The 55,533-nt window shown below is 63.3% G+C and carries 57 protein-coding genes and 1 pseudogene (1 of these 58 only partly in view); 32 read left to right on the top strand and 26 right to left on the bottom strand.

Features of this window, described 5'->3' with window-relative positions:
- The 4 genes from NKJ17_RS19560 to NKJ17_RS19545 form a co-directional block, all read left to right on the top strand.
- Positions 1-707: the 3' portion of a F0F1 ATP synthase subunit A gene (locus tag NKJ17_RS19560; protein ID WP_352505251.1), read on the top strand. The gene continues 52 nt to the left of window position 1, outside the view; only the last 707 of its 759 coding nucleotides appear in the window; the start codon falls outside the window, past its left edge; its stop codon occupies positions 705-707.
- A gap of 66 nt (positions 708-773) precedes the next feature.
- On the top strand, positions 774-998 hold the full coding sequence (locus NKJ17_RS19555; protein ID WP_254820421.1) for a F0F1 ATP synthase subunit C: 225 nt from the start codon (positions 774-776) through the stop codon (positions 996-998).
- A gap of 81 nt (positions 999-1,079) precedes the next feature.
- Complete coding sequence (locus tag NKJ17_RS19550) at positions 1,080-1,661, top strand: F0F1 ATP synthase subunit B (RefSeq protein ID WP_352689757.1); 582 nt, start codon at positions 1,080-1,082, stop codon at positions 1,659-1,661.
- A 10-nt stretch (positions 1,662-1,671) separates the two neighbouring features.
- The gene (locus NKJ17_RS19545) at positions 1,672-2,163 is read left to right on the top strand and encodes a F0F1 ATP synthase subunit B (RefSeq protein ID WP_023674071.1); all 492 of its coding nucleotides are present in this window, start codon (positions 1,672-1,674) and stop codon (positions 2,161-2,163) included.
- 253 nt (positions 2,164-2,416) lie between these two features.
- On the opposite strand, the gene rnhB is transcribed toward NKJ17_RS19545, so the two are convergent.
- Together rnhB and NKJ17_RS19535 are read right to left on the bottom strand one after the other, a co-directional pair.
- A complete protein-coding gene (gene rnhB / locus NKJ17_RS19540) occupies positions 2,417-3,112 on the bottom strand; it encodes a ribonuclease HII (protein ID WP_254818401.1) in 696 nt (231 codons plus the stop codon).
- 168 nt (positions 3,113-3,280) lie between these two features.
- The gene (locus NKJ17_RS19535; RefSeq protein ID WP_254818651.1) at positions 3,281-4,435 is read right to left on the bottom strand and encodes a PA0069 family radical SAM protein; all 1,155 of its coding nucleotides are present in this window, start codon (positions 4,433-4,435) and stop codon (positions 3,281-3,283) included.
- 151 nt (positions 4,436-4,586) lie between these two features.
- Between NKJ17_RS19535 and NKJ17_RS19530 the strand changes: the two genes are divergently transcribed.
- Positions 4,587-5,090, top strand: a complete 504-nt coding sequence (locus NKJ17_RS19530; protein WP_023716858.1) for a glycosyltransferase — start codon at positions 4,587-4,589, stop codon at positions 5,088-5,090.
- 189 nt (positions 5,091-5,279) lie between these two features.
- Positions 5,280-6,254, top strand: coding sequence for a phytanoyl-CoA dioxygenase family protein (locus NKJ17_RS19525; RefSeq protein ID WP_352689756.1), 975 nt, complete (start codon positions 5,280-5,282; stop codon positions 6,252-6,254).
- A 33-nt stretch (positions 6,255-6,287) separates the two neighbouring features.
- Here NKJ17_RS19525 and moaB read toward each other — a convergent pair whose 3' ends face one another.
- The 6 genes from moaB to NKJ17_RS19495 form a co-directional block, all read right to left on the bottom strand.
- Complete coding sequence (moaB, locus tag NKJ17_RS19520; protein WP_352682803.1) at positions 6,288-6,830, bottom strand: molybdenum cofactor biosynthesis protein B; 543 nt, start codon at positions 6,828-6,830, stop codon at positions 6,288-6,290.
- Positions 6,817-7,719 carry a 4-(cytidine 5'-diphospho)-2-C-methyl-D-erythritol kinase gene (locus NKJ17_RS19515; protein WP_352689781.1) on the bottom strand — a complete coding sequence of 301 codons (903 nt, stop codon included), beginning with the start codon at positions 7,717-7,719 and terminating at the stop codon, positions 6,817-6,819. Before NKJ17_RS19515 ends, moaB begins: the two co-directional genes overlap by 14 nt.
- A gap of 26 nt (positions 7,720-7,745) precedes the next feature.
- Positions 7,746-7,931, bottom strand: a complete 186-nt coding sequence (locus NKJ17_RS19510; RefSeq protein WP_023674078.1) for a membrane protein — start codon at positions 7,929-7,931, stop codon at positions 7,746-7,748.
- Between the two features lie 81 nt (positions 7,932-8,012).
- Positions 8,013-8,870, bottom strand: a complete 858-nt coding sequence (locus tag NKJ17_RS19505) for a S49 family peptidase (protein WP_352456850.1) — start codon at positions 8,868-8,870, stop codon at positions 8,013-8,015.
- Between the two features lie 87 nt (positions 8,871-8,957).
- Positions 8,958-9,758: a tRNA1(Val) (adenine(37)-N6)-methyltransferase gene (locus NKJ17_RS19500; RefSeq protein WP_352682806.1), complete on the bottom strand. Its 801-nt coding sequence runs from the start codon at positions 9,756-9,758 to the stop codon at positions 8,958-8,960.
- A complete protein-coding gene (locus tag NKJ17_RS19495) occupies positions 9,758-9,982 on the bottom strand; it encodes a putative signal transducing protein (RefSeq protein WP_023674082.1) in 225 nt (74 codons plus the stop codon). Before NKJ17_RS19495 ends, NKJ17_RS19500 begins: the two co-directional genes overlap by 1 nt.
- A gap of 160 nt (positions 9,983-10,142) precedes the next feature.
- Here NKJ17_RS19495 and NKJ17_RS19490 point away from each other — a divergent pair, with 160 nt between their 5' ends.
- The gene (locus tag NKJ17_RS19490) at positions 10,143-11,159 is read left to right on the top strand and encodes a polyprenyl synthetase family protein (protein WP_352593256.1); all 1,017 of its coding nucleotides are present in this window, start codon (positions 10,143-10,145) and stop codon (positions 11,157-11,159) included.
- Between the two features lie 37 nt (positions 11,160-11,196).
- Here the strand turns inward: NKJ17_RS19490 and NKJ17_RS19485 are convergent, their stop codons facing one another.
- Complete coding sequence (locus NKJ17_RS19485) at positions 11,197-12,633, bottom strand: MFS transporter (protein ID WP_352689755.1); 1,437 nt, start codon at positions 12,631-12,633, stop codon at positions 11,197-11,199.
- A 104-nt stretch (positions 12,634-12,737) separates the two neighbouring features.
- Between NKJ17_RS19485 and NKJ17_RS19480 the strand changes: the two genes are divergently transcribed.
- The 3 genes from NKJ17_RS19480 to NKJ17_RS19470 all read left to right on the top strand — a co-directional run bounded on the left by NKJ17_RS19480 (position 12,738) and on the right by NKJ17_RS19470 (position 16,455).
- Entirely contained in the window at positions 12,738-13,343 is a 606-nt protein-coding gene (locus NKJ17_RS19480) for a TetR/AcrR family transcriptional regulator (RefSeq protein ID WP_352689754.1), read from the top strand.
- A gap of 210 nt (positions 13,344-13,553) precedes the next feature.
- Positions 13,554-15,329, top strand: a complete 1,776-nt coding sequence (locus tag NKJ17_RS19475) for a tetratricopeptide repeat protein (protein WP_352689780.1) — start codon at positions 13,554-13,556, stop codon at positions 15,327-15,329.
- Positions 15,330-15,393: 64 nt separating this feature from the next.
- On the top strand, positions 15,394-16,455 hold the full coding sequence (locus NKJ17_RS19470) for a glycine--tRNA ligase subunit alpha (protein ID WP_352505239.1): 1,062 nt from the start codon (positions 15,394-15,396) through the stop codon (positions 16,453-16,455).
- 102 nt (positions 16,456-16,557) lie between these two features.
- On the opposite strand, the gene NKJ17_RS19465 is transcribed toward NKJ17_RS19470, so the two are convergent.
- On the bottom strand, positions 16,558-16,731 hold the full coding sequence (locus NKJ17_RS19465) for a hypothetical protein (protein WP_023674088.1): 174 nt from the start codon (positions 16,729-16,731) through the stop codon (positions 16,558-16,560).
- A 236-nt stretch (positions 16,732-16,967) separates the two neighbouring features.
- Between NKJ17_RS19465 and NKJ17_RS19460 the strand changes: the two genes are divergently transcribed.
- Complete coding sequence (locus tag NKJ17_RS19460; protein WP_352505238.1) at positions 16,968-19,721, top strand: glycine--tRNA ligase subunit beta; 2,754 nt, start codon at positions 16,968-16,970, stop codon at positions 19,719-19,721.
- Between the two features lie 35 nt (positions 19,722-19,756).
- Here NKJ17_RS19460 and NKJ17_RS19455 read toward each other — a convergent pair whose 3' ends face one another.
- A complete protein-coding gene (locus NKJ17_RS19455) occupies positions 19,757-20,146 on the bottom strand; it encodes a hypothetical protein (RefSeq protein WP_352505237.1) in 390 nt (129 codons plus the stop codon).
- A 201-nt stretch (positions 20,147-20,347) separates the two neighbouring features.
- Between NKJ17_RS19455 and NKJ17_RS19450 the strand changes: the two genes are divergently transcribed.
- The 3 genes from NKJ17_RS19450 (at position 20,348) to NKJ17_RS19440 (ending at position 23,529) form a co-directional block, all read left to right on the top strand.
- The gene (locus NKJ17_RS19450; RefSeq protein WP_352689753.1) at positions 20,348-21,337 is read left to right on the top strand and encodes an L-threonylcarbamoyladenylate synthase; all 990 of its coding nucleotides are present in this window, start codon (positions 20,348-20,350) and stop codon (positions 21,335-21,337) included.
- 9 nt (positions 21,338-21,346) lie between these two features.
- Positions 21,347-22,777, top strand: coding sequence for an FAD-binding oxidoreductase (locus NKJ17_RS19445; protein WP_352505235.1), 1,431 nt, complete (start codon positions 21,347-21,349; stop codon positions 22,775-22,777).
- Between the two features lie 185 nt (positions 22,778-22,962).
- Complete coding sequence (locus NKJ17_RS19440; RefSeq protein WP_352689752.1) at positions 22,963-23,529, top strand: DUF6101 family protein; 567 nt, start codon at positions 22,963-22,965, stop codon at positions 23,527-23,529.
- Here NKJ17_RS19440 and ubiA read toward each other — a convergent pair whose 3' ends face one another.
- On the bottom strand, positions 23,530-24,513 hold the full coding sequence (ubiA, locus tag NKJ17_RS19435; RefSeq protein WP_352689751.1) for a 4-hydroxybenzoate octaprenyltransferase: 984 nt from the start codon (positions 24,511-24,513) through the stop codon (positions 23,530-23,532).
- A gap of 156 nt (positions 24,514-24,669) precedes the next feature.
- On the opposite strand from ubiA, the gene purD reads away from it, so the two are divergent.
- Entirely contained in the window at positions 24,670-25,947 is a 1,278-nt protein-coding gene (gene purD, locus NKJ17_RS19430; RefSeq protein ID WP_352689750.1) for a phosphoribosylamine--glycine ligase, read from the top strand.
- A 21-nt stretch (positions 25,948-25,968) separates the two neighbouring features.
- Here the strand turns inward: purD and NKJ17_RS19425 are convergent, their stop codons facing one another.
- Both NKJ17_RS19425 and NKJ17_RS19420 read right to left on the bottom strand, forming a co-directional pair.
- Positions 25,969-27,129 (bottom strand): glycoside hydrolase family 25 protein, encoded by a 1,161-nt coding sequence (locus NKJ17_RS19425; protein WP_352689749.1) that lies wholly within the window; start codon positions 27,127-27,129, stop codon positions 25,969-25,971.
- Between the two features lie 121 nt (positions 27,130-27,250).
- On the bottom strand, positions 27,251-27,481 hold the full coding sequence (locus NKJ17_RS19420; protein WP_352689748.1) for a hypothetical protein: 231 nt from the start codon (positions 27,479-27,481) through the stop codon (positions 27,251-27,253).
- A 224-nt stretch (positions 27,482-27,705) separates the two neighbouring features.
- Between NKJ17_RS19420 and NKJ17_RS19415 the strand changes: the two genes are divergently transcribed.
- Complete coding sequence (locus NKJ17_RS19415) at positions 27,706-29,469, top strand: acyl-CoA dehydrogenase family protein (RefSeq protein ID WP_352689747.1); 1,764 nt, start codon at positions 27,706-27,708, stop codon at positions 29,467-29,469.
- Positions 29,470-29,522: 53 nt separating this feature from the next.
- Positions 29,523-30,275 carry a crotonase/enoyl-CoA hydratase family protein gene (locus NKJ17_RS19410; RefSeq protein WP_352689746.1) on the top strand — a complete coding sequence of 251 codons (753 nt, stop codon included), beginning with the start codon at positions 29,523-29,525 and terminating at the stop codon, positions 30,273-30,275.
- A 70-nt stretch (positions 30,276-30,345) separates the two neighbouring features.
- Here the strand turns inward: NKJ17_RS19410 and NKJ17_RS19405 are convergent, their stop codons facing one another.
- The 4 genes from NKJ17_RS19405 to pdxH form a co-directional block, all read right to left on the bottom strand.
- A complete protein-coding gene (locus tag NKJ17_RS19405; RefSeq protein ID WP_352689745.1) occupies positions 30,346-30,645 on the bottom strand; it encodes a hypothetical protein in 300 nt (99 codons plus the stop codon).
- Positions 30,646-30,830: 185 nt separating this feature from the next.
- Complete coding sequence (locus tag NKJ17_RS19400) at positions 30,831-31,109, bottom strand: type II toxin-antitoxin system RelE/ParE family toxin (protein WP_352689744.1); 279 nt, start codon at positions 31,107-31,109, stop codon at positions 30,831-30,833.
- On the bottom strand, positions 31,106-31,351 hold the full coding sequence (locus tag NKJ17_RS19395; RefSeq protein ID WP_352645874.1) for a CopG family ribbon-helix-helix protein: 246 nt from the start codon (positions 31,349-31,351) through the stop codon (positions 31,106-31,108). Before NKJ17_RS19395 ends, NKJ17_RS19400 begins: the two co-directional genes overlap by 4 nt.
- Positions 31,352-31,423: 72 nt before the next feature.
- On the bottom strand, positions 31,424-32,041 hold the full coding sequence (gene pdxH / locus NKJ17_RS19390; RefSeq protein WP_292663882.1) for a pyridoxamine 5'-phosphate oxidase: 618 nt from the start codon (positions 32,039-32,041) through the stop codon (positions 31,424-31,426).
- 39 nt (positions 32,042-32,080) lie between these two features.
- On the opposite strand from pdxH, the gene NKJ17_RS19385 reads away from it, so the two are divergent.
- Positions 32,081-32,542: an RT0821/Lpp0805 family surface protein gene (locus tag NKJ17_RS19385; protein ID WP_352689743.1), complete on the top strand. Its 462-nt coding sequence runs from the start codon at positions 32,081-32,083 to the stop codon at positions 32,540-32,542.
- Between the two features lie 100 nt (positions 32,543-32,642).
- Positions 32,643-33,569 (top strand): DnaJ C-terminal domain-containing protein, encoded by a 927-nt coding sequence (locus NKJ17_RS19380; protein ID WP_352689742.1) that lies wholly within the window; start codon positions 32,643-32,645, stop codon positions 33,567-33,569.
- Between the two features lie 152 nt (positions 33,570-33,721).
- On the opposite strand, the gene NKJ17_RS19375 is transcribed toward NKJ17_RS19380, so the two are convergent.
- From NKJ17_RS19375 to NKJ17_RS19355, 5 genes are all read right to left on the bottom strand, one after another.
- Positions 33,722-34,384, bottom strand: coding sequence for a hypothetical protein (locus NKJ17_RS19375; RefSeq protein WP_352689741.1), 663 nt, complete (start codon positions 34,382-34,384; stop codon positions 33,722-33,724).
- A 28-nt stretch (positions 34,385-34,412) separates the two neighbouring features.
- Positions 34,413-35,594: a gluzincin family metallopeptidase gene (locus tag NKJ17_RS19370; RefSeq protein ID WP_352689740.1), complete on the bottom strand. Its 1,182-nt coding sequence runs from the start codon at positions 35,592-35,594 to the stop codon at positions 34,413-34,415.
- An 85-nt stretch (positions 35,595-35,679) separates the two neighbouring features.
- A complete protein-coding gene (locus NKJ17_RS19365) occupies positions 35,680-36,348 on the bottom strand; it encodes a TfuA-like protein (RefSeq protein WP_352505228.1) in 669 nt (222 codons plus the stop codon).
- A gap of 61 nt (positions 36,349-36,409) precedes the next feature.
- Positions 36,410-37,558, bottom strand: coding sequence for a YcaO-like family protein (locus NKJ17_RS19360; RefSeq protein ID WP_352689739.1), 1,149 nt, complete (start codon positions 37,556-37,558; stop codon positions 36,410-36,412).
- Entirely contained in the window at positions 37,558-40,725 is a 3,168-nt protein-coding gene (locus NKJ17_RS19355) for an ATP-binding protein (RefSeq protein ID WP_352689738.1), read from the bottom strand. The genes NKJ17_RS19360 and NKJ17_RS19355 overlap by 1 nt, the downstream gene beginning before the upstream one ends.
- 500 nt (positions 40,726-41,225) lie before the next feature.
- Here NKJ17_RS19355 and fabI point away from each other — a divergent pair, with 500 nt between their 5' ends.
- Both fabI and NKJ17_RS19345 read left to right on the top strand, forming a co-directional pair.
- Positions 41,226-42,044, top strand: a complete 819-nt coding sequence (gene fabI / locus NKJ17_RS19350; protein ID WP_352476656.1) for an enoyl-ACP reductase FabI — start codon at positions 41,226-41,228, stop codon at positions 42,042-42,044.
- A 31-nt stretch (positions 42,045-42,075) separates the two neighbouring features.
- Positions 42,076-42,663: a histidine phosphatase family protein gene (locus tag NKJ17_RS19345; protein WP_352476657.1), complete on the top strand. Its 588-nt coding sequence runs from the start codon at positions 42,076-42,078 to the stop codon at positions 42,661-42,663.
- Positions 42,664-42,726: 63 nt separating this feature from the next.
- Here the strand turns inward: NKJ17_RS19345 and NKJ17_RS19340 are convergent, their stop codons facing one another.
- Complete coding sequence (locus NKJ17_RS19340; RefSeq protein WP_023716902.1) at positions 42,727-42,990, bottom strand: DUF1344 domain-containing protein; 264 nt, start codon at positions 42,988-42,990, stop codon at positions 42,727-42,729.
- A gap of 275 nt (positions 42,991-43,265) precedes the next feature.
- Here NKJ17_RS19340 and aroC point away from each other — a divergent pair, with 275 nt between their 5' ends.
- Both aroC and ribB read left to right on the top strand, forming a co-directional pair.
- Positions 43,266-44,366, top strand: coding sequence for a chorismate synthase (gene aroC, locus NKJ17_RS19335; RefSeq protein WP_352505225.1), 1,101 nt, complete (start codon positions 43,266-43,268; stop codon positions 44,364-44,366).
- A gap of 109 nt (positions 44,367-44,475) precedes the next feature.
- Complete coding sequence (ribB, locus tag NKJ17_RS19330) at positions 44,476-45,576, top strand: 3,4-dihydroxy-2-butanone-4-phosphate synthase (RefSeq protein ID WP_254818438.1); 1,101 nt, start codon at positions 44,476-44,478, stop codon at positions 45,574-45,576.
- Between the two features lie 59 nt (positions 45,577-45,635).
- Here the strand turns inward: ribB and NKJ17_RS19325 are convergent, their stop codons facing one another.
- Complete coding sequence (locus tag NKJ17_RS19325) at positions 45,636-46,859, bottom strand: MFS transporter (protein WP_352505224.1); 1,224 nt, start codon at positions 46,857-46,859, stop codon at positions 45,636-45,638.
- A 118-nt stretch (positions 46,860-46,977) separates the two neighbouring features.
- Here NKJ17_RS19325 and NKJ17_RS19320 point away from each other — a divergent pair, with 118 nt between their 5' ends.
- The 6 genes from NKJ17_RS19320 to dxs all read left to right on the top strand — a co-directional run bounded on the left by NKJ17_RS19320 (position 46,978) and on the right by dxs (position 52,246).
- A complete protein-coding gene (locus NKJ17_RS19320; protein WP_352505223.1) occupies positions 46,978-47,631 on the top strand; it encodes a TetR/AcrR family transcriptional regulator in 654 nt (217 codons plus the stop codon).
- 132 nt (positions 47,632-47,763) lie between these two features.
- Positions 47,764-48,690, top strand: coding sequence for a histone deacetylase family protein (locus tag NKJ17_RS19315; RefSeq protein ID WP_352476662.1), 927 nt, complete (start codon positions 47,764-47,766; stop codon positions 48,688-48,690).
- A 3-nt stretch (positions 48,691-48,693) separates the two neighbouring features.
- Entirely contained in the window at positions 48,694-48,945 is a 252-nt protein-coding gene (locus NKJ17_RS19310; RefSeq protein WP_031211056.1) for an exodeoxyribonuclease VII small subunit, read from the top strand.
- Positions 48,946-49,054: 109 nt separating this feature from the next.
- Entirely contained in the window at positions 49,055-49,321 is a 267-nt protein-coding gene (locus NKJ17_RS19305; RefSeq protein WP_023716908.1) for a DUF2277 domain-containing protein, read from the top strand.
- Between the two features lie 9 nt (positions 49,322-49,330).
- Entirely contained in the window at positions 49,331-50,251 is a 921-nt protein-coding gene (locus NKJ17_RS19300; RefSeq protein ID WP_352505222.1) for a pirin family protein, read from the top strand.
- Positions 50,252-50,332: 81 nt separating this feature from the next.
- A complete protein-coding gene (gene dxs, locus NKJ17_RS19295) occupies positions 50,333-52,246 on the top strand; it encodes a 1-deoxy-D-xylulose-5-phosphate synthase (RefSeq protein ID WP_352476664.1) in 1,914 nt (637 codons plus the stop codon).
- Between the two features lie 244 nt (positions 52,247-52,490).
- Here the strand turns inward: dxs and NKJ17_RS19290 are convergent, their stop codons facing one another.
- Positions 52,491-52,892, bottom strand: a complete 402-nt coding sequence (locus NKJ17_RS19290; protein WP_352689779.1) for a GFA family protein — start codon at positions 52,890-52,892, stop codon at positions 52,491-52,493.
- 174 nt (positions 52,893-53,066) lie between these two features.
- Between NKJ17_RS19290 and NKJ17_RS19285 the strand changes: the two genes are divergently transcribed.
- From NKJ17_RS19285 to NKJ17_RS19275, 3 genes and pseudogenes are all read left to right on the top strand, one after another.
- Positions 53,067-53,846 (top strand): TlyA family RNA methyltransferase, encoded by a 780-nt coding sequence (locus tag NKJ17_RS19285; RefSeq protein ID WP_352505219.1) that lies wholly within the window; start codon positions 53,067-53,069, stop codon positions 53,844-53,846.
- Positions 53,843-55,084: a class I SAM-dependent RNA methyltransferase gene (locus tag NKJ17_RS19280; protein ID WP_352505218.1), complete on the top strand. Its 1,242-nt coding sequence runs from the start codon at positions 53,843-53,845 to the stop codon at positions 55,082-55,084. Before NKJ17_RS19285 ends, NKJ17_RS19280 begins: the two co-directional genes overlap by 4 nt.
- Before the next feature lie 98 nt (positions 55,085-55,182).
- A pseudogene (locus NKJ17_RS19275) lies at positions 55,183-55,450 on the top strand (DUF2384 domain-containing protein); the annotation flags it as partial.
- Positions 55,451-55,533 lie beyond the last annotated feature (83 nt).

The following is a 55,533-nucleotide window of genomic DNA, read 5'->3' as shown; positions in this document are numbered from 1 at the left end:
TTCCGATTCACATCGGCGGCTATGACCTGTCTTTCACCAATTCGGCTCTGTTCATGCTTGCGACGGTTGCCGTCGCGGCGGCGTTTCTCTATCTCAGCACATCGAGCCGCAGCCTGGTTCCGGGCCGCCTTCAGTCGGTCTCGGAAATGGCCTATGAATTTGTCGGCAATATGCTGAGGGACGCCGCGGGCACGCAGGGCATGAAGTTCTTCCCCTTCGTGTTCTCGCTGTTCATGTTCGTGCTTGTCGCCAACCTGCTTGGCCTGTTCCCGTATTTCTTCACCGTCACCAGCCACATCATCGTCACTTTCGGCCTCGCCGCGCTGGTGATCGGAACGGTTGTCGTCTACGGCTTCACCAAGCACGGCGTTGGCTTCCTGAAGCTGTTCGTCCCGCATGGCGTGCCGGTCTACCTGCTGCCGCTGGTGGTGCTTATCGAGGTGATTTCCTTCGTCTCACGTCCGGTCAGCCTGTCGGTTCGTCTGTTCGCCAACATGCTCGCCGGTCACATTACGCTGAAAGTGTTCTCGGGCTTTGTCGTCAGCCTGAGCGCGCTCGGCGCGGTCGGCGTGGCGGGTTCGGTTCTGCCGCTGGCGATGGCCGTGGCGCTGACGGCGCTTGAGTTGCTGGTCGCGTTCCTGCAGGCCTACGTCTTTGCCGTGCTGACCTGCATGTATCTCAACGACGCCCTGCATCCCGGGCACTAACTAGGTTCCGGCATTGCCGCCGGATCGAATTTGCAACGGAATTTTAGATCCAAAGGAGTTGAACAAATGGACGCAGAAGCAGCAAAGTACATCGGCGCCGGCATCGCATGCCTCGGCATGGGCGGCGCGGGCGTTGGCCTCGGCAACATCTTCGGCAGCTATCTGGCGGGCGCGCTGCGCAACCCGTCGGCCGCCGACGGCCAGTTCGGCCGTCTGATTTTCGGCTTCGCCGTGACCGAAGCGCTGGGTATTTTCTCGCTTCTCATCGCGCTTCTCGCCCTGTTCGGCTGAATATTTGTTCGGCTGAACATTGGGAAGAATTGAACAGGCCGGCCGCGATCCTGCGGCGGGACTGAATTTCGGGGATAGTCCATGTTCGTGACATCTGCCTTTGCGCAAGAGTCCGCGCCCGCCGCAACGGAAGCCGACGCGCACGCCGCCACCGGCGTGCCTGCCGAGGCGCACGGCACGTTCCCGCCATTCAATCCGGCAACGTACCCGTCACAGCTGCTGTGGCTGGCAATCACTTTCGGGCTGTTCTACCTCTTCTTGAAACGGGTAGTGATGCCGCGCGTCGGCGGCATCATCGACGTTCGCAACGACCGCATCACGCAGGATCTCGATCATGCTGCCCGGCTGAAGAGCGAGGCCGATGCCGCCGTTGCCGCCTATGAGCAGGAATTGGCGGAAGCCAAGGGCAAGGCCAATGCGATCGGCCAGCAGGCCAACGATGCGGCCAAGGCGGAAGCCGAAGCTGCCCGCAAGACGATCGAGGCAGCGCTTGACCAGAAGCTTGGCGAGGCCGAGGCGCGTATTTCTTCCATCAAGGCCAATGCCATGAAAGAAGTCGGCACGATCGCCGAGGACACCGCTTCGGCCATCGTCGAGGCGCTTGTCGGCGGCAAGGCCAGCAAGGCCGAAATCGCGGCCGCGGTCAAATCCGTGGCCGGGTGAGGAGCGCATCATGGACGCCACATCTCTCGCGACGCTTTGGGCAACGGTTGCCCTCGTAATCTTCCTCGGCATCGCCATCTACATCAAGGTGCCGGGCATGATCGCCAAGGCGCTCGATGCGCGGGCCGACAAGATCAGCTCCGAGCTCGAGGAGGCGCGCCGGTTGCGCGAAGAGGCACAGCAGCTGCTTGGCCAATACCAGCGCAAGCGCAAGGAAGCCGAGCAGGAGGCGGCGGCCATCGTTGCCGCCGCCAAGCGCGAAGCCGACATGCTTGCCGCCGAGGCGCACAAGAAGACCGAGGACTATGTCGCCCGGCGCACCGCCTTGGCCGAGCAGAAGATCGGCCAGGCCGAGCGCGAAGCGATCGGCGAAGTGCGCGCCAGCGCTGTCGACATCGCGGTCGAAGCCGCGCGCGCGCTGCTGGCCGGCAAGATCGACGCCAAGGCCGGCGCCGACCTGTTCAACGCCTCCCTGCAGGATTTGAAGTCGAAACTGAATTAAGCGACTTCGTCGAGAAATTCATCGAAAGCCGCCTGGGAAACCCGGCGGCTTTTTTGTTGGCGAAAGCGGCAGAGCGCATAATCTCCCCCCTCGAGGGGGAGATGTCGCCAAAGGCGACAGAGGGGGTCGGCCTGGCGCGACGCCACGTGGGACGAAAGAGAACGTTGGCGCTTCACGCGAGGCGACCCCCTCTGGCCTGCCGGCCATCTCCCCCTCGAGGGGGGAGATCCGCGCTCAGCCGCTTTCGCCAATCTCAATCCAAACCCGAAAAAACCTCTTCCTCCAGCACCTCGGTGCCGCCGAACCGGAACGGCGCGAAGGAGGCGCGGTGCAGCCGCGCCACCGGCCCGTGCAGATCGATCGCCGTGCGATGGCGCACAGTGGCGTAGCCCATATGCAGTTCGAAGCCGTAACGCGCATGATGGCTGCCGCAGCCGCACATCATGCGGTCGCGCAACACCTTGGCGACGATCGAGGCTGCGGCGATCGACTGCGAGCGCTGGTCGCCCTTGATCAGCGCTTTGCCCTCGCAGGGCAGGCCGGGCGGCACGTCGCGGCCGTCGGCCAGTGCCAGCTTCGGCCGGATTGACAGGCCGGCCACTGCACGGCGCATCGCCTCCAGGCTGGCCCTGAGAATGTTGGAGGCATCGATGCCTTCGGCGCTGACCGAGGCCATCGACACGGCGAGTGCGGAGCCGAGGATTTTCATGAACAGCGCCTCACGCTGCAAATGCGTCAGCCGCTTGGAATCATCGAGGCCGTCGGGGATGTTGGCGGGATCGAGCACCACCGCTGCCGCCACCACCGGCCCGGCGAGTGGGCCGCGGCCGGCCTCGTCCATCCCCGCCACCGGCCAAAGGCCTTCGGCCATCGCTCTCGTCTCGAACGAGAAGTCGGGTTTCTCGACGATTTCGAAGAGAAGCGGAGAATCGGAACGCGGGCGAGCCATGGTGCGGCGAGGTTCGCATCGGCTCCGATTCTCCGCAAGTCCCCTCCGGGTCGGGCGGGGCACCGGACCAGGAGGGGGCTACCGTCTGCAAGCCCGGGGACAGGACAGGCCGGACGGGATTTTTCGCCTGCTGCGGCCGCTTCAAAGCGGCTGGCGCGAGACGCTTTGTCACAGCAGCATCAGCTGCTCGGTTGCCTTGGCAGCGGGGACGAACTGGTCGGTCCTGAGCGAGCGCCGTTCGGCATTGAGGCCGAGCCGTTTGGCGGCGATCTCGAAACGCCGGCCAATCTGCCAGGCATAGGGGCCGGAGCCTTTCATGCGCTTGCCCCATTCCGAATCGTAGTCCTTGCCGTCGCGCATCGAACGGATCAGCGACATGACGTGGCGATAGCGGTCGGGATAGTGGCGCAGCAGCCAGTCCTTGAAGATCGGCGCGACCTCCAGCGGCAGGCGCAGCAGCACATAGCCTGCTTCACGCGCGCCCGCTGCCTGCGCCGAATCGAGGATGCGCTCCATTTCCGGGTCGGTCAGTCCGGGGATGATCGGCGCGACCATCACCGAGGCCGGAATGCCGGCGTCCGAAAGCTGTCTGATCGCCTCCAGCCGCTTGGTCGGCGTCGACGCGCGCGGCTCCATCGTTCTGGCCAGCATCCTGTCCAATGTCGTCACCGACAGCGCCACCTTGGCCAACCCGCGCTCGGCCATGCGCGACAGAATGTCGATATCGCGGGTCACCAGTGCCGATTTGGTGACGATGCCGACCGGATGGCCGCGCGCCTCCAGCACTTCGAGGATCTCACGCATGATCCGGTATTGCTTCTCTATCGGCTGATAGGGATCGGTGTTGGTGCCTATGGCGATGGTGCGCGGCTGGTAATTATCCCTGGACAATTCCTTGTCGAGCAACCGCGCCGCATCCGGCTTGGCAAACAGCTTCGATTCGAAATCCAGCCCCGGCGACAGGCCCATGAAGCTGTGCGTCGGCCGCGCGAAACAATAGACGCAGCCATGTTCGCAGCCGCGATAGGGATTGATCGAGCGGTCGAAGGAGATATCGGGCGATTCGTTGCGGGTGATGATGGTGCGCGGCTTCTCGACCTGTACCTCGGTCTTGAAGGGCGGCAGCTCCTCCAGCGAATTCCAGCCGTCATCGAACACATGCCGGCTGACCGGCTCGAAACGGCCGGACGGATTGATGCCCGCCGACCGGCCGCGATTGCGGTCCGGACGAACGCGCATGCCGCTCTGCTCGATCATCGCATTCGCCATCTCGGCCCTGCCAGCGCCGAAGGCGGCAATGTCGGCACGCACGATCTGTTCCATTTTGGCCCTTTCCCAGGGACTGTCCGCCCGCTGTCGAATCGCTCTGCTCATGAATGTATTCCTATCGCATTGACGAGAACAAAGCAAGAACTTTCTCGCGGCGCGCCGCAAAAACTGGCGCTGCCCACCGCTTTCCGCTATTCGGCTAAACATGCTCAGCGTCCTGATCGAAACCCTGAATGACGAGGAGGGCCTTGCCCGCACGCTCGCCTCGCTGATCGGCGGCGCGGTCGAGGGCGTAGTGCGCGACGTTCTCGTCTGCGATACCGGCTCGACCGATCAGACGCACCGCGTCGCCGAACATGCCGGCTGCCACTATGTCAGTGGCGGCATCGCTGCGGGCATCAGGCAGGCCAAGGGCGACTGGCTGCTCTTGCTGGAACCGGGCGCGCGGCTGGGGGAGGGCTGGATCGACGAGGTCGTCGCCCACACCGCCAGGCAAACCATGGCGGCGCGATTTTCGCGGGCCCGCGGCAGCCGCGCGCCCTTCCTGTCACGCGTATTTGCCGGAAATCGCGCTCTCGCCGAAGGCTTGGTGATCAGCAAGCGTCAGGCCGCCGCGCTGTCTAAGAGCGCCCGCAGCGCCGAAGCGATCGCCCGCGGCCTGGCGACAAGAAGGCTCCACGCCGAGATCTGGGTGGCGCCGCGGAAGTGACGGCTTACCATCCCGGGCCTAGGGAATGCCGCCCAAGCAAATTTTCTGGCGCGTCGTCGCTTATTGTGCATTGCACAAAATCTGGCCGGGGGTTACCATTCCCTGCGAAACGGGCGAATGGGTTTGGGGTGTGCCGGAGCGGCGGCGACGATTATGTCGATGCTGTTCCCCCGACATTTGAGGACCCCGATGACCCTTTCAAGCCCCGACAAGTCCGGCGCTGCAAGCCTCGAGGCGATCGCACGCAATGGCGGTACGCTGCGCCGCATCGCCGCCCGCATCCCGACCTATCTTTCCGACCTTCGCGAGAATCCGGCATGGCTGCCGATGTTCATGCTGGCGCGCACCATGCCGGCGCGGCGGCTGCACTGGCGCGGTGCAAAGCCCGTTCCGCCGGCGCGCAATGTCGGTGAAACGATGTTCGCCGGCGTTGACCGCGATGCCGTCGTCGGCGCGCTGCGCACCGAGGGGCTCTATTCGGGCCTGATGCTGCCGGCCGCCATCCATGAGGAGATCGCCCGCTTCGCCGAGCGCACGCCATGCTTCGGCAATTTCGACCGCCGGCTGGAATTCCTGCCCGAAAAACACGCCGATGCCGAAAAGCATTTCGGCCGTCCGCTGCTCAGCGGCCATTATTTCGAGCGGGTCCTCGACTGCAGCGCTGCGGTCGCCGTGCAGCGCGATCCGCTGCTTCTCGATATCGCAGCGCACTATCTCGGCAGTCAGGCCAAGCTGATCACCACCCGCGTCTGGTGGAGCTTTCCGACCGGTGGCGTCTCGGACGCCGACAAGAACATGGCCTCGCTCGGCAAATACCATTTCGACCTCGACGACTGGCGCATGCTGAAGTTTTTCTTCTACCTGGTGCCGGTCGACAACGACACCGGGCCGCATGTCTATGTCCGCGGCTCCCACAACCGGCGCATCCTGAAGCACCAGCTGACGCTGCTGGTCGGCCATTCGGCGGAAGAGGTGCTGGGCGTCTATGGCGAGCAGAGCCCGGTCACGCTGACCGGGCCGGCCGGCCTCGGCTTTGTCGAGGACCCGTTCGGCTTCCATATGGGCACCGTGCCGACGCGCACGCCGAGGCTGATGATGGAAGTCGGCTTCGGCGTGTCGCCGCCCTCGCGCCGGCGTTTTCACGGCGAGCCGGTCATTCGCTAAACCGAGGTCGCTTGGCTGACATCTTGGCTCGCCTCAGCCGCGCCGCAAATGCTCGTCCAGCCGCGGCATGATCTCGACGAAGTTGCAGGGCATGTGCCGATAGTCGAGCTGCGGCTTCAAGATGCCGTCCCAGGCGTCCTTGCAGGCGCCCGGCGAGCCCGGCAGCACGAAAACGAAGGTGGCATTGACGACGCCGCCGGTTGCCCGGCTCTGGATCGTCGAAGTGCCGATCTTGTCGTAGGAGATGCGGTGGAATACTTCGGAAAAGCCGTCCATGCGCTTTTCGAAGATCGGCTCCAGCGCTTCCGGCGTCACATCGCGGCCGGTGAAGCCGGTGCCGCCGGTGGTGATGACGACATCAATCGCTTCGTCCTTCGACCAGCCCAGGACCTTGTCGCGAATCTTATCGCGGTCGTCGGTGACGATGTCGCGGGCGGCCAGGACATGGCCGGCCTCGGCAATGCGGTCGGCCAGCGTCTGCCCGGATTTGTCGTCGGCGAGGCTGCGCGTATCGGAAACGGTCAGTACCGCGATGCGCACGGGAACGAAGGGGCGGCTCTCGTCAATCCTGGCCATGGGCATCAACCTCCGATGTCACGCTTCGCGTCGCGGCGACAAACCAGTCGGGATGGCGGCCGCGGATATCGACGGCCGCGCGCTTGGCCACATTGCCGGTCTCGAACAGCCCGAAGCAGGTGGCGCCGGAACCGGACATCCTGGCAAAACCGGCTCCGGCCTTGTTGAGCACGGAAAGCGCCTTGCCGATGGCGGGCTGGATTGCGCGCGCCGCAGGCTCGAGATCGTTGCGGGTGATCTCCAGCCAGTTGCGGATGCTGTGGAAGTCGAGGCTGCGCGGCAGCGGCGGCAGCCCCGCATTGTCGCGGCGGCCAAGCGCCTCGAACACGTCGGCCGTCGAGACGGCAGTGCCGGGATTGACGAGCACCAGACCCAGCGCCGGGAAACCCGGCACGAGCGTCAGCTCGTCGCCGATGCCGCGGGCTATCAGCGGTCTGGCAGCGAGGCACATCGGCACGTCGGCGCCGAGTGACAGGCCGATCCGCGCCAGTTCGGCATCGCCGACATCAAGTCCCCAGGTCTGGACCAGGGCGCGCAGCACAGCCGCCGCATCGCTCGACCCGCCGCCGACACCGGACGCGACCGGCAGGTTCTTTTCGAGCCTGATCGCGACAGCCGGTGCGTGCTGGAGACCGGCCTCGCGCCGCAGTGCATCGCGCGCTCTCACCACCAGATTATTGTCGTCGACCGGCACCGCGGAGGCGTATTTGCCAGACACGGAAAACCCATCGCTGTCGGCAAGTTCCGTCTCGATGCGGTCGCCGAAGCGCGTGAACACAGCCAGGCTTTCGATCGTGTGATAACCGTCGGCGCGCTGGCCGGTGACGTGCAGCGCGAGATTTATCTTGGCGTGCGCATGCGATGCCCGGATGCTGGCCTCGGCGTTCACTGGCTCGGCCGCGAGGGGGACGACGGTCAATCCTTGGCCAGACGGTATTCGCCGGTCTTGGGATCCTTGACCAGCGTTCCCATCGTACCGTTGGCGGCCTGCTTTTCGGTACGCCGCACCTTGGCGGTCACACGCTCGGCTTCCCTGACGAAGGAGCGGTAGCCGAAATAGGCGGCAATGCCGACGACGGCGAAGAAAATGATCTGCGGCATGTCAAACTCCTCCCTCGCAAGGCCGGCAAGGCGGCCGGTCGGGTCGGTTGATGATTTATGCTAGACGCTTTCACCAGCTTTTCAAAGCCCGAAGCGCGCCCACAGCGCGCGCTCTTCCGCCGCATCGATGACGCCGCTTGCCGCGGCGGCGGCGATATCGGGCGCCGAAAAGCTCGAGCCGAACAGGCCGAAGCGGCCGAACAGGCCGCGCGGCGCGGTGATCAGCTTGAGCTGGGTCTTCGGCCCGAAACGGCTCTTCAGCACGCTGCGCATGTCGCCGAGCGCATCGACCAGCCCGAGCTCCAGCCCCTTTTTGGCCGTCCAGAAAAGTCCGGTGAACAGGTCGGGATCGTCCTTGAGCTTGCTGCCGCGCCTGTCCTTGACGAGATCGATGAAGGTCTCGTGGACCTCGAGCTGCAGCGCCTTCAGGCGCTCGACGTCCTCCTTCTTTTCCGGCTTGAACGGGTCGAGCACCGCCTTGTTCTGGCCGGCGGTGTGGACGCGGCGCTCGACGCCGATCTTCTTCAACAGCTCCGGAAAGCCGAACGAGGCCGACACCACGCCGATCGAGCCGACGATGGAGGACGGGTCGGCAAAGATCTCGTCGCCGGCGACCGCGATCATGTAGCCGCCCGATGCCGCCACGTCCTCGACGAAAACCAGGACTTTCTTGTTCTTCTCGCTCGCCAGGTCGCGGATGCGCCTGAAAATCAGCCGCGACTGCACCGGCGAGCCACCTGGCGAATTGATCGAGATGGCGACCGCCGGCGCGTCGAAGGAAAACAGCTTTTCGAGAAGGCCGGCGGTGGAAGCGAGCGACAGGCTCGGCCGGAACTGGCCGCCGCCGGGCATGATCGTGCCGTGCAGCCGGATGACCGGAATGGTGACGACGGTGGAGCGCCAGGATTTCGGCAGCAGGCGGTTGAAAAGGCGTTTCACGAGGGGGCGGTCTCCGGTCGATTTGCTTGAGGCATGTAAGAATTCGCCGGCCAACGGCAATGCCGTCACCCCGGCAATCAGAATGGATCAGTCTCCGAACAGCGACGCCAGCCCGTTATTGATCAGCTCCGCCCGCTCCGAAGGGCCATTGCCTGAATAGGCATGCAGCATCAGCGGTGGCTGGATCGACAGTTTGCCGCGTGCGCCGAGTGCTGCCCGGACAACGATGCGGATCGCCGCCGCTTCGGGGCGAGGGTGGACGGCCAGCATCTCGGCATCGCCGAAGCGGCCGGCGATGGCATCGAGGATGGCGCCGAGCTGTTCCGGCCGGGCGATGACGGCCAGCCCGCCGCCCGGTCTGACCACCGCGGCCGCGCTGCGGATCCAGCTGTCGAACAGCCCATCCTCCGAGACATGCGCGGCCTTTCTCAGCGGATCGGGCGTCGCGCGATCCTCGGCGGCATTGAACGGCGGGTTCATGATGACGAAATCGAAGCTGTTGTCCTCGAGGCCGGCGGCCGTTCGCGCCCGGCCCGACAGCGCGACATCGGCGACGAGCACCGAAGCGCGGTTGCTGAGATGCGCATTGCCGGGATGGGCAAGCGTGGTGGTGGCGAAGGCCGCCATTTCCGGGGAACGCTCGACAAGCACGGCCGCGGCACCGGGGCAGCGCGACAGGACCGCCAGGCCGGCGGCACCGGCACCCGCGCCAAAGTCGGCAAGCCGCCCGGCGAACGAGGACGGCACGGCAGCCGCCAGCATCATCGCATCCATGCCGGCGCGGTGGCCTGCCTTTCTCGGCTGCACCAGCCAGAAGCGACCGCGATGAAAGGCATCGACCGTATGAGCCGGCATGTCCGGGACAAGGGCAGCGGGCGACGCGGACATTATTTTTGGCGGATCTCGTTGGCGATGCCGGCATCCGTCAGGATGCGCCGCGCCGCATCGGCCTTGTCGGCGTCCACCATGACACGGCGGGGCAGGATGCCGATCGAGCCGTCGAGGACGCTCATATTCTGGTCGGCGACGAAACAGCCGATGCCGGCATCGCGCATCAGCGATTCGACAAACGAAATGATGACGGCGTCGTTGGTGCGGATGAGCTCTATCATCGGGTGAAACTCGCAGTTTGCGGCATTGATGTAAACGTAGGCGTGATCATGTACCAGAGCCGGCGCGCCAATTCGCCTCTTGCCGCGCCGGTGGGTGACACCCTAGAGTCTGTCCAGGGACCATGTTGCCGTCGTGCATATCGAGGTTGGGAGTTTTGCCGTGGGTGTCGTTCTCAACATTGAAAACGGGAAGCGCGAAGCCGCCTCGATAAAGGACCTCATCGACCTGACCGTGGCCGACATGGGGCGCGTCAACAAATTGATCCTGTCGAAGGCCGGCTCCGATGTCGAGATGATTCCGGAGATAGCCAACCATCTGATCTCGTCGGGCGGCAAACGGCTGCGGCCGATGCTGACGCTCGCCGCGGCCCAGATGTTCGGCTATTCCGGCGACGGCCATGTCAAGCTCGCCACATCGGTCGAATTCATGCATACCGCGACACTTCTCCACGACGACGTCGTCGACGAAAGCGGCATGCGGCGCGGCAAGAAGACGGCGCGTATGATCTGGGGCAACCAGGCCAGTGTTCTGGTCGGTGATTTCCTGCTCGGCCAAGCCTTTCGCATGATGGTCGACGTCGGCTCGCTCGAAGCGCTCGATATCCTATCCAGCGCCGCTTCGGTCATCGCCGAAGGCGAGGTGATGCAGCTCGCTGCCGCAAAAAACCTCGAGACCACCGAGGACGAGCATTTCGCGGTGATCAAGGCCAAGACCGCGGCGCTGTTCTCCGCTGCCGCCGAGGTCGGCCCCGTCATCGCCCAGGCGACGCGCAATGATCGCGCAGCACTTCGCTCCTACGGCATGAATCTCGGCCTTGCCTTCCAGCTGATCGATGACGCGCTGGATTACGGCGGCACCAGCAAGGATCTCGGCAAGAATGTCGGCGACGATTTCCGCGAGGGCAAGGTGACGCTGCCGGTGATCCTCGCCTATCGGCGCGGCACCAAGGCCGAGCGCAGCTTCTGGAAACGCGCCATCGAGGACAATGCCGCCGACGATGCCGGGCTGGAAAAGGCCATCGGCCTGATGCTCCGCCACGGGGCGATTGCCGACACCATAGGGCGCGCCCGCCATTTCGGCGAGATAGCCCGCGACGCGCTGGCGCCGCTCGAGGCGACGCCGCAGAAGTCTGCACTGATCGACGTCATCGATTTCTGCATCAGCCGGGTGAATTGACAGGCGTCGCGGCGCGAGGCCGGGACGCCGCCTATTCTCATCGAGCCTTTGCCGGAAGCACTATTGCTGCCAGCAAACTGACGACGATGCCCGCCGCCGCGAGCCGGAAGGCAACCTGGATGCCGTCGGCGACGGCAATTTTCAACGCATCGCCGGACAATTCGCCGATTTGGCTGTTCGCAATCGCAATCAGCACGGCCATGCCGATGGCGTTGCCGACATTGAGCGTCGTCGAAGCCATCCCCGAGGCGACGCCTTGCTGATCGTGGGCAACGCCGGAAGCGGCGGCAATCCACATTGCGGTCCAGACGATGCCTTGTCCGACGCCGGAGACGATCAGGCCGGGTACAAGGGACAGATAGCTGCTCTCCGCGGTTGCGCCTGATACCATCAATGCAGTGCCGACCGCGCCGACGATCATGCCGCCGACCAGCGTGCTGCGCGTCGAAAAGCGCGTCGCCAGACGCTCGCCGGCTTGCGTGCCGGTGGCGATGGCGACCGACGGCACGAGAAAGGCAAGGCCCGTCTGCAAGGCAGTGAAACCGTGCACGTTCTGCAACAGCACGGTGAGGAAGTAGGGCAGCGCTCCAAAAGTCGCCATGTAGAGGAAGGTTGTCGTCATGCCGGCGACGAGGCTGCGGTTGTAAAACAGGCGCAGCGGCATCAGCGGATCGGCGCTCTTCGCCTCGATCATCGTGAAGGCGATCAGGAAGAATGCCGCCAGTGCTGCGCCGACGATGATTGCGGTCGATCCCCAGCCATATTCAGGCCCCTGAACCAGGGTGAAGACAAGCAGCGTCGCCCCGGCGGTGACGGTCAATGCGCCCGGCAGATCGAAGCTGCGGTGCTCGTGCCGCTTGCGATCGCGCGGTATGATGGCGAAAGCCGCGATGATGGCGATCCCGGCCAGCAGCACGTTGACGTAGAAGACCGACGGCCAGCCGAAGGCGCTGGTCAGAAACCCGCCGGCAAGCGAACCGAGCGTCAGGCCGCTGGCGCCTGCGCCGCCCCAGACGGCGAGCGCCCGGTTGCGTTCCGGTCCTTCGGCGAACAGACGGTTGATCAGCGACAGCGTCGCCGGAAACAGGAATGCGGCGCCGATGCCTTGGACCGCACGTGCCGCAATGATGATTTCCGGTGACCATGCCAGGCCGCCGACAAGCGAAGAAAGCGCGTAGAGCCAGAGTGCGAAGATGAAGACGCGGCGTTGGCCGATCAGGTCGGCGGCCCGGCCGCCGAACAGCAGGAACCCGCCGGTAAAGACCGTGTAGGCGCTCACCACCCATTGCAGGGTCTGCCCGGAAAATCCGAGGCCGGCGCCGATCTCCGGCAGCGCCACGAAGACGATGTTGAGATCGAGCGAGAGGATGAGCTGCGCGAAGGCGAGCAGCGCCAGCGTTGCGCCGCGCTTCACACCGGTTGTCCCTTGCGTTGCGATTGCCCCGAGCGGCGCGCCTTGATCCAGTGAACTCATGTCGGTCTCCTTATCGACAATTATTTAATGATCGACAAAGAATTGAGATTTGCAATCCGAAGTCAAGCGGATTATTTGTTGATCGACAAAAATTAGAGGTCGCAATGGCGGGAAGGCCAAGGGAGTTCGACCGCGACCAGGCGCTGGAGAAAGCCCGGGACGCTTTCTGGAGACGTGGCTACGAGGGCACCTCGATGGCCGATCTCGTTTCGGCGCTTGGCCTCGCATCGGCGCGCATCTATGCCGCCTTCGGCTCGAAGGAGGATCTGTTTCGCGAAGCGGTGGGACTTTACGAGGCCAATGAGGGCGGCTTTGCCACACGCGCGCTGCAGGAAGAACCAAACGTCCGGCGCGTCATCGAGCGCATGCTTCGCGACGCCGTCGAAATCTATACGCGGCCGGGGCAGCCGCAGGGCTGCATGGTGGTGACGGCCGCCACCAATTGCGCCGTCGAAAACGACGCCGTGCAGCAATGGCTGGCGGAGCACCGGCTGGCGCGTACCGCATCGATCGTCGAGCGGTTGAAGCAAGCGGTGCGCGATGGCGAATTGAAGCCGGGTACCGACGCCGAGATGTTGGGTGATTATTACGCCACGCTGATGCACGGCCTTTCGGTGCAGGCACGCGACGGCGTGCCGAAAAAGCGGCTGCACGATCTTGTCACCGTCGCCATGCAGGCGCTCGACGCAAGCCTTTCGCAAACGTCCTGAGTTCCGGGCCGTGACGCCGGTTTCCCATTACCGGATTGTCGCAATGCGGTCGTGCGACCCTCTCTCGGCATGGTTTATTAATTGCTTGACCCGATTGTGAATTCGGGCCGGGTTGAAGCGTGACCCCAAAAAGGCCATGCTTTACCTGTAAAGATCGAGTCTACGGCGATCCCGCTGACGCGGAGATGGCGTTTGGCTGAAAGGGATATGATGCGGCAAGGATATGCGCGCTGGCTGACGGGGCTGGCAATCGCGACGGGCATGGCGATCTCGGGTTTGCCGGCGCATGCCAGACAGACCGCCGAGCCGGTCAGGATCACATCCTTCTCGGGAGCGTATCTCGCCGCGCGGATTGCCGAAGGCGACAACGACCTCGACAGCGCCATTTCCTATTACAAGCAGGCGCTTGCGTTCGATCCGAACGATACAGGACTGCAGCAAAGCCTGATGCTGTCGCTGATCGCGCAGGGTCGCTTCGACGAGTCCCTGGTCTATGCCGACAAGCTCAAGGCGGTTCCCGACGTCGAGCGCTTCTCGCGCCTGGCGCTGGCGATCGATTCCTTCCACAAGAAGGATTTCTCCAAGGCCGAATACTGGCTCAAGCTGTCGCTCGAATCCGATCTCGACCGGCTGATCTCCGGCGTCATGACCGGCTGGGCCAAGCAAGGTGAGGGCGACGCCGGCGAGGCCATGGCTTCCATCGACAAGCTGCAGGGCCCCGACTGGTTCAGCCCGTTCAAGTCGTTCCACCGTGCCTTGATTGCCGACGCCTCGGGCCTGCCCGACAGGGCGGATGCGCTCTACACCGCCACCCTGCAAGACACGGCCGCTGGCGGTGCGGCCCCCGAAACATGGATGCGCAACGCGCAGGCCTACGCCTCTTTCCTCGCCCGCAAAGGCGACAAGGCCAAGGCGCTGTCGGTGCTCGACAAGGCCGAGGCGTTTGCGCCCGGCAAGGTCGAGATTGCAGCGCTTCGCGACAAGATCAACAAGGGCGAAAAGATCGAACCATTCGTTGCCGGTCCCTCGGACGGCGCCTCGGAGATCCTGCTCGATCTCGCCACCGCGCTCAACCGCGGCGGCGGCGAGCCGTTCGTGCGGCTCTATCTGCGATATGCCCTGGCGCTGCGGCCCGGCAACGACGCGGCGCTTGTTCAGCTTGCCGCCGTTGCCGAGCAGTTGAAAGACGGCGAGGGCGCCATCGCGCTCTATCGCCGCATTCCCGCCGGCTCGCCGCTGAAGGAGCTTTCGGACCTGCAGCTTGGCCTCAACCTTGCCGATCTTGACCGCAATGACGAGGCGATCGCTCACCTCAAGGCCATCGTCGATGCGCATCCAGACGACATGCGCGCCTATCTGGCGCTCGGCGGCGTCTATTCCGCGAAGGAGGATTTCCGCTCCGCCGCCAATCTTTACGACAAGGCAGTCGAGGTGCTGAAGACGCCGACCGCCGCCAACTGGAACATCTTCTACCAGCGTGGCATCGCCTATGAGCGATTGAAGGAATGGCCGAAGGCCGAGCCGAATTTCCGCAAGGCGCTGGAGCTCTACCCCGACCAGCCGCAGGTCCTGAACTATCTCGGCTATTCCTGGGTCGACAAGAACATGAACCTCAAGGAAGGCCTCGCGATGATCCAGAAGGCCGTCGACCTGAGGCCGAGCGACGGCTACATCGTCGACTCGCTGGGCTGGGCCTATTACCGCCTTGGCCAGTTCGACGACGCGGTGCGCGAAATGGAACGCGCCGTTTCGTTGAAGCCGGAGGATCCGGTGCTCAACGATCACCTCGGGGACGCCTACTGGCGCGTCGGCCGCAAGCTGGAAGCCACCTTCCAGTGGAACCAGGCCCGCGACCTGAAGCCGGACCCGGATGTGCTTGCCGCCTTGCAGCAAAAGCTGATGAAGGGCCTGCCGCCGATCGAATCCAACACGGCGCAGGAAACCCCCAAGGTGAAGCCCGAGCCGGCGCCCGCCCCGAAGGGGTGACCCCATCGCCTTGACGGTCGCCGAGCGGCACTCTACGAGGTGCCGCATCCCGCCGGAGGCCGCCGTGACCGTTGATATTCCTGCCGACATGCATCCCAGCCGCTCGTTCCAGGGGCTGATCCTGACCTTGCATAATTATTGGGCGGACTATGGCTGCGTCGTCCTCCAGCCTTACGACATGGAAGTCGGCGCCGGCACATTCCACCCGGCCACGACATTGCGCGCGCTCGGCCCAAAACGCTGGAACGCCGCCTATGTCCAGCCCTCGCGCCGCCCTAAGGACGGCCGCTATGGCGAGAACCCGAACCGGCTGCAGCACTATTACCAATACCAGGTGATCCTGAAGCCCAATCCGCCCAATCTGCAGGAGCTTTACCTCGGCTCGCTGGCCGCGATCGGCATCGATTCGCTGCTGCACGACATCCGCTTCGTCGAGGACGACTGGGAAAGCCCGACGCTGGGCGCCTGGGGGCTGGGCTGGGAGTGCTGGTGCGACGGCATGGAGGTGTCGCAGTTCACCTATTTCCAGCAGGTCTGCGGCATCGAATGCGCACCGGTAGCGGGCGAGCTCACTTACGGGCTGGAGCGGCTGGCCATGTATGTGCAGGGCGTCGACAATGTCTACGACCTCAATTTCAACGGCCGCGAAGGCGCCGATAAGGTGACCTATGGCGACGTCTTCCTGCAGGCCGAGCAGGAATATTCGCGCCACAATTTCGAATTCGCCAACACCGCGATGCTACTGCGCCATTTCGAAGACGCCGAAGCCGAGTGCAAGGCGCTGCTACAAGCCGGCGCCCCTGTCTCCCCCCTTGAGGGGGAGATGCCCGCGAAGCGGGCAGAGGGGGTCATCTCAGAAGGCACCTCAAGTCAAGCGTCGAGCACTGTGCGGGCGACCCCACCCGGCCCTTCGGGCCACCCTCCCCTCAAGGGGGAGGGTTGTCACCGCATGGTATTCCCAGCCTACGACCAGTGCATCAAGGCCAGCCACGTCTTCAACCTGCTCGACGCACGCGGCGTCATTTCGGTCACCGAGCGCCAGAGTTACATCTTGCGGGTGCGCAATCTGGCCAAGGCCTGCGGCGAGGCGTTTCTGCTGACCCAGGCGGGCGGAATGGCGGCTTAAAGCGCGTCGCGTTCGACCGGCCTCATGCGACGCGCTTTAAGTTCTTGTTTTGATGCATGTCGTTATCGCAAAACCGCTGCACACTTTTGCGCGACATGCACATTAGCTCCAGGCGATTTCGACAGGAGCGCTGATTGGCAACGTACCTTGGCCGCTTGCACCGGCTATTGTCCGCAGCGCTTGCCTGACGCCGGGCATCGAGAACGTGCCATGCACCTGTGCTGTAAAACAGGCGCTGAGCGCGAGGATCTGCAGGAATGTCGATGCCGTTTTCATTCGTTTAGCCAATAGTTCTCTGCCTGAGCGTCGGTCGCTTCAGCGCTGCGTTCGGTTGATGGAAATCTTTGACCCAAGGACGGGCGGACCGCTTCGTGTCCGACAGGCGGATGAATTTTTTCGGAAATCGCCGTTGGATGCCGCGATCGTGCAGGCCCGACTTTGCTGGGAAGGGTGACAGCGGCCGGCCGAGTTGCTATGCCCCGCCCGGACCATTTGCCGCGTGAGCACACTCAATGCCCGACCTGCTTTTAGAACTCCGTTCGGAAGAGATTCCTGCTCGTATGCAGAGAAAAGCTGCCGGCGACCTGAAGAAGCTGCTGACCGACGGTCTGGTCGAAGCCGGGCTGACTTATGAGGCGGCGCGCGAATATTGGACGCCGCGCCGGCTGGCGCTCGACATCCGCGGTCTGACCGCCCGCTCGAAGGACATAAACGAGGAGATCAAGGGCCCCTCGACCAAGGCGCCCGAGCAGGCGGTGCAAGGTTTTCTGCGCAAGGCCGGCCTTGCCTCGATTGCCGACGCGCATGTTCATTCCGATCCGAAGAAGGGCGACTTCTATGTCGCCCATATTGCCAGGCCGGGCCGGCCGGCCGAGCAGATCATCGCCGAGCTGGTGCCGGGCATCATCCGCAACTTTCCCTGGCCGAAATCGATGCGCTGGGGGCCGGCTTCGGCCAAGCCCGGCTCGTTGCGCTGGGTGCGGCCGCTGCAATCGATCCTGTGCACCTTCGGCCCCGAAACCGAGGAGCCGGTGGTGGTCGATTTCGAGATCGACGGCATCCGCTCGGGCAATGTCACCTACGGCCACCGTTTTCATGCGCCGGGCGCCATCACGGTGCGCCGCTTCGACGATTATGTCGCCAAGCTTGAGGCGGCCAAGGTCGTGCTCGATGCCGACCGACGCAAGGAGATCATTCTTGCCGATGCCAGGAACCTCGCCTTCGCCAGCGGGCTCGACCTCGTCGAGGACGACGGGCTGCTGGAGGAAGTGTCGGGCCTGGTCGAATGGCCGGTCGTGCTGATGGGCGAATTCGAGCAGGACTTTCTGACCATTCCGGCCGAGGTGATCCGGCTCACCATCCGCGCCAACCAGAAGTGTTTCGTCACGACGCGCCAAATCTCCCCCCTCGAGGGGGAGATGTCGCCGCAGCCGACAGAGGGGGTCGCCTCGCGTGGATCGGCGGCATCCCCTGTCCGCGATAGGGAGTCGCGTCAGGTTGTGCCGACCCCCTCTGGCCTACCGGCCATCTCCCCCTCAAGGGGGGAGATCAGCCAGTCGCCGCTCTCCAACCGCTTTATCCTGACCGCCAACATCGAGGCCAAGGACGGCGGCAAGGAGATCGCCCACGGCAACGGCAAGGTGGTGCGCGCGCGCCTGTCCGACGCGCTCTATTTCTGGAAGACCGACCAGGGCGACCTGCCGGATCTCGACCAGTTGCAGGCATCGGCGCAAAAGTTCGGACTTGATCTCAAAAAGCCGCTCGACCAGCGCATGGCCCGCCTCGACCACCTCAATGTAACGTTTCATGCCAAGCTCGGCACGCAAGGCGAGCGGGTGGAGCGGATTGCCAGGTTGGCCGAAGAACTGGCACCAATCGTGGCGCAGTCGATCTCCCCCCTCGAGGGGGAGATGGCCGGCAGGCCAGAGGGGGTCGCCTCGCGTGAAGCGCCGGCGTCCTCTGTCCAAAATAGGAAGCCGCATCAGGACGTGCCGACCCCCTCTGTCGCCTTCGGCGACATCTCCCCCTCGAGGGGGGAGATTACCGCGCTCGCACGTCGTGCTGCCGTCCTCGCCAAGGCCGACCTCACCACCGAGGTGGTCGGCGAGTTCCCGGAACTGCAAGGCGCCATGGGCCGCAAATACGCGCTGCTGCAAGGCGAGCATCCTTCGGTCGCCGCCGCGATCGAGGAGCACTACAAGCCGCAGGGCCCGTCCGACCGCGTGCCGACCGATCCGGTATCGGTCGCCGTGGCGCTCTCAGACAAGCTCGATACGCTGGTCGGCTTCTGGGCGATTGATGAAAAGCCGACCGGATCGAAGGACCCCTACGCGCTGAGAAGGGCGGCGCTGGGGGTGATCCGGATCTTGGTCGAGAATGAGGTGAGGATAAGCCTTTTGGCGTCGTGGCACGACAACTGGCTTGCAATTGCTAAGCACCTATACGGCAATAAGATTGGCCATGAGTTTGAGGCTTTGAGATCGACCGGATCGTTCCTTGAGCCACGAACACTTCGTCGGACCTTGAACGAGTACATCGCAACAAAGAGATCTGAGATTGCGGACGCCGCGCCCGCGTTGGGCGAATCTTTGACGAACAAAGAAGATAACCTCCTCGCCTTCTTCCACGATCGCCTAAAGGTCTATCTCCGCGACCAGGGCGCGCGGCATGATCTGATCGACGCGGTGTTGGCGGCAGGTTCGCGCCCAATCTCCCCCCTAGAGGGGGAGATGTCGGCGAAGCCGACAGAGGAGGGCGCTGTCCCGCCAGCCTCTCATTCTGTCGCGCCCCCCTCCGCCCTGCCGGGCATCTCCCCCTCTAGGGGGGAGATTGGCCTATCGCAAAACGACGATCTCCTGCAGATCGTCCGCCGTGTCGAGGCCCTTGGCTCCTTCCTCGACACCGAGGACGGCAAAAACCTGCTTGCCGGCACCAAGCGCGCGGCCAACATTGTGGCTGCCGAAGAGAAGAAGGGGACGGCAATCGCAAGCCGCGTTGAGCCGGCTCTGTTCCGGGAGAACGCCGAGAAAACCTTGTTTGCGGCGGTCAATCAGGCCGAGAGGCAAGCCGGCGAAGCAATTCAAAACGAAGACTTTTCCGCCGCCATGCTGGCGCTTAGCGTGTTGCGCGAGCCAGTTGATTCATTCTTTGAGAAAGTCCTGGTAAACGATGAGGACCAGGCGGTGCGCGCCAATCGCCTGGCATTGCTCGCCCGCATCCGCGCGGCGACGGACCGGGTCGCCGATTTCTCGAAAATAGCCGGCTGACATCCGCGAAAAAATCATCGCTTGTGCTTCAGGCCCTATTTGGGCTGGTCGGGAGCTCCTGGCGGCGCAGGCTGCGGCGCGGCCGGCTCAGGGGTTTTGCTGGCGACCTTTGGATCGGCCTTGCTGTTCGCGGCGGGCGCGGTAGCGGTGGCCGGCGCGGCTTTGGGCGCGGGCGTTGCAAAGGCATCGCCGACGATACCGCCGCGAATGATCATCGGGCTTCCGTCGAAGCCATGACTCGGCTGGCTCGGGATTGCCGCGACCTTTTCATCGGTGACGTTTTCATTGACGTCAGGCAACTTCTCGCCGAGCGCGACGATCGACGGTGTTTTCGCCCGTTCGAGCGCGCTGGCACTTACCACCGACGGCGTTGCCGTCGTCTGCCCGACAAAAACGAGCGATGAAGCCTGCGCCGTGCCGGCCATAACCGCCAGGCCAAGCGCACCAACGATACGCATCGAAAGCATGATAGTTCCCCTTGTCCAAGAAGACGGCACCCTAGCCGAGGGCAATTGATGCCGGCTTGCGAGGAAACATAGCATTTTAGCGATTTGCGATTCGCCGACGCCTGGGCTTGCCCGCCCGGCGTCGCCGTATTAGGCACCCGCATCCGTGAGGTGGCGACAGTGGCTGAAATTCGTGCCGTGGGCGAGGCGATGGAAAGGGCGTTGGCGCTGCTCGAGAGCGGCGATGTCGTCGCCATCCCGACCGAAACCGTCTATGGGCTGGCCGGCGACGCGACCAACGGCGTTGCCGTGGCTCGTATCTTCGAAGCCAAGGGCCGACCTCGCTTCAACCCGCTGATCGCCCATATTGCCGATCCGGCGATGGCCGAGCGCATCGCGCTGTTCGATCCGCTGTCGGAAAGATTGGCGCAGGCATTCTGGCCGGGGCCGCTGACGCTCGTCCTGCCGCAACGGCCCGGCAACGGCATTCATCCGCTGGTCACCGCAGGGCTGGACACCATCGCGCTGCGCATGCCGAAAGGCTTTGGCGGCGAGCTGATCGCCAGGTTCGGTCGCGCGCTGGCGGCGCCCAGCGCCAATTCCTCGGGCAGGATCAGCGCCACGACGGCGGAAGCCGTGGCCGCCGACCTCGGCCCCAGGATCAAGCTGGTGGTCGATGGCGGCGCGACGACGGTCGGGCTGGAATCGACCATCCTCAAGGTCGAAGCTGGAAAGCTGCGGCTGTTGCGGCCGGGCGGTATTGCCGCCGAAGAGATCGAAGCAGTCGCCGGGGTGAAGTTGCTGCGCGGCGCTTCGGCCGTCGAGGCGCCCGGCATGCTCGCCTCGCACTATGCACCAGGTGCGGCGGTACGGCTCAATGCTGCGGAGGTCGCACCGGGCGAAGCCTTGCTGGCCTTCGGCCGCAGCCGTGCCGAAGGCTGGCACGATGCAGCCGCACTGCGCAATCTGTCGGAGACCGGCAACCTGCGCGAGGCAGCAAGCAATCTCTTCGCTCATCTGCAGGATCTCGATCGCAGCGGCGCCAAAACCATCGCTGTCGAGCCGATCCCGTTCGACGGCTTGGGCGAGGCGATCAACGACAGGCTTTGGCGCGCCGCCGCCCCGCGTGACAAGATCGCCCCTCGTGACAAGATGGATTGGGCACCATAGTTTCCACACATGAATGACATTTCCCCAGGTCTCGACCCCGCCGTCGTCGCGCGCTTTGCGACAATCGTCGGCGACAAATATGCGCTGCGCGACCAGCAGGACATCGCGCCTTACCTCGCCGAGCGGCGCGGACTTTGGCACGGCAGGACGGCGCTGGTGCTGAGGCCGGGGACCGTCGAGGAGGTCAGCCGCATCATGCGACTGGCGACCGAAACCGGCACGCCCATCGTGCCGCAAAGCGGCAACACCGGGCTAGTCGGTGCCCAGGTGCCCGATGCTTCCGGTCGCGAGATCGTGCTATCGCTGTCGCGGCTGAACCGCATCCGCGAAATCGATACGCTGTCCAACACGGTGACGGTCGAAACCGGCGTCATCCTGCAGACGCTGCAGGAAGCGGCCGATGCCGCCGACCGGCTGTTTCCGCTGTCGCTTGCCGCGCAAGGCTCCTGCCAGATCGGCGGCAATCTCTCCTCCAACGCCGGCGGCACCGGCGTGCTTGCCTACGGCAATGCGCGCGAGCTGTGCCTCGGCGTCGAAGTGGTGCTGCCGACCGGCGAAGTGTTCGACGATCTGCGCAAGCTGAAAAAGGACAATACCGGTTACGATTTGAAGAACCTGTTCGTCGGCGCGGAAGGCACGCTCGGCATCATCACCGCCGCCGTGCTCAAGCTTTTCCCCAAGCCGAAGGGGCGCGAGGTGGCGTTTGCCGGCCTGTCATCGCCGGAGGCGGCACTGTCGCTGTTCAGCCTGGCGATGGATCGTGCCGGGGCAGCGCTCACCGCCTTCGAGCTGATCGGCCAGAGGCCCTACGACTCTACGCTTGCCCACGCGCAAGGCGTGGTGCGGCCGCTGGCCGGCGATTGGCCGTGGTATGTGCTGATGCAGATCTCGTCGGGCCGTTCGGCCGACGATGCCAGGGCCCTGATCGAGGAGGTGCTGGAGGCAGGCCTCGAGCAAGGGATCGTCGGCGATGCGGTGATCGCGGCAAGCATGGCCCAGGGCGACGCGTTCTGGAATTTCCGCGAGGTGCTGCCCGAGGCGCAGAAACCGGAAGGTGCCTCGATCAAGCACGACATCTCGGTGCCGGTAGCATTAATCCCGCCATTCATCGAAAGCGCCGCCGGCGCCGTGCAGTCGGTCAGTCCCGGCGCACGCGTCGTCTGCTTCGGCCACATGGGCGACGGCAACCTGCACTACAATATCTCCCGGCCGGTCGACGGCGATGACGAGGCGTTTCTCGGCCTTTACCACGTCATGAACAAGGCCGTGCACGACGTCGTGCGCTCGTTTCATGGCTCCATCTCGGCCGAGCACGGCATCGGCCAGTTGAAGCGGGACGAATTGATCGCGACGGCGCCGCCGATGGCAATCGAGCTGATGCGCAGGGTGAAGGCCGCGTTCGACCCGGCCGGCATCATGAATCCCGGTAAGGTTATCTGATCCTTTCGCCGGCCTGCGCCGGTTCGCAATCCGATAACCATCCGCCCCGGATCAGCAAAATTTAACCGACTTTCTTAAGCGCGAGGATAAGAAGCTCGCGCTAATGTTTCTCCACAACGAGGCTGGGAAAACCGGCCCGGAGAACCGGAAACACCGGCTCTCAGGAGAAACAGGAAAGGCACAATATGAACACTGGACTGAAGCCAGTCTGGGCCGGGCGCAATATGCGCCTTGATCCATTCCGCCTGCCGCAGGTGGTGAGCTACGCCACGCGCGACGACTATGGCGACGTTACCTTCACCATCGACCAGCGCGGCGCGTTTATCCGCCGCACGCTGGAGATGAGCGGCGTGCCGGCGATCATCGCTCTGCCCGCCAACGCGTTTCGCGGCGTCGCCGCCCGCGCCATGGAGGATCCGGATGGCAATGTCACAGTGACACTCGAGCTTCTGCACAACGACCCGATGCTGTCGGTGCCGCTGCTGGTCGCCGACGATCTCGATGACGTCGCCGCCGACTGGCGCGCCTGGGCCGACGCCTACCGCCTGCCCATGCTGCTGATCGAGGCCGACGGCATTGCCCGCACGCTGGAAGAATCGCTCGGCGCCGCCATCAAGGCGCTGCCGGCGCAGGACCGCCGCAAGGGTCGCGTCTCGACCATGCGCCGCCCGCGCTTCCTCGCCCGCCGCCGCGCCGGCGATCTCGGCCTCAGGCTGGTCATCGGCGGCGAGGAGCTTATTTCGCGGGAGTAGCTAAACCAGCGGCTTCAGCGTCACCCAGGCCGCGCCGCCGATCAGGCCGAGGAAGATCAGCCAGCCGACCTGGTTGTTCGATCTGAACAGCCTTAGGCACTGGTCCGGATTGTCGATGTCGAGCACGGCGATCTGCCGGGTCATATGCGCGCCGGCGGCGATCAGCCCGGCGAGCGCCGGCACCGGTGCCTGCGCCGAGGCAAAGGCAATGGCGAAGCAGACCAGCGCTCCGCCATAAAGCCCGGCCAGCCAGGCTTTGGTGTTATCGCCGAACAGGCGCGCCGTCGAGCGCACGCCGACGATGGCGTCGTCTTCCTTGTCCTGATGCGCATAGATCGTGTCGTAGCCGATCACCCACAGGATCGAGCCGATGTAGAGCATGATTGCCGGCCCATCGAGATCGCCGAACTCGACCGCCCATCCCATCAGCGCTCCCCAGGAAAAGGCAAGGCCGAGAACCAGTTGCGGCCAATTGGTATATCGCTTCATGAACGGATAGATGGCGACGATGGCCAGCGAGCCGATGCCCAGCGACATGGCAAAGCTGTTGAACTGCAAAAGCACGGCGAGGCCGACCAGTGCCTGCAGGGCAACAAACATCCAGGCCTGTCGGCGCGTGACCTTGCCGGCCGGCAGCGGCCGCGAGCGCGTGCGTTCCACCTGGTTGTCTATGTCCTCGTCGACCAAATCATTGTAGGTGCAGCCGGCGCCACGCATGGCGAACGCACCGAGAAAAAACAGCAGCAGGTACCACGGCGACGGCAGCAGCGAGAGCAGCGGATCCGTCGGACGCGGATAGGCGCTCGCGGCAAGTGCAGCCGACCACCAGCATGGCCACAGCAGCAATTGCCAGCCGATCGGCCGGTCCCACCGGGCAAGCTGCGCATAGGGCCACAACCCCCGCGGCAGCGCGCGATAAACCCAGTGGCCGCTCGGCGCATCGGCGACGCGGCCTTGGGCCGCTTTCGACTGGACGGTTTCCATTTTGCTGAAGTGGCAGCAGAGGCGAATGCCGTCAAGCGTCAAGCAGCCCCCGCAGGCTCGCCACGCGCAATCGGCGCTTCGGCAGCCAAATGTCTTGACCCGTCGGGCGCGGCGCAATAGCGCAGTCCTGGTCTTGGAATGACGAGGAATCTGGGCATGCGTGTTTTACTGATCGGCTCCGGCGGACGAGAACATGCGCTGGCATGGAAGATGGCGGCGTCACCGCTGCTGACCAAACTCTATGCGGTGCCCGGCAATCCGGGGATCGGCCGCGAAGCCGAGCTGGTGAGGCTCGATATTGCGGATCACACGGCGGTGGCCCGGTTTTGCCGCGAGAATGAAATAGACCTCGTCGTGGTCGGGCCGGAAGGGCCGCTGGTCGCCGGCATTGCCGACGACCTGCGCGCCGAGGGCATCCGCGTCTTCGGCCCGTCAAAGGCGGCGGCACGGCTGGAAGGATCAAAGGGTTTCACCAAAGACCTCTGCGCCAAATACGGCGTCCCGACCGCCGCCTATGGCCGCTTCGGCGATCTGGCTTCGGCCAGGGCGTATGTCGAGAAGACGGGTGCGCCGATCGTCATCAAGGCCGACGGCCTAGCTGCCGGCAAGGGCGTCACCGTCGCCATGACGCTTGACGAGGCGCGGACCGCGCTCGACGCCTGTTTTGATGGCTCTTTCGGCCAAGCCGGCGCGGAAGTGGTGGTCGAGGAGTTTCTCGTCGGTGAAGAAGCAAGTTTCTTCTGCCTGTGCGACGGCACCACCGCGCTGCCCTTTGGCACGGCGCAGGACCATAAGCGCCTCAGTGACGGCGACACCGGCCCGAACACCGGCGGCATGGGCGCCTATTCGCCGGCGCCGGTGATGACGCCGGAGATGATCGACCGAACCATGCGCGAGATCGTCGAGCCGACCATGCGCGGCATGGCTGAAACAGGCGCTCCGTTTTCCGGCGTGCTGTTCGCCGGGCTGATGATTACTGACAAGGGGCCGAAGCTGATCGAATACAACACCCGCTTCGGCGACCCGGAATGCCAGGTGCTGATGATGCGGCTGAAGGACGATCTGCTCGTCCTGCTCAACGCCGCCGCTGACGGCCAACTGGCGCACACCTCGGTGCGCTGGCGCGACGACGCGGCGCTCACCGTGGTGATGGCGGCCAGGGGTTATCCCGGAGCGCCGGAAAAGGGCTCGGTCATCCGCGGCGTCGAGGCGGCGGCGGGCGAGGGCGTCGAGATATTTCATGCCGGCACCGCCATAAACGGCGGTGCACTCGTCGCCAATGGCGGTCGCGTGCTCAACATCACGGCGACCGGCCGCACCGTCGGCGAGGCGCAGAAGAGGGCTTACGCCGCGCTCGACAGGATCGACTGGCCGCAAGGCTTTTGCCGCCGTGACATTGGCTGGCTGGCACTGGCGCGCGAGCAGTCGAACTGACGCTTCAGGCGGCCTCCGGCTTCAGTGCAGGCCGCGGTCAAATTCGGTCGAGACGGTGCTGACCGCACCGGCGGTGGGGGCAATTGCGGACACCGAGGCCGCACGCTTTTCGTTTCGCATCCAGGCGACATATTCGGCAATCCCGCGGGGAAGGCTCGGCGTCGTCTTCGCAGCCGGCATTTGAAAGCCGCTGCTGAAGCTGGCCAAGCGCGCCCTGAGTACCGCGACCAGTTGCTCGAGGCTCGGGGGTGCTGCCACGGTGGCGTAGGTCATGGCAGTGCCGGCGAGCCCCGCCTCGCGTGAGAGCGGCACCGGTATCAAGGCGAGATAATCCGGCTGCACGTCGATCAGGCCGCCGAACGGCCACTGCGCGCGCAATTCCGTCGCGTTCATCGGCGCGACGCTGACGTCGATATCGTTAGGTGTGCCCGCGACCCGGTAGGGACAGCGGAACCGGCCGCAATTTGCTCGCGCCGAAAACTGCCAGAGCGCATACCCCTGCCAGTTGCCCATCGGAAAATGCAGGCCGATGTCTGGCTTGTAGCGCGCATACCACAGCGGCAGCCGGGACAGGAGCGGGTATTTATACTTGTTGTCGGCGATATGCCGGGCTGTCGTGCCGTTGGTGTAGAGCACCGGAAAGCGGCCAACCCGACGATGCACATGGCGCACGAATTCCTCGGCATCCTCGAGCGACATCCATTGGGTGGGATCATCGTCCTCGATATCGAGGGCAAGCAGGTCATCCGGCCCGGGTTTCACGAAATTGATGAAATTATTGGCCTGTCCCACGGGGTTGCCGGGGCGGGCGAGATGATAGGCACCCCATTTCAGGCCCAGTGCCTTGGCCACCACCTTGCGCGTCTGGAACAGTTCCTGTGCCATCGCATGGCGTTTCCAGAGCGTCTTGCACAGCCGCAGCTCGGTCTCGTCGCCGAAACAGAAATAGGGTGGCGGCATTCCGTCCGATGCCTTGTTGATGAAGCCGACAAGACGCTTGTCGTCGGCTAGCCGGGTCCAGTCGATGGAATTGTATTCGTAGGCGTCGACGACCAGTGCCCGGTCCGCATCCTTCCACGGTTCGGAGAAATCCGAGGCCTTTGCCGGCTTCAGCGCCAGGGTCATCGCGGCCGCGACAAGGAGAAGCGCTGAGCGGACAAGGGGGCGCGCCGGCGTCTTCAAACAGCAGATCCTTGCTGGCCAAAGCCATATCCTGAACGGCCATGGTTAAGGAAATGCTCTCGATCGCGGCCCGGGGACGCCACGGCTCGGACAGCTTCTCCGTCGATGGTTTTGATGGTCGTCAATGTCGAGAGCGGGTTTGAAACGGGTCGGGCGCCGGCACTTGCGACAGCGTTCCCGCCGTCTCGCGCTTACGGTGACGGGCGAGCGAGCATTGCGGCGAGCACAATATGCCGCGATCAGACCAATAGCCTGCTCCGTTCTCCATCTTACCTTCGTGATAGCAAAAACCGGTCGCCCGGTAGGGCAGGCCGCATTCGATGCAGCGATAGGCGTCAGGTCTGGCGAGCACGGGCGGTCCGATCCGGTATTCCTGATTCCGCCGGTCGAACTTATCCCGGCTTTTGGCGAATTTAGCCTGCGTCGCAGCAATTGGCAAAATCCGCGTGACAAAGTTTGACGTTTACGTAAAAAGAAGATCGCCAGGGAAGCCGAAAGCAGATGATTTTGCCTCGGCACGGGTCTTAAGTAGACCTTCCGGACTGAGGGCGGCCGGACGGAGGAGGAGCGAGCGCCATGTATCGGGCACCGGTCGAGGAAATCGCCTTCACCCTGAAGCATGTCGCCGGCTTGAAGCCGGCGCTCGATGCCGGCACCTTTGGCGAACTCGGTGAGGACCTCGTTGACGCCATTCTGGCCGAGGCCGGCCGCTTCGCCAGCGAGGAGGTGGCGCCGCTCTACACGATCGGCGACCAGCACGGCGCGGTGCTCAACGGCGCTGCCGTCACTACCCCGCCGGGCTGGAAAGAACTTTATCGCCGCTGGATCGGCGGTGGCTGGAATGCGCTGTCGGCGCCGGAAGCGTATGGCGGCCAGGCGCTGCCGGCCATGCTCGGCGTCGCCGCGCTTGAAATGTGGAACTCCGCCTCGATGGCGTTCGGCATCGCCCCGACGCTGACCATGGGCGCGGTCGAAGCACTCGACAAGCATGGCTCGCAGGCGCTCAAGGCCAAATATCTGGAAAAACTGGTCTCCGGCGAATGGATGGGCACCATGAACCTGACCGAGCCACAGGCAGGCTCGGACCTGAATGCCTTGCGAACCCGCGCCGAACCGGTCGGCGACGGCAGCTACCGCATCTTCGGGCAAAAGATATTCATCACCTATGGCGAGCACGATTTCACCGACAACATCATCCATCTGGTGCTGGCGCGGCTGCCGGACGCACCGCCCGGTACGCGCGGCCTGTCTTTGTTCCTGGTACCGAAATTCCTCGTCGGCGACGATGGCGCGCTGGGCGCACGAAACGACGTCTTCTGCTCCGGGCTGGAGCACAAACTGGGCATCCACGCTTCGCCGACCTGCACGATGATCTATGGCGATGGCTTCGAAGGCGCTGCGCCCGGCGCGATCGGTTGGCTGGTCGGCGAGGAGAACAAGGGCCTCGCCTGCATGTTCACCATGATGAACAACGCGCGCCTTGCCGTCGGCATGCAGGGCGTGGCGGTCGCCGAGGCGGCGATGCAAAAGGCGCTCGCCTATGCAAACGACCGCCGGCAAGGCAAGGCGGCGAGCTATCGCGGTGCCGGCATGGCGCCGATCGTGCATCACCCCGACATCCAGCGCAGTCTTCTGACCATGAAGGCGCTGACCCAGATTGCCCGCGCCATCTGCTATTCCTGCGCCCACGCCATCGATCTCGCGTCGCGGAGCGAGGATGCAAAGCACTGGCAGGAGCGCGCCAATCTCTTGACGCCGCTGGCCAAGGCGTTTTCCACCGATGTTGGCGTCGAGGTCGCCTCGCTTGGGCTGCAGGTGCATGGCGGCATGGGATTCATCGAGGAGACAGGGGCAGCGGCGCTTTATCGCGACGCGCGCATTGCACCCATTTACGAAGGCACCAATGGCATCCAGGCGATCGATCTGGTGACGCGCAAGCTGCCGCTCGGCGGCGGTCAGCATGTGCATGGCTACATCGCCGAGCTCAAGGCCGTCGCCGATGCGGTGCGAGCGTCGAACCTTGAGGGCTTTGGCCGCACCGCCGATCGCCTCGACCAGGCGCTTGATGACCTGTCACAGGCGAGCCGTTCCCTGCAAGACCTGCAGGCCGAAGGCCGTCCGGACCAGGCGTTGGCCGGCGCCACACCTTATCTCAGGCTGATCTCGCTTGCCGCCGGCGGCGCCTATCTGGCGCGCGGCGCGCTTGCCGACCAAAGCCGCATCGCGCTGTGTCGGTTCTTCGCCGAGAACCTGCTTGGCGAAGCGGGCGCGCTCAAGGAGCGCGTCATCGGCGGCGCCGACAGCCTTGCCGTTGCCGGCAAAGCGCTGATTTCAGCCTGACGTTCGCACGCGCCGAAATTCACAAAGGCCCGAAATTCACAAAGGACCAATCCGTGACAGACCACATCCTCGTCGAACGCCAGGGTGCCATCCAGATCATCCGCATGAACCGTCCGGACAAGAAGAACGCCCTGACCCGCGCCATGTACGCGACGATGTCGGCGGCTCTTGCCGGCGGCGACGCCGATCCGGCAATCCGCGTCCATGTCTTTCTCGGCGTGCCCGGTGCCTTCTCGTCCGGTAACGATCTTGCCGATTTCATGGTCGTCGCCTCGGGCGGCGAAGGCGGTACCGAAGTCTGGGATTTCCTGATGGCGCTGGCCAAAGCGGAGAAGCCGATGGTTTCCGGCGTCGACGGCATTGCGGTCGGTATCGGCACCACGCTCAACCTGCATTGCGACCTGACCTTCGCCACGCCGCGCACAATGTTCCGGACGCCCTTCGTCGATCTCGGCCTTGTGCCGGAGGCAGGATCGAGCCTGCTCGCACCGCAGATCCTTGGCCGGCAAGGCGCCTTCGCGCTGCTTGGCCTCGGCGAGGGCTTTTCGGCCGAGCGCGCCAAGGCCGCCGGGCTGATCTACGAGGTGGTCGAGGAAGAGGCACTCGAAGCATCGGTATTGGCGGCGGCGGGCCAGATCTCGGCCAAACCGCCGCAAGCGCTAAGGATCGCGCGCGACCTGATGCGCGGCTCGCGCGACGACCTTGTCGAGCGCATCGGCAAGGAAAGCCAGCATTTCCGCGAGCGGCTCAAATCCGAGGAGGCCCGCGCAGCCTTGACGGCCTTCATGGCCAGGAAAAAGGCCTAGACCCTGGCCTTGTCTCGCATCGTGGACCCGCCGGCAGCGACCGGCGGGCGGTTTCGCCACGCTCTCTTTGTCACATCGCCATTTTCTTACATTCGGCCTGAGCCTTTGCCGAAGACGTGTCGATCATGAATGTCTTGCCTTTGGCGTCGGTCATCAACATCATGCAATGCTTGATCGGTTTCGCCATTTTCATCATTTCGGCGCTCATCTTCGCGTCGGGCATCATGGTGCCCATATGCCCATCGGGCATGATCGCCATGACCTCCCCACCCTTCATCATCGTCATTGTCCCCATCGTGTCTTCCGCAAAGGCCTGCGAAGCGAAAAGGCCGACGAGACCGGCCATCGTGACCAACCTGAGTGAATGCATTGCGTCCTCCTGAATTTGCGCCAGCGGCGCGTTGAGCCCTTTCCTGGTTCGTTGCGGCAAGCTGGAACGTTTCACGCACACGAGATCGTGATCGTGGGATTGGAAACGCCAGGTCTCTATAGCCCGGCATGGGTCGCGCAGGAGCCTGATCTCCTGTGTCTCGATGCGACTTACATGGCCTGCGGCTAGCGCTGCGCGGCGTGCATGACGGTGAGGATTTCGACAGTTTCGCCGTCGATGGGACAAGGGACGATATACGGCACATCGACCAAGACGAGTTCGCGTGTCCCCTTGATGCGCCCGATGCGCCCCATCGCCGGCTGTTCGGTGAGATGTTCCGCCGCCGTTACGATGCGCGCAATGATCCTCGCGGCCGCCTCGGGATTGTCTTTCTCAACATGCGTGCCGATTTCATCAAGCCGCCGCAACGCCCGCTTGGTCCAGCGGATTCGCTTATGGCTCATGCCTGGCGGGTGGATTTAACGTATTTTCTAACGACAGCCTCTACGTCGCTGGCACCCGCAAAATCGCCTTGCGAGGCTTCAGCCAATCCTGCCTCTATCTCGGCGAGTTGCCATTCCTCACGGGCTACAAAATCCTCAATGGCCTTCGCAGCCACGTAGGAGCGCGAGCGGTCGAGCTTCTCGGCAAGCCGGTCTAGCCGGTCTGCAGTTTCGTCACGAACGCGCACGGTAAAAGCCGTCATGGCCACATTCCTCTGGTTCACTATGATTATTAGTGAACCAAAGTGGTTCGTCAAGGATTGCCGCATCGTCCTCTACGGATAAAGCCTCACCTTGTCCCAGCCGCCCTCGGCGTTGCGCGAAAAGACGACACGGTCGTGCAGCCGGAACGGACGGTCGTGCCAGAACTCGATGGTCTGCGGCACGATGCGGAAGCCCGACCAGTGTTTTGGCCGCGGGATGTCGCCGATCGCGTGGCGCGCCGTGTATTCGGCGACCGCCTTTTCCAGCGCGAAGCGGCTTTCCAGCGGCCGCGACTGCTTGGACGCCCACGCGCCGATGCGGCTGCCGCGCGGGCGCGTCGCGTAATAGGCATCGGCTTCGGCGTCGGTGACGATCTCCACCGGGCCGCGCGCCCGCACCTGCCGGCGCAGCGATTTCCAGTGGAAGCACATCGCCGCTTTCATGCTGCCCAGGATCTCGCGGCCCTTGGCGCTCTCGAAATTCGTGTAGAAGACAAAGCCGCCCTCATCGAAGCCCTTGAGCAGCACCATGCGCACATTCGGCATACCCTCGGCGTCGACCGTCGCCAGCGCCACGCTGTTGGGGTCGTTGATCTCGCTCTTCGTCGCGTCGTCGAGCCACGCCGCAAAAAGCCGGAACGGCTCCGCTGCCTCGGTAAAGTCACCGCTTGTTAACCCGGTTTCGCTCATAGTTTTCCCAAATTTGTCGCCGGCTGGGGAGATTGCCGATTGTCGCGTATCGCGCAAGCTTTTGACAGTGGGCAATGGAGCGTTATCGCTTCGGCCAGTGCCAAAGCCATGATCGTGACAATCATCCTGCCGCTTGCCGCCTGTGGCGGGGGCGGCTTCAGCCTGGAGCAGACGGAGGTCGACCGCTCGATACTGACCTCGAGCACGCCGGTCTCGGTCACGCCGCTCGATCAGGACCGCGCCTCCGACCAGGCCACGATCCGCAACGCCGTGTCCTCCGCCGACGTTGAGCAACTGGCCGGGCAGGCCGTTCCGTGGGCAAATGCCGATACCGGCTCGCGCGGCTCCATCACCGAGCTCGCGGAATTCAGGGCTAACGGCGAGACATGCCGTCGCTTCACCGCTTCACGCGAGAGCTTCGACGGCGTCGCGCTGTTCAAAGGCGAAGTATGCCTGGCCGGCGGCAGCGCCTGGCGAATGCAGGATTTCAAGGCGCTCTGATTTTCCGCCGGAGACATAGTGGTAAGCCACTGGAATTTCTTCCTATGCAAGCGCATATAGGAGGCGATCATGGAACCACTCCTTCTCCAGGGCAGTAAGCATGCGCGACCCCTATGAGGTGCTGGGCGTTGCCAAGAACGCATCGGCCAAGGACATAAAATCGGCGTACCGAAAGCTCGCCAAGAAGTATCATCCGGACCAGAATCCGGATCCCAAGGCAAAGGAGCGTTTTGCCGCCGCCAACCAGGCTTACGAGATCGTCGGCGACGAGAAGAACCGGGCGGCTTTCGATCGCGGTGAGATCGACGCCGAAGGCAAACCGCGGTTCCAGGGTTTCGAGAGTGCGGCCGGCGGCGCCGATCCTTTCGCCGGTTTCCGCCGGCAGCAAGGGCCGGGCGGCGCGCATTTCGAATTCCGCACCGGCCGTCCCGGCGGTGATCCGTTCGACGGCAACAGCGACATCTTCAGCCAGATCTTCGGCGATGCTTTCAGCCAGCAGCGCGGAGCCGGCATGGGCGCCGGCCGCCGGATGCCGACCGCAGCCGACCTCAACGTCACGCTGGACGTGACCATCGAGGAGGCCGCAACCGCCGAGAAAGTGACGGCGATGTTCCCCGACGGCCGCAAGATGGCGGTCAAGTTGCCGGCCTATGTCGAGGACGGTCAGACCATCCGGTTGAAAGGCCAGGGTGAGCAAGGACCGGGGCAGCCGGGCGATGCACTGGTCAAGATCCGTTTCCGCCGGCATCCGCGCTACCGCGTCGAGGGCCGCGACCTGCATGTCGACCTGCCGGTGGAACTGGCCGATGCGGTGCATGGCGCCAAGGTGGCGGTCGAAACCCCGACCGGCAGGATTGCGGTCAACGTCCCCCCTTGGTCGAGCTCGGACAAGGTTCTGCGGCTGAAGGGCAGGGGCCTGCCGGAAAAGGCCGGCGGTCACGGCGATCTCTACGCGCATGTGCGGCTGATGCTGCCGGAAGGCGGCGACGCCGAGCTAGAGGCGCTGATGCGCCGGCGAAAGAGCTGACGGTCGAAAAGGCCGGCGCTTGATACCATGTGTGAAAAGCGGGCATGAGTGGTTTCATGCCGTCGGTTATCGACATGAAACGAGCAACCAGCGCCACTGGGCTGGCCGACCACAACTCGCGATCGGCCATGCGCGCACTAGACTAGCGTCTATCAGTCGCCAAGTCTTCCCCCGCGGTGCCCCATCATCATTCGGGACGCGTACATTGTGGGCGAGCTTTTGCCCGGTAGATTCGCGTCAAGAACAATCTGCTCGACGAAACCCTGATTCACTTCAATCTCCACGCATTTGTCGAGCTTATCAACGATCCAGACGGCGTATCCTTCACTCTCCTTGGATTTATAGTTGGAGTCGTCTTCAGGAATATCTGCCTCCGGATTTGCTGGAATTAACATTACCTTGGGCTTCGGGAGATCATAAGTATGACCCTCGTAGGCATATCCAAATATTATACCGCAACTAAGTATTTCTTTATCACCATTTGCTGGGTTTATATCAATCGCCCCAAGCATAAGCATAAACCTATTTACGATCGAATTAACAAACACATAACTGCTATTGTTAGGTGGGGTTTTACTAAGATATTTCTTAAACCGTAAAATTCTTTTGTCATCAGGATCGCCGTCATCAAGTATCTTTGCTATTATTATAGAATGATTCTTGTATTTTCCTGTTATTGGCTCCAGTGTCTTTTTCTTTTTGCTTGATATAGGAAGACCAAGACCAGGTATTCCATAGAGGCGCACTTGTGTGGCGTTAAATGCTCCATGGGGATCTTTCGTGGTGTAAGTCGGTCGATGAAAATCGTCGCTCATGTTGTTACCCTCCGTTGCAATCACCAATTCATAAAATTTCCCGCCACCTGAAATTCTCTTCGAAGCTTGCCGCTATGGCCGGGCGGATGCGGTCGGACACTTCGATGATGGTGGAGGCTGCGACTGCGAATGTGAGATGATCGGCATCGAGGCGTGTCCACGCGCGCGCAAGCCCAAGCGCGACATCGTCGCGCGCCTTGATTAGCTCGGTCTTAAAAAGGAACGGACGGGCCCGGAATGCATCGCCCGTGAAGTCGGAGATGTGCCGCATGTCGGCTTCGCCAACCTGCCTGATGTCGAAGCCAAGCAGGCGCTCGTCGGCCAAGCCCTGCCGCACCAGGCCGGCATGGTAGAGATCGACCAGAGTATCGAACACCGCTCCCGTGAATGGGCGAGACCGGTCATGAATCTCTTCGGTCACTTCCGTCATCTTGCGCGAGTTACTGGCAAGGCGGATCTGGCGGTCGCCCGTCAGTTCGGCGATGCGGTTGAGCTCGTTGAGGACAAGCAGGTTTGCCTGGCTGTGCCGTAACAATCGATCCATCCCGCTGTCGAAATGCAGGAACGAAAGCAGCGAAATAAGATCGGCGTTGGCTTCGTGGAACGGCCCGAAGTCGCCGTCCTGCAGGCCTTGCGTGGGCACTCCGAAGAGAGAAAAGAGTATGGCGTGACCCATTTCGTGCGCGATCACGTCGAAGTTGAGGGCGTACGGATGGCCGCGCCCGTCGGCTCCACGCTCGCGGCCAAGCTCCAGATATCCAAACCCCGATTGCGCATTCTCCCAGTCAAGCCAGGGAATGATCTCAAGCCGCTCGTATGTTTCGGCGAAGTACCAGACAATCGGCTTGCCCAGATAGCTTTCCCAGATGTCCAGCACCCGGCTCGCGGCCGCGAACGCATGCGCTGCCAGGAACTGGCGCGACTGAAGAGAGAGGTGGTCGAAATGACCATCAAGGCCGGGTCCGGCTGGTGGGAAATACGCGCCAACAAAGGGCGGCAGGTAAGGATACTCGTACGGCTGCTTGTCCAGCACGGGATCACGCACATATATGCGATGATCCTCCGGGCCCGGATGGATCAAACCAGGCGATGTTGAAATCCAGACCGCCTCGGGTTTCTCGTACCCAGAAACGTGAGGCGCTTGTGGGTATAGCAGGAAGCGCGTTCCAGCCGACATCCCCGCCCGACCGGCGACATCGAGCGCGTTCAACTGCGCGGCCCCTCTCATAGTCGGCAACACTAGCACGAAGCCTGCACTTCGTAAATTGCACCAGGTATCACCGGCAACTCTGTCGTCAGATTGCTAAGCCGGCGTCCTCCAAATCCTGGACAAACGCGACCGTCATTCTGAAATTCTTCAATTCCGCCGGCACCAATGCCTTTTCTCTCATAAGTTGCAGAGCCGACAGTGCGTCGCGTTTCTTTTGCTGAACGAAAGCTCCTGCGAGAATTTGCCGGCAGGCTTCGATATCATGGTCACCGGCTTCCGGTAATGTCTCGCGGACCATTCGCGACAGCGTACGTTCCCTAAAATTGAGGTTCCGGGCCGTATTCCCAAGCTTTCCTGACAAATCGGTGGAGATCAGGTTCCGCCTCCAAGCGGCGCGGACGGTTATTCGCAAATCAACCAAAGCGTGCGTTAGTGGCGAAAAATTCACCGCCTTCGGACCGTACAGCACTGCCACTGCGTCATCAGGCAGGAAAGCGAAGCGGCGATACCATCGATAGATAAGGCCAACGCCGTGCATGTACGGGTAAAGCTCGGCGGCTCGCAAGGCTCCCATGCTTCCCGCACCAATTACCGGGATGGCCTGGCTGATCGCCCACAGTATCTCCTTGTGCCTCACTGCCGGCTCAGCCTGGAAAGCGCCGTCTATGATGACAATTGCAGCCGGGTCATAACGCTGCACCGCGGCTATGATCGAGCCTTGTACCGCGGGCGCCAGGCAGATCACGTCGGCCACCTGCTGTGCCTCTGGATGCGATAGCGTGGGGCCGGTGAAAACGAGCCGAGGTCGCATCCGGTCACTCCACTAAAGGGTACAATTGCGGGATAACTATCCTGACGGCCGACAGTCGGTTCCAAGGGCTGGTGTTGAGGCGGATCAGATACACCGCGCTGATTCCGCTTTCCTCCAGTCGTGCGAGAAGGCTGCCACGCAAGGTCTGCCCGCTCGCCGCTCGATCGGCAGGCTGGCGGGCGAAACTCACGTCCTTGCGGCCGCCGGTGATCAGCTGGCGGTGCGCCTCGATAAGCTGCCAGTCGGGATATTTCGGATAAGACGCCCGGGTCATGTCGTCGCGCGCACCCGAGATCGCCGCAAGCCGCGCCTGCGCCGCCTCATGGATCGCTTGGACGGCAGCTGCCGCCGGATCGAATGCAGCGGCCGAGCCGTCGGCCGGCAGATGGAGCAATGCCGTCTCTCGAGGATTGCTCTCAATCAGATGGCACCAAATCACAGGCAGGCCAACAGGCGACGGCGCGAGCCAAAGGCCGACGATCATGTCTTTTCGTGCGAGTTCATCCAATAAAGCCAAGACCCTTGCGTCATCGATGGTCGCTGGATCGATTCGCTGGTGTTGCAGAAAACCATGCGTCTTGAGAGCGCGGGCGATCGCATCGCGTTCGACGCATTCCAATATGCCGTGTGTGATGGCGTCTGCTTCATCAAGCGCGGCCGCCAGTCCGGTTGTGGTTGGCGTGAAAATTCCGTCACAGGGGCTGGGCGGTACGAGATAGGCCGTGTGCACCAATTCCAGCGGAACGAAGTCGCGGCCGCCGCCCAGCAGGTTCTCCGCCTCCATCCAAGCGATTTTTCGGCCGCGCCAATCAGCAGGGGCGGGCTCTCGCAGCCACGTCTCAAATCGCCCGTAGGGTATGCCGAGTAAAGTGGCCGAAGCGTAAGCTGCATCAAGATATTCGATGCGCTCGGCGAAAAAGCTCTCAGCGGATTCCAAAATGGCCGATATGGCAGCGCGAGCCAGGCTGGCACCCTTTCCCTGCGCGACCGCGTTTGAAAACGAGAACGGCCTCGTTGCCTGCACGACCGGGATGCCGACACGGTCCAGGCCGGTAATGTCCGCAATACGGGTGATGCCCAACGCTTGTCGCATCGACATCAGATACGTCAGCGCTTCGTCTGCCGGAGGACCAAGGCGCTCATATTGTTCCACTATCGGCTGGCCCGCAGTTCCGGCTCAGGGTTGACGATCAGCGGTTCGCCGGGCTCAACCGACTTCCTTGCCGCTTCGATACGGTCGTTGTAGCTCCGAAGCAGGACGGGCGAGAGATTTGACACGCTGAGCGTCTCGTAGGCCGCGATGAGGATGGGCACGGCATTTTGCTCGGCTGCAGTATTGAGGCTCTTCTCAAGGGCAGCTGCCACCTGGCCAGCTGCCGCGCCGTCAAGGACGAGAAGTTGTGCAATTCGCCGATGTAGTTCCGCCAGCCAATATCGACTGCCACCCGCCTCGGCCTGCGCCACCGCCGAATGAAGCAGGGCAAGCGCGCCACTGATCTCACCCGAGCGCGCGAGAAGTTCCGCCAGCATGCCGCAATAGACGGCCTCGTCCTCAGGTGTCTGCACTTGTCCATGCAGGCCGAGGGCCTCACGCATCTTGTCCTTGCCCCGCTCGAGGTGGCCAGCGTTGCCATCGCACCAGCCCTCGAAGATTTGTGCCGAGACGACTAGCGAAGGCAGGTGATGAAGCGCGGTCAGCTGCCGCAGATCCTCAATCACGTCACGCAACGAAGCGAAGTCGCGGCGATAGCAACTCAGCATCGCGCCGTTGATACAGGCATGCGCGATGCTGCTGACATGGCCAGTCTGCTGAGCCCAGCGGCGGGCCTCCGACATGGAGCGGAGAGCGCTCGTTGCACGTCCCGAGAACCACAGCGACAGTGCACGATGCGCCAAGCCGCACACGCGCGCGTCGTGCCCCCCAAAACGCGTGGCATTCGCGTGCCCCTGGCCCACGTCATAGTGCGGCAATCCAGCATCAACCGCGGCTATGCATCCACCATGGTCTCCGCGATTGAAATCGACTGCCCACAAGCAGTGCCTAGCCTGAAGCTGAATCTCGGGGTCGTTAACCTCCTTTAGATCACTGACGACGGCCTGCGCCCGCTCGCCATCAACGACCGAACCCGTGAACCACCAACCCCAATAGATCGGGAACCACTTGGCGCGCTCCGCTATCGGCCGACGCCGTGCGATATTTACGCCTTCGTCGTAGAGCCTGCGGGCGTGCTCGGAATTTGGCCCTTCGACAGCGGTCAATATCGGCCCGAGCGCCACCATCGCCGAGAGCCGCAGCGCATCCCGTTTGTCATGATCAGAAACCTGCCCGCAAAGCGCAATGGCATGCTCGAGCAGCTGCCTTGCCTCAGCCATAGCCGAGCGGGACGAGCTTTCCATGCCGGCATTGACGAACTCGCCGATCGCTTCGTCAAGCAGGCCACCTCGCTCAGCATGATCGGCAAGAGCTGCCGTTGTTAGCCAGCCAACGAGGCTGCGGTTGCCACTAGCCACCGCATAAAGACGCTGATGCAGGGTCCGGCGCCGTTTCCGTAGTGTTCCACTATAGATCGTTTCTTGGATAAGCGCATGCCGAAACGCGTACACTGTTGCTGCTGCATGCCTGGCGCGTACGAAGCCAGCCTCGGCCAGGGCATTGAGCGCCGCAGAGATTGTGCCCGGGTCAAATTCCGGCAAGAGCGCCGACAGCAAGTCCAGGCTGAATCTGTTGCCGGCGACGGCGGCCGCGCGCGCCACCTCGCGGGCGCGGCCGAGAGGCTCGAGCCGGGCGTCCAACACTGTTTCCAACACCGCCGCGCGGCCGAGCGAAACACCCTGTGGCAGGTGCTCAGTACCGCTAGCGGCATTCTCCGCCATCCATTGGCAAACCTCCTCGATGAACAGGGGTACACCGCCGGTGACGCGCTCGACCAACTCTATCAGCTCAGGCGCGGGCGCTCGCTTGCCCTGAGGCCACATCGTCGCGATTGCCCGCAAGGTGTCGGCATGCTCAAGGGGAGCGAGCAGGACATGCTTGCTTTTTTCATCCAGCCAGTCGCCAGATCCCGGCCTCGTCGTTGCGATCAAGAGCACGGGGCAACTAGGAACCAGTTTTGCAAGTTCACCCAGCAGTTGCTTCGACGTAAGGTCGATCCAGTGAATATCCTCAGCGATCAAGATCACTGGGCCACTGGCGCACGTTGCTTGTAACGCATGGCGCGCAGCCCAACCGGCTTTCTCTCGGATCACTTCCGGATCCATCTCATGGAAACCGGACCTCGCGCCTTCCACGCCGAGCAGAAAAGAAAAGATGTCGACGACTTCGGCGTCGTGAATGTCATGTGCTGCGAACACCTCTGCTACAAGCGCAGGGGTGAGTGCACGCTCGCCGTCGTCGAAATTGCCCAGCATCGCCTGCCGCAGTGGATACAGCGTCGAACGCGAGTCGCCTGGCATACATTGGAAGAGGAGCAACCTGTTGCGTTGGAAGCGCGTTCGCCGGCGCACCTCGTGTAGGATGCGCGACTTGCCAATGCCGGCCTCGCCCTCGATCACTACGACTTGGCCACGTCCCGAAACGGCCTCATTCCAACATTCGTGGATCAGCTCGGCCTCATCCGTACGGTCGACCAAGGGGCTGGTGAGGCGTCCGAACGCGGAGAAACGGTCTACCCCCCGCTTGTGACTCAGCGCCTGCCAGACCTGCTCGGGTTGCGCGAAGCCTTTGATGACGTGAGAACCGTAGAAGCTAAATACGTGTGAGCGCCGTGCCAGATTACGCGTCTCGTTGCACACGACGACGGTATCCGGCCGGGCAATTGCCTGCAGCCTGGTTGCCAGCGCAAATGCAGGGCCGGTTACCGTGTCCTGCGCTACAGCGGTGTCGCCCTTCAGGATTAGCGTCATCGAGGTCGCCACGCCTACCCTTACATGCAGGTCGCTCCTCCCTTTCTCCGCGGCAAGGAGCTTGCACGCCCTGACGATCCCAAGCCCGGCGCTGATCGTCAGCGACGCCGCATCCTTCGCACCCAGATCGACTGGGAACACAGCGACGCCGCCGTCGCCGACCTCGACCGTCACGGTTCCGGAGCACGATACAATCGCTTCCTTGGCGGCCATTTGAAACGCCAAGATAAGTTCCTCAAAATCTTCGATGCCGAGCAGGCCCAGCAGCTCGGTGGAGCCTACGAGATCGTAGCAAAGAGCGGTTAGTATGCGCCGTTCGTGACGGGTCTCGACACCGTCATCCATCAACCCTTTGCCGATCGGAAGGCGCGAGCCAGTCCCCGCCTTCGGAACATCAACTCGGCTCTTATGCGACATGTCACCCTCGCTGACAGGGCATACTATCAAAAGTATGACAGAGCACAAATTACTGAGCGGCGATCGCCGGAAGGTGCGACGGCTGCTCAGGACCTCTCGCCTGTGGGTTGGCGGACTCAACGTCAAATTTTTTGTCCAAAGGCAGACATTCGACGGCCTAAGCCCAGACGTCCGCTCCCGGCGCACCGCAAAGCGGTCGTCCACGGCCCAAAGTATGGAAGTCGGCTCGGGGTCATGACCGTGGCTTCGGCCGCTGGCCAACGAAACTTCTGCCAAAGGGTCATCTTCCGCCGTGACACCGATACTGGCGTCGGATTTTTCCACTGGCCCGCCACTCCAAGGTCAAAGCGCTACAGCGTCCTTTGCGCGCCCAAAAGGACTCGCGGCTCTGTAGACCAGCGGCTTTGTCCCCCGAACTGTCCGCTTTGAACGCTTGAAGGGGCACTGTGGCTGTGCGATAGGCACTCCACAAAGCAGAGAACCTTGCGGAGAGCGCTGACATGGCGGGTGAACGGGGCCTTATGGCCGGCAAGCGCGGCCTTATCCTTGGCATCGCCAACAATCGCTCGATCGCTTACGGCATCGCCAGGGCCTGTGTCGATCACGGCGCCGAGATCGCGCTGACTTATCAGGGCGAGGCGTTCAAGAAACGTGTCGAGCCGCTCGCGGCGGAACTGGGCGCGCATGTCGCCGGCCACTGCGATGTGACCGACCCGGCCAGCCTCGATGCGGTGTTCGCCGATATCGCCAGCCATTGGGGCAAGCTCGATTTCCTCGTCCACGCTATCGCCTTTTCCGACAAGGACGAGCTGACCGGCCGCTATGTCGAGACGACGCGCGATAATTTCCTGCGCACCATGGATATTTCGGTCTATTCCTTCACGACCATTGCCAAACGTGCCGAGGCGCTGATGACCGACGGCGGCTCGCTGCTGACGCTGACCTATTACGGCGCGGAAAAGGTGATGCCGCACTACAACGTCATGGGTGTCGCCAAGGCGGCACTCGAAGCCAGCGTGCGCTATCTGGCCGTCGATCTCGGCGCCAAGAAGATCCGTGTCAACGCGATCTCCGCCGGCCCGATCAAGACGCTTGCCGCATCCGGCATCGGCGATTTCCGCTATATCCTGAAATGGAACGAATACAATTCGCCGTTGAAGCAGACGGTCACGCAGGAGGAGGTTGGCGATTCCGGCGTCTATTTCCTGTCCGACCTTTCGCGTGGCGTCACCGGCGAGATCCATCATGTCGATTCCGGCTATCATGTTGTCGGCATGAAGGCGGTCGACGCGCCGGATATTTCGACGGTCAAGGACTGACGCCACCGCCTGACCTCCTCCGGAAGACCTGATGTACCCGCTCGTCTATATCGTGCGCCACGGCCAGACGGCGTGGAACGCCGAGGCCCGGCTGCAGGGGCAGGCCGATACCGACCTCGACGAGCTTGGCCGCGAGCAGGCTAGCCGCAACGGGCGCAGGCTGGCCGAACTCATCGACAAGCCCGAAGATTTCGACTTTGTCGCCAGCCCGATGCGGCGCACGCGCGAGACGATGGAGCGCCTGCGCGCGGCGATGAAGCTCGATCCGCACGCCTATCGTACCGAGCCGCTGCTCGTGGAATTGAGCTTTGGCGACTGGCAGGGTTTCACCTTTGCCGAACTCGAGGCGAACAATCCTGGTTCGACCAGGCGCCGCCGGCTCGATAAATGGAATTTCCAGCCGCCCGGCGAAGGCGCCGAAAGCTATCAGATGCTGCTCGAACGGGTGAAGCCGTGGTTCGACGCGCTCGATCGCCAGACGGTCTGCGTGACCCATGGTGGCGTCATGCGCGTAATGTTCCGCTTGGTACTGGGGATGTCCGAACAAGATGCGGTCAGCATGGACGTGCCGCAGGACCGCGTGCTCAGACTGGACGGCCGGCGCCTGGAGTGGCTTTGAGACCGATGACGCAGCGTATGTTGAGATCAGGTCGGGCCGGCATCAGCTGAATGTCGACGCGTCCTACTCGGTCGATCCGGTGTCCGGCAGTTCCATATCGGTGACGACATTCTCGCCATTCGTCACGTCATAGGCGAGGACGATGTCCATGCCTGGCTTCAGCGCATCGAGGTCGGTTTCGGCGTTCAGCTTGTAGGACTTGCCGTCGTCCAGCGTCAGCGTCAGCGCATCCTTGTCGACCTTCTTGATCAGGCCTTCGGTCTGGCCGGCGAAGGCGGCGGTGGAAATCAACAGCGTGGCGGCAACAGCGCCAATCAGGATACGCATCATCGTCCTCTTTAATCATTGCCGGTACAGCGGCTCGGTCCAACGGAACGGAACTGAGCAGAAACCAATCGAATGTGTCAAAACTAAATCCGCCGGATCACAGTTTGACCACTGTGGAAAACGCCAATAGAAGGCAGGCGACAGCGCCGCGCGTCCTCCTGGACGCGCAAAGGACGCTGTAGCACTTTTGATTTTGTGCATGATCCTTTCCGAAAATCGCTCCGATTTTCGGGGTTATGCGCTAGGCCGGCTCCGACGCCGGCAGGGCTGGTTCCATGTCGCACAACACGTTCGGCCATCTTTTCCGCGTCACCACCTGGGGCGAAAGCCACGGGCCGGCGTTGGGCTGCGTCGTCGACGGCTGTCCGCCAGGCATCCGCTTCACTCGCGACGAGATCCAGGCCGAACTCGACAAGCGCCGCCCCGGCCAGTCACGTTTTGTGACGCAACGTCGCGAACCGGATGAGGTGAAGGTCCTGTCCGGCTTCGTCCTCGATGAGGACGGCGAGACGATGATCACGACCGGCACGCCGGTGTCGATGCTGATCGAGAATGTCGACCAGCGCTCGAAGGATTATGGCGACATCGCCCGCCAGTTCCGGCCGGGCCATGCCGATTACACGTACGAGGTCAAATACGGTCTGCGCGACTACCGCGGCGGCGGCCGCTCCTCGGCGCGTGAGACGGCGGCGCGGGTGGCGGCCGGAGCGCTTGCCCGGAAGGTCGTGCCCGGCATGGTGGTGCGCGGCGCGCTGGTGTCCATGGGCGATAAATCGATCGATCGCGCCAATTGGAACTGGAATTTCGTCGGCGACGCCGAAAACCCGTTCTTCACACCTGATCCGGCGTCCGTCGCCGTCTTCACCAAATATCTGGACGGCATCCGCAAGGCGGGCTCCTCGGTCGGTGCGGTCATCGAGATCGTCGCCGACGGCGTTCCGGCCGGGCTTGGCGCGCCGATCTATGCCAAGCTCGACCAGGACATCGCCGCCGGCCTGATGTCGATCAACGCCGTCAAGGGTGTCGAGATCGGCAACGGTTTCGAGGCCGCCCGCATCACCGGCGAGGAGAATGCCGATGAGATGCGCATGGGCAATGACGGCAAGCCGGTCTTCCTGTCCAACAATGCCGGCGGCATTCTCGGCGGCATCTCGACCGGCCAGGCGATCGTCGCGCGTTTCGCCGTCAAGCCGACCTCGTCGATCCTGACGCCGCGAAAGTCGATCGACAAGGACGGTAACGACGTCGAGATCATGACCAAGGGCCGGCACGATCCGTGCGTCGGCATCCGCGCTGTACCGATCGGCGAGGCGATGGTTGCCTGCGCCATTGCCGATCATTATCTGCGTCATCGGGGACAAACGGGAAGGCAGTAGGGAGTAGAGTAGGGGAGTAGGTTACGCAGCTCCCACGACAGCATTTTTTCCTTTTCTCTACTCCCGTACTGCCCTACTCCCCTATTCCCTGCGAGCGAAGCGAGCACTTATGCCTTACGACCAGAAGAAGATCGTCGAAGCCCTGCGCGCCTTCGAGCGCGGCGAGATCGTCGTCGTTATGGACGATGACGGCCGCGAGAACGAGGGCGACCTGATCGTAGCCGCCGTCCATTGCACGCCGGAAAAGATGGCGTTCATCGTTCGCAACACGTCGGGCATCGTCTGCACGCCGATGCCGCGCGAGGAAGCCAAGCGGCTCAACCTGTCGCCGATGGTCGCCGACAATGATTCGGCCCACACCACCGCCTTCACCGTCAGCGTCGATTTCAAGCACGGCACCACGACCGGCATTTCGGCGGACGACCGTACTCTGACTGTCCGCAACCTCGCCAACGGCAATGTCGGCGCCTCCGATTTCGTCCGGCCCGGTCACATCTTTCCGCTGATCGCACGCGAAGGCGGCGTGCTGATGCGTTCGGGCCATACCGAGGCCGCTGTCGACCTCTGCAAGCTCGCCGGCCTGCCGCCGGTCGGCGTGATTTCCGAGCTGGTCAACGATGACGGCACCGTCATGCGTGGCCCGCAGGTGCAGGCCTTCGCCGAAAAGCACGGGTTGAAGCAGATCTCGGTTGCCGACCTCATCGCCTACCGGCAGCGCAAGGAAACGCTGGTCGAGCGTGTCGCCTGTTCCGACATTGAGACGGCAGGCGGCAAGGCACAGGTCTTCACCTACACGCTGCCCTGGGATTCGATGCATCATGTAGCGATCGTCTTCGGCGACATCCGCGACGGCGAGGAGGTGCCGGTGCGCCTTCATTCCGAGGACGTGGTCAGCGACGTGTTCGGCACCAGCCACAGACTGGACGCCATCATGAAGACGATGGGCGAGCGTAAGCGCGGCGTCATCGTCTATCTGCGCGAAGGCTCAGTCGGCGTCGCCCATCAGGAGCGCAAGCGCCCGGCTGCCGGCGACCGCGAGGATCACGAAGAGGCTCGCCGCCGCGAAAACGAATGGCGCGAGATCGGCCTCGGCGCGCAAATCCTCAAGGATCTCGGAATTTCCTCGATAAATCTGATCGCCTCGCGCGAGCGCCATTATGTCGGCCTCGAAGGTTTTGGCATCCACATCGCCAAGACCGAGATTCTTTAGGCCATTCTCACGGTGCTGGTATGCGTCCGGCCCCGGCTCGGGGCCGGACGCACCGGAAACTATTCCGCAGCGACCGCGGCTGCGTCGCATGCCGCCATGTCGCAGTTCGGCGCGGCAAGGCTGCGCTGGCCGGCGAGCACGATGGCCAAAGCGATTGTGCCCGATGCCACCGATACCCAGAACCCGTTCTGCGCGCCGAAAGCGTCCACCACCCAGCCGGCGGCGAAGGAGCCGAGCGCCATGCCGATGCCGATGCCGGTCATCACCCAGGTCACGCCCTCGGTCAGCACCGCCTCCGGCACGCGCCGCTCGATCAGGCCGAATGCCGTGATGAAGGTCGGCGAGATTGCCACGCCGCTGACGAAGACGGCCAGTGCCAGCAGCGGCACGGTGTCGGCGACGAGCAGCGGCAGCGTGGTGAGCGCAATGATGGCGATTGCGATGGCAAGCTGAATCTGCAGCGGCACTTTCAGGTTCAGGGCGCCGATGACGATGCCGACGACGAACGATCCGAGCGCGTAGACGCCGATGACGAAGCTGGCGGCGCCCGGCTGGCCAAGCTCCTTGGTGATCGCCACGGTGCTCACCTCCGTGGTGGCGAAGGTCGCGCCGATGAAGATCAGGGCCAAGGTGATGATCTGGACCGGCCGCAGGCGGATTGCCGAGCCGCCCGAACCGTGTTCCACCGGTCGCGCTCGCGGTTCGGTCGAGCGCTGCAGGATGAAGGCCGTCGAACCGAAGGCCAGGAACAATGTGCTCGCGAGCACTCCCGCTTCCGGGAAAAGCGCGACACTCAGTCCGACCGACAGCGATGCGCCGGCGATGTAGACCAGTTCGTCCGCCGCCGACTCGAAGGCGAACGCCGTGTTCAACTCGGGGCGGTTGCGGAAGATTTCGGTCCAGCGTGCGCGCACCATTGCCGGGATGCTGGGCATGACGGCGGCGAGCAGCGCCGAGACGAATAGCGTCCATATCGGCCAATGCTGATTGGTCGCTGCAATCAGGATCGCGAAGGCGAGCGCGGAAATCATGGTGGTCGGCACCACAATCCGCGTCTGGCCGAGGCGGTCCACCAGTCGCGATACCTGCGGGGCGACGAAAGCGTTGGCCAGCGCATATGTCGCGGAAACGGCACCGGCCAGCCAGTATTGGCCATCGGTCTGCGACAGCATTGCGACGATCCCGATCGGAGCCATGGCCATCGGCAGCCGGGCAACGAACCCGGCGGCAGCAAAGCCCTTGGCGCCCGGCGCGCGAAAGATCTGGGAATAGGGATTTTGCATGGTCTGGCTCCTCGACAACGGCCGGTTCGGCGATTACATACGTAGCGTATGAGTTTAAATAGATCATACGTGGCGTATGTCAATTGGCATGCGAAGCGTATGTTAATAGGGCCAGTGCATGCACAAACCACGCAAGGAGATGATTGCCGAGACCCGCGCCAAACTGATTGCCGCGGCGCGCCAGGCCTTCGGCACGCTCGGCTATGCCGAAGCCTCGATGGATAACTTCACGGCATCGGCCGGGCTGACGCGCGGTGCGCTCTATCATCACTTCGGCGACAAGAAGGGCCTGCTCCAGGCGGTTATCGCCGAGATCGACGCCGAAATGGCAGCCCGGCTGAAGGTCGTTTCGGCCAAGCCGGACAATCTCTGGCAGGGCTTTGTCGACGAATGCACCGCCTATATCGAGATGGCGCTGGAGCCGGAGATCCAGCGTATCGTGCTTCGCGACGGGCCGGCGGTGCTCGGCGATCCATCGCAATGGCCAAGCCAGAGCACATGCATCCGCTCGATGACAGAGAGCCTGCAAAGACTGAGCGACGAGGGGACAATTCTCGCCGTCGATCCCGAAGCCGCGGCAAGGCTGGTCAGCGGCGCCTCGCTGCATGCGGCGCAGTGGATCGCAAATTCGAACGATCCCGAAGCGACGTCGAAGAAGGCAGTGAAGGCGTTCAAGGTTCTTCTGGAGGGGCTGCTCAATCGCACCGGCAGGCTGCATCAACCTGATCGACCGTCAGCGATGCAGCCCGAGGTTGACCGATCACCGGCCTGAGATCATCTTTTCGCCAATCCCAGGCGGCTCGCGGTGGGCTCGGCCGACGCCGGTTGCCTAAACCCTGTTGAACATCGCGTCACCAGCGCGCGAAAACATGGCCAAAGCGGTAAGGCGCGCCTATATCGGGGCATGGTCACGAGACTTTACACGCATCCGATTTTCCTCGAGCACATAACACCGCCCGGTCATCCGGAGCGGCCGGACCGTCTGCGCGCCATAGAGCGTGTGCTTGACGACGAGGCCTTCGCGGCGCTCGATCGCGTCCAGGCGCCTGAAGGCGACGAGGCAACCATTCTCTACGCGCATCCGCCCGAATTCGTCGAACGTGTCCGTGCAGCGATACCGGACACCGGCATCGCCCGTATCGACGCCGATACCACCGCCAGCCCGAAGAGCTGGCAGGCTGCCGTGACCGCGATCGGAGCTGCCAACGCCGCGGTCGATGACGTCTTCACCGGCCGTGCCGAGAACGTCTTCGTCGCCGCACGGCCGCCCGGCCATCATGCCGAAAAGACCACCTCCATGGGTTTTTGCCTGTTCAACACCGCGGCGATCGCGGCACGCTACGCGCAGAAGAACCATGGCGCCGGCCGTGTCGCCGTCGTCGACTGGGATGTGCATCACGGCAACGGCACGCAGGACATCTTCTGGGACGATCCGTCGGTGCTCTATTGCTCGACACACCAGATGCCGCTTTACCCGGGAACCGGCGCCGCGAGCGAAACCGGCGCCGGCAACATCGTCAACGCGCCGCTGGCGCCGCAGAGCGGCAGCGATGTTTTCCGTGACGCCTTTCTGTCACGCATCCTGCCGGCGCTCGACAATTTTGCGCCCGATCTCATCATCATCTCCGCCGGTTTCGACGCCCACCACCGCGATCCGCTGGCCGAGATCAACCTGACCGAGGATGATTTCGACTGGGCGACCGGCCAGTTGCTCGAACGAGCCGGGCGCCATAGCCGCAACCGGCTCGTCAGCGTTCTCGAGGGCGGCTACGATCTGCAGGGATTGGCATTTTCGGTCGCCGCCCATGTCGGGCGGCTGATGAAGGGATAGATGATGGCTGGTGAGACCAACGAGGACGTCAAGGCGATGAGCTTCGAGCAGGCGCTCGAGGCGCTGGAACGGATCGTCGACGATCTGGAGCGCGGCGACGTGCCGCTCGACCAGTCGATCCGCATTTACGAGCGCGGCGAGGCGCTGAAGGCGCATTGCGACCGGCTGCTGAAAGCGGCCGAGGACAAGGTCGAGAAAATCAGGCTGTCGCGTGACGGCAAGCCGGTGGGGACAGAGCCGCTGGATGCGGACTGAGGCGCGGCCTCGAACGACGATTGTGCTTACCGGCTTTGGACATCATCACGATTGAGGGTAAAACTCATCCCGTTTGAAACGGCTCCAGGACGAGAGGAGATTGCGAACGATGTGCAGAAACATCAAAACCCTGTTCAATTTCGATCCGCCGGCAACCAATGACGAGGTCCGCGATGCCGCACTTCAGTTTGTCCGCAAGCTGAGCGGAACGACACGGCCGTCGAAACAGAACCAGCATGCGTTCGACCATGCCGTCGAGGCCATTGCCGCCTCGGCGCGTGAATTGCTCGACAGCCTCGAGACGACGCAGCATCCGCGCAATCGCGAAGAGGTGGCGGCCAAGGCGAAGGCCAAATCTGCACTTCGCTTCGCCTGAGGGGACCGCGTGAGCTTCTTTCCCGGAAACGATCCGCAGATGGGCGATGCCTTCGCCAGCGATCAGATCGAACTGATGGTCATTCCGAATGCCAAGGACATCGGCGGATTTCAGGTTCGCCGCGCCTTGCCGACGGCCAGGCGCCGGCTGGTCGGACCCTTCATCTTCTTCGACCGCATGGGTCCAGCCGTTCTGCGGGCCGGCCAGGCGCTCGACGTGCGCCCGCATCCGCATATCGGCCTGTCGACGGTGACTTACCTGTTCGACGGCAAGATCAGGCACCGCGATTCGCTCGGCACCGAGATGGTGATCCAGCCTGGCGACGTGAATTTGATGACCGCCGGCCGCGGCATCGTCCATTCGGAGCGCACGCCGGAAGAACTGCGCGGCTTGCCGATGTCGGTTTCCGGCCTGCAGACATGGCTGGCGCTGCCGGACGGCAAGGAAGAGGTCGCGCCGGTCTTCGAAAACACCGCGGCCCTGCGCCTGCCCGAAATCGATGCAGAGGGTGTCAGCGGCCGTATCGTCATCGGTGCATTGTCCGGGCTGCGCTCCCCGGTCGCCACCGCTTCGGACACGCTCTATGCCGATCTCAGGTTGGCGCCGGGTGCCAGCGTGAAGATCCCGGCCGACGCCGAGGAGCGCGCCATCTATACGCTGGCAGGCGAGGTTTCGATATCCGGTGACCGCTTCCCGGCCGAGCGGCTGCTGGTTTTCCGGCCCGGCGATGAGATCGTTGTTTCATCGGAGGGCGGCGCCCATTTCATGCTGTTTGGCGGCGCTTCGCTCGGTTCGAAACGTTATATCTGGTGGAATTTCGTATCGTCCTCAAAGGAACGCATCGAGCAGGCGAAAGAAGAATGGAAGACGGGCCGCTTCGATATCGTTCCTGGAGACGAGCAAGAGTTCATCCCGCTGCCCGAAAGCTGATGCGCGTTACCGCCACATTTACATTCGCCGGCCAGCGGCATATTTCACGATGAACAGAAAATCTGACCAGGCTCGCAAACAGTGAACGCAAAGCCCGATACGCCGCTTCTCGACAAGGTCCGCGTCCCAGCCGATTTGCGCACGCTTGCCGAAGCCGACCTGCCGCAGCTGGCGTCAGAGCTTCGCGCCGAACTGATCGACGTCGTTTCCCACACCGGCGGCCATCTCGGCGCCGGCCTCGGCGTGGTCGAACTGACTGTCGCGCTGCACTACGTCTTCAACACGCCGGACGACCGGCTGATCTGGGACGTCGGCCACCAGGCCTATCCGCACAAGATCCTGACCGGCCGCCGCGACCGCATCCGCACGCTGCGGCAGGAGGGCGGCCTGTCCGGCTTCACGCGTCGCGTCGAGAGCGAATACGATCCGTTTGGCGCAGCCCACTCCTCAACCTCGATTTCAGCCGGCCTCGGCATGGCGATGGCGCGCGATCTGTCCGATGGCCGCAACAATGTCATTGCCGTCATCGGCGACGGCGCCATGTCGGCCGGCATGGCCTACGAGGCGATGAACAATGCCGGCGCACTCGATGCCCGGCTGATCGTCATCTTGAACGACAACGACATGTCGATCGCCCCGCCGACCGGTGCGATGAGCGCCTATCTGGCGCGGCTCGCCTCAGGCAAGACCTATCTTGGGTTGCGCGATTTCGGCAAGAAGCTGACGTCCTATCTTGGCGAGCGCGCCGATCGCGCCATCAAGCGCGCGGTCGAGCACGCGCGCGGTTACGTCACCGGCGGCACGCTGTTCGAGGAGATGGGTTTCTACCACATCGGTCCGATCGACGGTCACAACCTCGAGCACCTGATCCCGGTGCTGAAGAACGTCCGCGACAATGCCGACGGCCCGGTGCTGATCCATGTCGTGACCCAGAAGGGCAAGGGCTACGCCCCGGCCGAGGCCGCGGCCGACAAATATCATGGCGTCAACAAATTCGACGTCATCACCGGCGCCCAGGCCAAGGCGCCCGCCAATGCGCCGAGCTATACGAAGGTGTTTGCCGAAAGTCTGATCCAGGAGGCCCGAGAGGACGACCGCATCGTCGCCATCACCGCCGCCATGCCGAACGGCACCGGGCTTGACCTGTTCGGCGAAGCGTTTCCGGCGAGGACCTTCGATGTCGGCATCGCCGAGCAGCATGCGGTTACCTTCGCCGCCGGCCTTGCCACGGAAGGCTTCAAGCCTTTCGCCGCGATCTACTCGACCTTTCTCCAGCGCGCCTACGACCAGGTCGTCCACGACGTGGCGATCCAGAAATTGCCGGTGCGCTTTCCGATCGACCGCGCCGGCTTCGTCGGCGCCGATGGTGCCACCCATTGCGGCGCCTTCGACACGACCTTCCTGGCGACGCTGCCCGGTTTCGTCGTCATGGCCGCGGCCGATGAGGCCGAGCTGCGCCACATGGTACGCACCGCTGCAAGCTTCGATGACGGCCCGATCGCCTTCCGCTACCCGCGCGGCAACGGCGTTGGCGTCGAGATGCCGCAACGAGGCTCGGTATTGGAGATCGGCAAGGGCCGGATCGTCAGGGAAGGCACCAAGGTTGCGCTGCTTTCCTTCGGCACCAGGCTGCAGGATTGCCTTGCCGCGGCCGAGGAGCTTGGCGCGGCCGGGCTTTCGACCACGGTCGCCGATGCCCGTTTTGCCAAGCCGCTCGACGAGGACCTGATCCGGCGGCTGGCCCGTTCGCACGAGATCCTGGTGACGGTGGAAGAGGGCGCGGTCGGCGGCTTCGCCAGCCATGTGCTGCAGTTCCTGGCCCATGAAGGGCTGCTGGAGAGCGGCTTGAAGGTGCGCCCGCTCGTGCTGCCCGACGCCTTCGTCGACCATGCCAAGCCGGAAAAGATGTATGCCGATGCCGGGCTGGACAGCGCCGGCATCGTGCGCACTGTGTTCGTGGCGTTGGGGCATACCGCGCAGGCCCAGCGCGCCTAGTTTTTAGACGCATGTCCCGCGACGCCGAAGCGATTCAACTTGGCTGCAAGATGCCGGTCTGAATCAAAATCTCAACTGCTTGAATCAAATTGCCGGCGAACAGTCGTAACGTGCTGTTTACGCTGCTGGTTTCCGGCCGCGCACGCAGGTGTCCGGCGACAGCAGCGACGGTCTGACGCCGGCCGTCGAACGGCGGGTTTCGCGGAAGATATTCTAAAGCATGATCCCGAAGAGACTCTAGAAACTAGAACCACATATCCCGCACGCAGCGACCATCTCTCGGCAAATCCTCGAATGTATCGAGACCATCGAAATGGTCGATCGGGAGATCGGCGACGGCCTCGGGCGGCGCAAGCCTCACATTGACGGCGATGCGGTAGCGCCCAGCCGCATCGGGACGCAAACCGCGCCAGGCCAGGACGCAAGCGCACGTTGGACAGAAGAGAATCTCAAGTGAAGGATGAGCCTTTCCGACGCGACTATAGGCGCTTACGGGCCCGGCAAGGCGGATGCGTTCGTCGATATAGTCGTAAGCCCAGAGCGTGCCGTAGCGGCGGCAAAGTGTGCAGTTGCAGGCAGTGACCGAACCGGGATCGCCCTCCAGGGTCCAGCGGGCGGCACCGCAGTGGCAGGTTTCCGTCAGCATTTCCTCCTCCGCGTTTCGACCACAAAACGGCATCTCGTTCTTAGCATTGCGTCGCGCCTGGCGCGAGGTTCGACTGGTAGCGGAGCGGCTTGATGCGTTCACCGCTTTTCCGGCCATGCCTTGTCTCATCGCCAATATCCTTGCCATCATCGTTGGCATTCGCCATGAAGGCCGATGACTTCCCTTCCGCCAGCCAGCATACGCCAGAGGCTCGACGAATTGCTCGTCCACCGCGGCCTGTTTGCCAGCCGCTCGCGTGCCCGCGATGCCGTGGCGCGCGGCACCGTGACGGTCGATGGCATCGTCGCCCGCAAGCCAAGCCAGGCCGTTCTGCCTGAGTGCAACATCGTCGTTGACGATCCGGCGCAAGGTTACGTGTCGCGCGCCGCACTGAAGCTGAAGGCTGGTCTCGACCATTTCGGCCTCGACCCCACCGGCAGCGAAGCCCTCGATGTCGGCGCCTCGACCGGCGGCTTCACGCAGGTGCTGCTCGAACGCGGCGCGGCGCATGTCACGGCGATCGATGTCGGGCACGGCCAGATGCACTCCGATGTTGCCGGCGATCCGCGCGTGACGGTAATTGAAGGCCTGAATGCGCGCGAACTGTCGGCAGCCGATCTCGGCGGCCGTGTGCCGGATTTCATCGTCTCGGACGTCAGCTTCATCTCGCTGAAACTGGCGCTGCCGCCGGCGCTTGCCTTGGCCGGGAACGGCGCAAAGGCTGTGTTTCTGGTCAAGCCGCAGTTCGAGGCCGGCCGCGAGGCGATCGGCAAGGGCGGCCTGTTGAAGGACCCCTATGATGCGGCGCGCATTGCCGGCCTGATGCAGGACTGGCTCGATGCCATTCCCGGCTGGCGCTCGCTGGGGCTGCATCTGTCGCCGATAGAAGGCGGCGACGGCAACCGCGAGTTCCTACTCGGCGGCATCAAGGACGTCGAGACCCAGAAGCGATGAGCACCCGTTTCACGATCGCAAGGTTGGGCTCGCAGGGCGACGGCATCGCCGAGACGGAAACCGGCGAGGTTTTCATTCCGTTCGCGCTGCCGGGAGAGGTCGTCACCGCCGCGCGGGAGAAAGATCGCGCCACCTTGATGTCGGTCCTTGAGGCTTCGCCGTTGCGGGTCGATCCGCCGTGCCGGCATTTCGGCGCATGCGGCGGCTGCGCCGTCCAGCATCTCGAGACTGAAGCCTACCACCGGTGGAAGCGCGAAAAGGTCGTGCATGCGCTGAAGAGCAAGGGCATCGCTTGCGATGTCGGCGCGCCGGTGCCGTGCGCGCCGCACACGCGCCGCCGCGTCGTCTTCACCGCCCGGCGGAGCGAGGCGGGAATGCAGTTCGGTTTCGTTCGCGCGCTGTCATCCGAGATCATTTCGATCGAGGAATGCCCCATCTCGCTGCCGCAGATCGTCGCTGCGCTCGACCGTTTGAGGATGCTTGCCGGACTGATCTGCGCCACGACCAAATCGTTCCACATGGCGGTGACGGTGACCGGTTCCGGCCTCGATGTCGCGGTTCACGATTCCGGCAAGCTCGGCGAGAACCAGCGCCGCGTCGCGTCCAACTTCGTCGTGGCCGAGGGGCTAGCCAGGCTGTCGATCGACGGCGAGATCATTATCGAACCAAAGAAACCGGTCGTCCTGTTTGATGGCGTCGCCGTCGCAGTGCCTCCGGGCGCTTTCCTGCAGGCAACCGAGGCTGCCGAACAGGCGATGGCCAACATTGTCGGCCAGCATTTCGCGCGCGCCAAAAAGGTCGCCGATCTCTTCGCCGGCTGCGGCAGCTTCGCGCTGCGCCTGGCCGCAAGATCGGAGGTTCACGCGGTGGAAGGCGATGCGGCAGCACTCGCGGCGCTCGACCGGGCATTCCGTTTCGCCAGCGGCCTGAAGCGGGTGACCGGCGAACGTCGCGACCTGTTCCGGAGGCCGCTCACATTCAAGGAGTTGAATGCCTTTGACGGCGTAGTCTTCGACCCGCCCCGCGCCGGCGCCGAGGACCAGTCGAAGCAGATCGCGCGCTCCGACGTGCCGCTGGTCGCCGCGGTGTCCTGCAATCCGGCAACGCTGGCGCGGGATCTTCGCATCCTCCTCGATGGCGGTTACGCCCTGAAGAGCGTAACCCCGATCGACCAGTTCCTGTGGTCGCCACATGTCGAGGCAGTGGCATTGCTGGAGAAGCCCAAGAGAAGGCGCTAGCAGCATTTATCGGGCGTGAAATGCGCACTAAAAAAGCGCATTTGAGCGTACGCCGGTCAAATATTCTAGGAAATTTATAATGAGCCAAAGCCTTTGATATTTCGGCATCGCGCTGCGGCGAGGAGCGGACGCCGTTTCTCTCGTCGAAGCGGATGGCTGAACTGCTCGGGAACTGGCGGGCCTGAGCGGCATCGCCCGCGACACGTTTGCCGCTAAGACCGGAGCGCGCAAGGTCGACGCCGCATTGAGCCCCATCATTCGTATTCTGGCGACGGCCGGCGAGATGACCGGCGATCAAGTGCGTGCAGCGATCTGGTTCAAACATCAGCCGATCCCGGCTGGGTGGGAAAGACCGCCTATGATCTGGACACCTCGAAAAACCTGGCAATCGAGACCGCATTTTGATTCACTTCGCCTGGTGATTTGCACGGAGGCGTTGGATGCGAGGC

Origin of the sequence: Mesorhizobium sp. M0208 (assembly GCF_040322015.1) — a bacterium.
In the GTDB taxonomy this organism is placed as follows: Bacteria; Pseudomonadota; Alphaproteobacteria; order Rhizobiales; family Rhizobiaceae; genus Mesorhizobium.
This window is presented reverse-complemented; position numbering and strand designations above follow the sequence as displayed.

Coding starts and splice junctions, on each gene's coding strand:
- NKJ17_RS19545 (WP_023674071.1), top strand. CDS start 1,672: ATGGACGCCACATCTCTCGCGACGCTTTGGGCAACGGTTGCCCTCGTA.
- NKJ17_RS19290 (WP_352689779.1), bottom strand. CDS start 52,892: ATGCTGACGGAAACCTGCCACTGCGGTGCCGCCCGCTGGACCCTGGAG.
- NKJ17_RS19355 (WP_352689738.1), bottom strand. CDS start 40,725: ATGTCGCATAAGAGCCGAGTTGATGTTCCGAAGGCGGGGACTGGCTCG.
- NKJ17_RS19285 (WP_352505219.1), top strand. CDS start 53,067: ATGACTTCCCTTCCGCCAGCCAGCATACGCCAGAGGCTCGACGAATTG.
- purD (WP_352689750.1), top strand. CDS start 24,670: ATGCGTGTTTTACTGATCGGCTCCGGCGGACGAGAACATGCGCTGGCA.
- NKJ17_RS19500 (WP_352682806.1), bottom strand. CDS start 9,758: ATGTCCGCGTCGCCCGCTGCCCTTGTCCCGGACATGCCGGCTCATACG.
- NKJ17_RS19280 (WP_352505218.1), top strand. CDS start 53,843: ATGAGCACCCGTTTCACGATCGCAAGGTTGGGCTCGCAGGGCGACGGC.
- NKJ17_RS19525 (WP_352689756.1), top strand. CDS start 5,280: ATGACCCTTTCAAGCCCCGACAAGTCCGGCGCTGCAAGCCTCGAGGCG.
- NKJ17_RS19480 (WP_352689754.1), top strand. CDS start 12,738: ATGGCGGGAAGGCCAAGGGAGTTCGACCGCGACCAGGCGCTGGAGAAA.
- NKJ17_RS19345 (WP_352476657.1), top strand. CDS start 42,076: ATGTACCCGCTCGTCTATATCGTGCGCCACGGCCAGACGGCGTGGAAC.
- ribB (WP_254818438.1), top strand. CDS start 44,476: ATGCCTTACGACCAGAAGAAGATCGTCGAAGCCCTGCGCGCCTTCGAG.
- NKJ17_RS19325 (WP_352505224.1), bottom strand. CDS start 46,859: ATGCAAAATCCCTATTCCCAGATCTTTCGCGCGCCGGGCGCCAAGGGC.
- NKJ17_RS19315 (WP_352476662.1), top strand. CDS start 47,764: ATGGTCACGAGACTTTACACGCATCCGATTTTCCTCGAGCACATAACA.
- NKJ17_RS19445 (WP_352505235.1), top strand. CDS start 21,347: ATGAATGACATTTCCCCAGGTCTCGACCCCGCCGTCGTCGCGCGCTTT.
- ubiA (WP_352689751.1), bottom strand. CDS start 24,513: ATGGAAACCGTCCAGTCGAAAGCGGCCCAAGGCCGCGTCGCCGATGCG.
- NKJ17_RS19440 (WP_352689752.1), top strand. CDS start 22,963: ATGAACACTGGACTGAAGCCAGTCTGGGCCGGGCGCAATATGCGCCTT.
- NKJ17_RS19475 (WP_352689780.1), top strand. CDS start 13,554: ATGCGGCAAGGATATGCGCGCTGGCTGACGGGGCTGGCAATCGCGACG.
- NKJ17_RS19455 (WP_352505237.1), bottom strand. CDS start 20,146: ATGGCCGGCACGGCGCAGGCTTCATCGCTCGTTTTTGTCGGGCAGACG.
- NKJ17_RS19535 (WP_254818651.1), bottom strand. CDS start 4,435: ATGGAACAGATCGTGCGTGCCGACATTGCCGCCTTCGGCGCTGGCAGG.
- aroC (WP_352505225.1), top strand. CDS start 43,266: ATGTCGCACAACACGTTCGGCCATCTTTTCCGCGTCACCACCTGGGGC.
- NKJ17_RS19400 (WP_352689744.1), bottom strand. CDS start 31,109: ATGAGCCATAAGCGAATCCGCTGGACCAAGCGGGCGTTGCGGCGGCTT.
- NKJ17_RS19495 (WP_023674082.1), bottom strand. CDS start 9,982: ATGATAGAGCTCATCCGCACCAACGACGCCGTCATCATTTCGTTTGTC.
- moaB (WP_352682803.1), bottom strand. CDS start 6,830: ATGGCCAGGATTGACGAGAGCCGCCCCTTCGTTCCCGTGCGCATCGCG.
- NKJ17_RS19550 (WP_352689757.1), top strand. CDS start 1,080: ATGTTCGTGACATCTGCCTTTGCGCAAGAGTCCGCGCCCGCCGCAACG.
- NKJ17_RS19375 (WP_352689741.1), bottom strand. CDS start 34,384: ATGAGCGACGATTTTCATCGACCGACTTACACCACGAAAGATCCCCAT.
- NKJ17_RS19305 (WP_023716908.1), top strand. CDS start 49,055: ATGTGCAGAAACATCAAAACCCTGTTCAATTTCGATCCGCCGGCAACC.
- NKJ17_RS19380 (WP_352689742.1), top strand. CDS start 32,643: ATGCGCGACCCCTATGAGGTGCTGGGCGTTGCCAAGAACGCATCGGCC.
- NKJ17_RS19415 (WP_352689747.1), top strand. CDS start 27,706: ATGTATCGGGCACCGGTCGAGGAAATCGCCTTCACCCTGAAGCATGTC.
- NKJ17_RS19310 (WP_031211056.1), top strand. CDS start 48,694: ATGGCTGGTGAGACCAACGAGGACGTCAAGGCGATGAGCTTCGAGCAG.
- NKJ17_RS19460 (WP_352505238.1), top strand. CDS start 16,968: ATGCCCGACCTGCTTTTAGAACTCCGTTCGGAAGAGATTCCTGCTCGT.
- NKJ17_RS19555 (WP_254820421.1), top strand. CDS start 774: ATGGACGCAGAAGCAGCAAAGTACATCGGCGCCGGCATCGCATGCCTC.
- NKJ17_RS19485 (WP_352689755.1), bottom strand. CDS start 12,633: ATGAGTTCACTGGATCAAGGCGCGCCGCTCGGGGCAATCGCAACGCAA.
- NKJ17_RS19510 (WP_023674078.1), bottom strand. CDS start 7,931: ATGCCGCAGATCATTTTCTTCGCCGTCGTCGGCATTGCCGCCTATTTC.
- NKJ17_RS19530 (WP_023716858.1), top strand. CDS start 4,587: ATGCTCAGCGTCCTGATCGAAACCCTGAATGACGAGGAGGGCCTTGCC.
- NKJ17_RS19395 (WP_352645874.1), bottom strand. CDS start 31,351: ATGACGGCTTTTACCGTGCGCGTTCGTGACGAAACTGCAGACCGGCTA.
- NKJ17_RS19340 (WP_023716902.1), bottom strand. CDS start 42,990: ATGCGTATCCTGATTGGCGCTGTTGCCGCCACGCTGTTGATTTCCACC.
- NKJ17_RS19405 (WP_352689745.1), bottom strand. CDS start 30,645: ATGCATTCACTCAGGTTGGTCACGATGGCCGGTCTCGTCGGCCTTTTC.
- rnhB (WP_254818401.1), bottom strand. CDS start 3,112: ATGGCTCGCCCGCGTTCCGATTCTCCGCTTCTCTTCGAAATCGTCGAG.
- fabI (WP_352476656.1), top strand. CDS start 41,226: ATGGCGGGTGAACGGGGCCTTATGGCCGGCAAGCGCGGCCTTATCCTT.
- pdxH (WP_292663882.1), bottom strand. CDS start 32,041: ATGAGCGAAACCGGGTTAACAAGCGGTGACTTTACCGAGGCAGCGGAG.
- NKJ17_RS19465 (WP_023674088.1), bottom strand. CDS start 16,731: ATGAAAACGGCATCGACATTCCTGCAGATCCTCGCGCTCAGCGCCTGT.
- NKJ17_RS19320 (WP_352505223.1), top strand. CDS start 46,978: ATGCACAAACCACGCAAGGAGATGATTGCCGAGACCCGCGCCAAACTG.